Below are 44,817 nucleotides of genomic sequence, written 5' to 3'. Positions count from 1 at the left end.
AGTGCCGAGGATTACCGAGCCATCATCTACTGGATGAGCGAGTAAACCCGGCCCATAACTCTTTAACCCTTAGCCGTAGTTGGATTAGCTGATGAACAAACTGATCGTGAGTCTGCTGTTGACCGTGGGGATCTCCGGCATTGCCCATGCTGCAGGTGATGCAGCCGCCGGCCAGGCGAAAGCCGCCGTATGCGGTGCCTGCCATGGCCCGGACGGCAATAGCATGGCGCCTAACTTTCCGAAACTGGCAGGCCAGGGCGAGCGTTATCTGAACAAACAGCTGCACGACATCAAGTCCGGCAAGCGCACGGTGCTGGAAATGACCGGCCTGCTGACCAACCTGAGCGATCAGGACCTGGCCGATATCTCCGCCTACTTCGCCAGCCAGAAAGGCAGCGTCGGTGCCGCCGATCCGAAAGTCGTGGCGCGCGGTGAAGCGTTGTTCCGTGGTGGCGACCTGGCCAAGGGTCTGCCAGCCTGCACCGGCTGCCACTCTCCGGACGGCAAGGGCAACGCAGCTGCGGGCTTCCCGCATCTGGGCGGCCAGCATGCTCAGTACGTTGGCAAGCAACTGACCGACTTCAGGAAAGAAGAAGGTGGCCGGACCAACGACGGCGATACCAAACCGATGCAGAGCATCGCTAAAAAGCTGAGCGACGAAGATATCGCCGCAGTCTCCAGCTATATTCAAGGCTTGCACTGAGACTGATCGAACAAGCGTTGCTGGAGATGTACATCTCTTGCAACGTTAACACTCGATTAATCCGTCGATGCAAACATAAAAAGGGTGGCTTTGGCTGCCCTTTTTTGTGGCCGCTGCCGTTACACTACAAACTCAAGCCCGCCAGGATCTGTCTGAAAACAGGTCGCGCGAGGCGACCCAATTGTCCAGGAGTAAAGCATGCGTAATCTGATCATCAGCGCCGCGCTCGTCGCTGCCAGCCTGTTCGGCATGACTGCCCAAGCCGCCGAAAAACCTGCAGCGCCCTATGTCGAGCTGAGCAATCCGGTCCCGGTGGCCGTGCCTGGCAAGATCGAAGTCGTGGAGCTGTTCTGGTACGGTTGCCCCCATTGCTATGCCTTCGAACCCGTCATTAACCCATGGGTTGAAAAACTGCCTTCCGACGTGAACTTCGTGCGCATTCCGGCCATGTTTGGCGGCCCTTGGGACGCACACGGCCAGATGTTCCTGACCCTTGAAGCCATGGGCGTCGAAAGCAAGGTTCACGCGGCAGTTTTCGAAGCGATTCAGAAAGAACACAAGAAACTGACCGACAAAGAAGACATGGCGGACTTCCTGGCGACCCAAGGTGTAGACAAGGACAAGTTCCTGGCCACCTTCGACTCCTTCGCCATCAAGGGCCAGATCAACAAAGCCAAAGAACTTGCGAAGAAATATGAAATCTCCGGCGTGCCTACCATGATCGTCAACGGCAAGTATCGCTTTGACATCGGCTCTGCTGGTGGTGCCGAACAAGCGCTGAAACTGGCCGACCAACTGGTTGCCAAAGAGCGAGCGGCAACCAAGGCCGTCGCCAACTAAGCGCGGCACCTGCCATGCGCCGCTGGGGAACTGAACGCATCGTTGGCCTGCATCATCCGCAGGTCAACGAGCATCACCTGGAATCGACGGGGTTGCCCGTGGACAGCCGTCTGCGTTTGCTCAGTTTCAATATCCAGGTTGGTATCAGTACCGAGCGCTATCGGCACTATCTGACCCGCGGCTGGCAGCATCTGTTGCCGCACACCGGGCGTGCCGACAATCTGCAAAAAATCGGTAATCTGCTGGGCGACTTCGATCTGGTCGCCTTGCAGGAAGCCGATGGGGGCAGTCTGCGATCAGGTTACATCAATCAGGTCGAACACCTGGCGCAGCTCGGCGCCTTCCCCTACTGGTATCAACAACTCAATCGCAACCTCGGTCATCTCGGTCAGCACAGCAATGGTGTACTCAGCCGACTGCGCCCGTGGGCGATTGAAGATCATCCACTGCCGGGACCCAAGGGTCGCGGGGCCATTCTGGTGCGCTTCGGCGAAGGTCCGGAGGCACTCGTGGTGGTGATGATGCACCTGGCGCTGGGCGCTCGAGCCCGTAGCCTGCAACTGGCCTACATCCGCGAGCTGATTGGCGGTTATAAACACCAGGTGCTGATGGGCGACATGAATACCCATGCCAGTGACTTGCTGCAAAACTCCCCGTTGCGTGATCTAGGCCTGCTCGCGCCGCAACTGGAAGCGACCTTTCCCAGCTGGCGCCCGCAGCGTTGCCTGGACCATATTCTGCTCAGCCCCACCCTGACCCTTGAAAAGGTCGAAGTGCTGGCACAGCCCATTTCCGATCACCTGCCGGTCGCGGTAGAGATTCGTCTGCCGGGTTCGCTCACGGCCGATGCATTGCCCGCGTTGAGTCCTGCCTGAATGAGCGACGAAGCACAGCGCTGGAAAGAGAAATACCTCAAAAGCATCGAACAACAGGAAAAGCTCGAACGTCGATGGGACGCCCGGCTTGATCTGTTGCGTCGTGGGCTGGTGCGCAGCACCCTGGCCGCAGAAGGAACCGATCGCGCCGTTGATCAATGCATGAAGGAAATGCGTGAAGTCGTACGCACCGATGACATGGACGCCGGCCTGGCAGCCTTGCTGCCACGCCTGGAAAGAGCCGTGCTCGACTCCGAGCAGCGCCGGGAAACCCGGGTCAATCAAGTCAGTGCCGCCCTGACCGCGCTGGTCTCTCAGTTGCAAGCGCTGCCGCTGCCCCGGGAAGTGAGCCGGCCACTGAAGCATTTCGCCAAGCAACTGGACGGACGCGTAAGCCAGGCTCGCGAAATCCCGTTGCTGCTTAGCGAGCTGAGCGGCTTGCAAGGCAAAGCCTTGAACCTGCTGGAGAACCCTGCCGAACCTGACCGCCCGGGTTTTCTGCAGCGGTTGTTCAGCAGGGAAACGGAAGAGACCGCGCCACAGCTCGCCGTCCCCGAATCGCAAATGCCTGCCCCGCAACCTGTCGAACCGGTTGCAGCCTCGCCGGCCGAGCCCCCACAAGCGACGGTCAATCTCGCGCCAGCCGCCGATAAACCGCAAGGGGTATCGCCAACCGTCGAAGCTGCGATGCCCGCCGCTGCGCCCCCCGAGCCAGCGCAAATTGAGGCGCCCATAGCAATGGCGCCTGCGGCTGAAGTCGTGGCGTTTGAGCCACCCGTCCTTGAGCCAGAAGCTACGAGCAGCCAAGTGACGGAGCTACAAACCCGCCCCAATATCGAGCAATCACAAGAGCCGGTTCCGGCGATCGCCCTACCGGTCACTCAGGTTCTGTCGGCAATCAATCCCGATGAGCTCACTCCGGTGGCCATCGATCCAGAGCCGTCCGGGCACGATATTCTGTATGCCCTGCCGGACTCGCCGGAGCCCTCCTATAGCTCTGTCGCCAAGCACATCGAGGACACCCTGCTGGGCCTGCTCGATGACCTGGCGCTGCCTGAGCGCCATCGTCCGCAAGCCGAGGCGATGCGCGATCGTCTTCAAAATGGCTTGAACTGGTACGAACTGCTGCCCATTCTCGATGACCTGGCCACATTGATGCTGGCAATCACCGACAGCGGCCAGCACGAATTCGAAGCCTATTTGCAGCAACTCAACGAACGCCTCGAGTCATTCCAGAGCAACCTGCAAGCCGCGAGCGAAGGCCACGCTGACAACCGCTCGGCCGCGCGGGATATGGACACGCAGATTCGCGAGCAAGTCGACGGCTTGCAAAGCAGCATGCAGGAAGCGGCGGACCTTGATGATCTCAAGCATGTGCTGGAAAACCATCTCGAAGGCCTGCTCGGCACCATGGACCAACACCAGAAGCAGCGCGATGAGCGTGAGCAGGAAGTAGCGGCCCGTCTGCAATGCCTGGCCGAAAGGGTTGCCCACATGGAGCAGGAAGCCTTGGGCTACCGTGAGCATCTCGAAGAACAGCGTCAGAAGGCACTGATCGATCCACTGACGGGTCTACCGAATCGAGCAGCCTGGAGCGAACGCCTGGAGCACGAAATAGGTCAATGGCAACAACATGGCACTACCCTGTTGCTGGCAATGCTCGACCTCGACCATTTCAAACGCATCAACGACAACTATGGCCATCTGGCGGGCGACAAGGTGCTGAAAATCATCGCCAGTGTTCTACGCAAGCGTCTGCGTGGGTCTGATTTCATTGCCCGATTTGGCGGTGAGGAGTTTGTGCTATTGATGCCTGCCACACTACCTATGGTCGGCGCAAAACTACTGGAAACCTTGCGCGCATCGATCGAAGCCTGCCCGTTCCACTTCAAGGGTGAGCGAGTCACCATCACCATTTCCATGGGATTGACCGCCTTCAGACCGGGCGAACACAGCGATCTGGTACTTAAAAGAGCCGATCAGGCGCTATATCGGGCGAAAAACAATGGCCGGAATCGAGTAGAAGCGGGCTGATAGCTAATTGTTCCATTTTGTTTAAAACAGCATTTTTTGCCATCTGCGCGCAAGGCAATACCGTTACACTGTTGCATTATTGTCTTGCGTGTACTGCCTCCCACCATGAAATGTCTTGCTCTTATTGTCTCGCTGCTTCTATTGGCCGGTTGTGCCAGCGGCCCCCGAATCGATACCAGCCACCGTTCAGCCAATTACGACAATCGTATTCAGTTCGTGGTGATGCATTACACCTCCGCATCCCTGGAAACCTCACTGCAATTGCTGACCCATGGCGAGGTCAGCAGCCACTACCTGATTAGCGACGACAAGCGCGCCACTATTTATAAGCTGATCGATGAAAATTTCCGGGCCTGGCACGCAGGCGAAAGCGAATGGCAAGGCCGGACCTGGCTGAACTCCAGTTCCATTGGTATCGAGATCGTCAATCAGGGCTTTGAGGACACCCCGAACGGGCGTCTTTGGTATCCCTACAGCGAAGCCCAGATTCAGTCGATGATCTTCCTGCTCAAAGACATCAGTAAGCGCCAAGGCATCAGCCCCCGTCATATCATTGGCCATAGCGACATCGCACCGATGCGCAAACTCGACCCCGGCCCACTGTTTCCCTGGAAGCGCCTGGCGGCCGAAGGCCTGGGAATATGGCCGAACGAGCAGGCCGTGGCGCGGCAGCAAGCGCAGTTCGCGGTGCAATTACCCAGCATCAGTTGGTTTCAGGCGCAGCTCGCCCGCTTGGGCTATGCCACGCCGCAAACCGGCGAACTGGATGTAGCGACACGCAATGTGCTGGCGGCCTTCCAGCTGCATTTTCGCCCTTCCCGTTTCGATGGGACACCGGACGCCCAGACCGCGGCGATTCTTCAGGTGTTGAATCAGACAAAATAATGACGCCCGCCCGACGGTCAGCGCTTTTTCCAAATCAGCAGCTATAACTCATTGGTAATTCTTCGGATATTCCATGATGCCTGCTGCTCGGGAGAGACTGCATAGCTGGTTCTATCGCCCTTGGTTTTTGGCGATGCTGGCTACTGCCTTGAGCGCAACACTTCTAACGGTTGGCAGTTTGTTCGTGGCGATGAATCAGGTCGAGCACAACGAAAGCCAGGAAATGAATGCTCAGGGAGAACGCTTTCTGGTCCGGCTGGAGCAGCTGTTCGGGCAATTGCGCGAAAGCCTCGATGACCTGGAAGCCCAACCGCTGCGAGGTTGCGATGACGAAATGATCGCCACCCTGCAGCAGGTCAGCTTCAATTACCGCTTCGTTTATGAAGCCGCCTATATGGACACGTCGCGAATCTGCTCCAACCGCCCCCGCCAGGAAGGGGTATCGCTGATCCGACCGCCGGACATCAAGGGTCCCACCTACAGCTATTGGCTGAACACCACCACCGAACCCGATGAGAACCGCGCCGCACTGATGCTTGGGCGTGGCAATTTCCGGGTTGCGACGTCGCGTGGTCATTTGACCGACATGGTCGATCTGTCTCCGGGGAGCAGCCTGTTGGTGGTGCTCGACCATGGCACCCGGGCGATTCCGGTGCTTGGTGTCGCTCAGGCCTGGCCCCCCGCGGAGCCCTGGCCCCCGAAAAGCCCCGATGCGCTGCAAGTCACCCCTACCCGCCTGATTTACCGAATGCCCACTAACACCCCCGAATACCAACTGGTACTGATCACCCCACGTACCGGAATGCATGTACCGCCGGTATGGTGGTGGCTACTGCCGGCCAGCCTGGCGCTGAGTGCCTGTGTAGGCATTCTGGTGTTTTTGCTGGTACGCCAGCGTCAGTCGCTGGATGCCGAACTGCAAGGCGCTATGCGGCGAGGTGAGCTACAGGTGTTGTATCAACCGATCTTCGACCTCGACAGCCGCAACTGCGTCGGCGCTGAAGCCCTGCTGCGCTGGCGCAGGCCGGACGGCACGCTGACCAGTCCCGACCTGTTCATTCCGATGGCGGAGAATACCGGCCAGATTCGCCAGATGACCGACTTCGTATTACAGCGCCTGCTGGAACAGCTCGGGCAACTGTTGCGGTCCAATCCGCAGCTGTACATCTCGGTCAATCTGGCGGCCTGCGATGTCATGGTGCCGCGTATCGGTCAGGTGATGGCGCGTCTGCTGAGCATGCACCGGGTAGCGGCCAGGCAAATTGCCTTTGAAGTGACCGAGCGCGGATTGGTGGACGTGGTGGTGGCCAGAGAAAACCTGCAAGCCCTGCGGGATGTCGGGCATCAAGTGCTGATCGACGATTTTGGCACCGGCTATTGCAGCCTCGCCTACCTGCAGACCCTACCGGTGGACTGCCTGAAAATCGACAAGGCGTTTATCGACGCGCTGGGGCATGACGCCGCCAGCAGCGGCGTGGCACCGCACATCATTCGCATGGCTCAGGCCCTGCAACTCAAGGTGATTGCCGAAGGCATCGAACATGAAGCCCAAGCGGTGTTTCTGAGCAGCGAAGGGGTGAAATTCGGTCAGGGTTGGCTGTTCGCCCACGCCCTGAGCGCCGTGCAGTTCATCGAACTGATTACCCGTGGCCGCCGACTGACCACGCGACGCCAGGATGACGAAGCCTGAGAGGGCACCGGCTTATATCGCCAGCGCCATGTAGAACTGCGTCCCCTGCCCCGGCCGCGAATAGACACCCATCCGTCCGCCGTGCAACTGCACGATTTCCTTGCACAGCGCCAGACCCAGCCCGGCACCGCCCTTTTTGCGACCGACCTGAACGAAGGGCTCGAAGATCCGTCCCTGCTGGCCGTAGGCAATGCCTTCGCCGTTGTCCTCGACGCTGATAATCATCCGTTCACCATGGCGCCGGGCCTGCAAACGTATCAGTCCGTCGTGGGAGGTATGGCGCAAGGCGTTGTCGATCAGGTTGTCGAGCACCCGTTCCAGCTGCGCCTGATCGGCTTGCAACCGCGGCAACGGCCCCTGCACTTCCACCAGCAGTTCGATACCCTTCTCCTGCGCCAAGCGGGCAAAACGTGTCTGGGCCTGATCCAGCAAGTCTTCGATGGAGCATGGCGCCAAGGAGAGTTTTTGCAGGCCGTTTTGATAGCGAGAGAAATTCAGCAAGTCGTTGATCAACTGCATCAGGCGCTGCATTTCTTCGTTGACGGTGTCCAGTAGGTCAGCTTCGCGGGAGTCTTCGGCAAAATGCGTCCGCTCGCGGAACAGGCCGAATGCCATGTGCATCCCGGTAACCGGTGTGCGCAACTCATGGGAGGCGCGCAAGACGAACTCACTGCGCACTCTTTCAAAGGCCCGCTGTTCGGTAACGTCATGCAACACCATCACGGCGCCGAGAATATGACCCTGGGTATGGCTGACCGGCGTCAGGCTATATGTCAGCAATCGCGACTCTCCATCGACTTCGATGCTCAGGTCGTCCGGCGCTCGTTCCAGCGTGCCACCGCGTAATACCAGTTGCAGTTGTTCATCCAGTTCGGGACGCTCAAGCGCTGTACCCAGCCCTTGGCCGAGACGATCGGTGTCCCAGCCTAACTGACGCTGAGCCACCGGGTTGAGGTGCTCGAGATGACCTTGACGATCAATGATCAGCAAACCGTCGTCGATGCTGTCGAGCACCGCTTGCAAGCGTTGCTGGCCGGCGAGCAGTTCGTCGATATTGGTAGCCTGGTGCTCACGCAAGGCCTCGGCCATGATGCCGAAACGCCGGGTCAGTTGGTTCATTTCCACCGCGGAGGAAATCGGCAGGGTCACTTCGAAATTACCCTGGCCGATGTTGTCAGCCGCTGCGGCCAAGGCCTCGATCGGAGCCCCGAACCGCCGGGCGATCGCATGGGCGGTAATGAAGCCGATGAACAACACCGCCACCCCGACCAACCCAAGCAGGCCGGCAATCAACAGTGCCCGCTCCCGGGCCTTGCGCTCGATCTCAGCGATGTTAGCCAGCGCGCGTTTTTGTTCAGAGATCAAACCGTTACGCAATGCGTTGAATTTTTCCGCAAGATTCCCGTCACCACCGACTACCTGGATAGGAGTACTGGAAAGATCAAAGGACTGCAGTAGGTTCTGATAATCAGCCTTGGCCTTTTTGAAACCATACTGGGCACCTTCGCTGGACGGTTCGCGAGCAATGCCTTCGTCAAACAATTCAAGGGAATGCTGTTTGGACGCCTCGAACGCCGCAGGATCCGGTTGCTCGTCGAGCATGATGATCAGTTGATCACCCAGGGCCTGACGCAGCTTCAATCCCAGATCCAGCGTGACGAAGTTGTCACGGATCAGGGCTTCCTGAGTCCCTGCCATCTGCATCACGCCAACCAGCCCGAGCAAGAGCCCAAGCAGCGCCACCGTAATCAGTGCGGAAATACTCAGAAACAGCCGGGTGCGCAACGTCATCGCCAGTTTCATCGGTTACGACTCACAAGTTGTACTGCTTGCGTTTGCGGTACAGGGTCGAGGCATCGATACCCAAGGTTTTGGCCGCCTGATCCAGCGTGTCGGCCGTGGCGAGAACCGCGCCAATGTGAGCTTTTTCCAATTCATCCAGGCTCAGCGCAGCACCGATTCGTGGCGTGTGGTTGGTCGGGGTTTCGGCCATGCCCAAGTGGCTGAGCTCTACCCGCTCCTGCGGACAAATAATGCTCGCGCGCTCCACCACGTTGCGCAGCTCGCGAATGTTGCCCGGCCAGCGGTAGCTGAGCAGCGCTTCGCGCGCCTCGTCGCTGAAACGCCGGGCTGGACGCGAGTATTCCTTGACGAAGCGCGCCAGGAAGCGGTCAGCCAGGTTCAAAATATCTTCCCTGCGCTCGCGAAGCGGCGGCAGGTGCAAGGTGATGACGTTGAGACGATAGAGCAAGTCCTCACGGAAACGACCATCGCGAACCATGTCTTCCAGGTTGAGGTTAGTGGCGGCGAGGATTCGCACGTCGGCGCGACGGGTTACCGGGTCGCCCACGCGTTCGTATTCCTTGTCCTGAATGAAACGCAGCAATTTTGGCTGTAAGGTCAGGGGAAAATCGCCGATCTCGTCGAGAAACAACGTTCCGCCGTCGGCCTGATTGACACGACCCAACGTGCTTTCGCTGGCACCGGTGAACGCCCCCCGGCTGTGGCCGAAAAGTTCGCTGTCCATTAGTTCGGCAGTCAGGGACGGGCAATTGATGGTGACGCAGGACTTCTTCTGGCGTTTGCTCCAGCCGTGAATTGCCCGTGACAGTTCACCTTTACCGGTGCCGGACTCGCCGAGAATCAGGATGTTAGCGTCAGTACTGGCAACCTGGCGTGCGGTTTCGAGCACCACTTTCATCGCCGGACTGTGGGAGTCCAGGCCCTCCTTGGGTTTTCGCACTTCACCTTCGAGGGCTTCCAGACGCGCCGAGAGCTGCCGAACTTCCAGTTGTTTGGCAGTGGCCAGACGCAACTGGTCGGGGCTGCAAGGTTTGACCAGATAGTCGGCGGCACCGGCCTGAATCGCATCCACGGCAGTGTCCACGGCCGAGTGAGCAGTGACAATCACCACCCGCATCCAGGGCGCCTGGATGCGCATCTGAGCCAACACATCAAGGCCATTATCTTCACCCAGGCGCAAATCGAGGAAGCACAGATCAAAAACCTGGCGCTGCAACAAGGCTTCAGCCTGAGCCGCGCTGGTCGCCGTAGCCACGCTATAGCCTTCGTCTTCGAGGCAATAGCGAAAGGTTCGAAGGATGGCGGACTCGTCGTCTACCAGCAGAATGCGGCCTTGATGCTCAGTGGCTGATTCCATGTTCCTACGCTCCTTTATTGTTGAAGTGGGTTAGGCCCGGAAAAATCGGGCAAGTTGCATGATTGATTGTGGCCGATTTCAGCCATATCAGCGGTGCTATCTACTTAACAACAAGATAACCCACTGATTTATTTAATCTTTTATTAATGAACCGTTCTTCGGCAATTGCCTGCGTCCCTTTCTGACATCCGCGCCCTTCCTTCAATTCCAAAAATATTGAAAGTTTTGGCGAATCCATCGTGCATTACGCACGGCCTTGAATGGGCCATCGTGCAGGATGCGTCCAAACCCATTTCCACAAACCATGTAACCAATTGATTTTAATCAGATTAAACCTGACAAAAAGGTGGCATGCAGGCTGCAGGTATCTGAGTAATCAGGGCATTTAATCAATCAGTGCCCGCCAACCTACCCCTAGAGGGAGGAACTTCAGGATGAATCGCCAAGGTGCCGCCCAATTGCGTATCTCGCCACTACATATCCAGCAGGGTTTGTTTGCCCTGCTGGCATTGTTGATCACCTTGATTGGCGGCCAGCAGTTCTTGCGCTGGGAACAGAGCCAGCAGCCAGAGACGCCGCACCTGTCGATTCCACACGCACCCCAAACCCATTTCAGCGCGGTCAGCAGCAACCTGGCTGACAGCGACTCGATGCGAATGATGGACGTCGACCAGGCCCAGCCTGTGGACGAGACGCCTCAGGAGCGTTGGGTGTTTTAAGTAAACGAACTTGGCGCGCTCAACGCGCCGGGATAAGCACCACAAGCAACACCTTTAAATAGAAGCGTAAGGAGAATCACCATGTTGAGCTGGGCAATCACATTCCTGATCATTGCCATCATCGCTGCAGTATTGGGCTTCGGTGGTATCGCGGGCACCGCCACGGGTATCGCCAAGATTCTCTTTGTCGTATTCCTGGTGATGTTCATTGCTTCCTTCTTCTTTGGCCGCCGCGGTCGAGGCTGAACATGAGCATTTCGTTAAAGACAATGGCAGCCGCCCTGCTTCTGGGCGGCAGTGCCAATTAAAAAAGATCCAGACGGGTATTGAGTTTCGAAACACGAAAGAGGCCACAGCGCCTTTTTCCACTGCGCTACCCGAGGACGGTAGACGCATGACCAAGGGGTCGGGACGTTCTGACTGTTTCAGGGTCGGAGTGACCTACGGGTACAGGGAGTACCTGCGCAAGGGCCGGGTCAGGCAAAGCTGCGACGCAAGTTCGCCGGGGCCAGAGCGGCTCGACGAACTTGCGGAGAGCTTCAACGTGCAAAACGTTGATCTAGAGCATTCAGCTCATCTGCTATTGGTGCATATTCCCCGCAAAACCGTTTCGCGGTGTTTCTTCGTGACCGTATATCGAGAAAGCTCCGACTTTCCCGATAAGAGAATTCGCAGCCAAACGTAGGCTTTTTCCTAAATTTCCGCTTATTTAAAAACCTTCGTCCTGCGCTGAAATGGCCGGCATACGGCACTTATGCCCGCCTGAATGTCGCATTCAAACCGGTTGGGACGCGGGTTTCAGTAAGAAAATCTCATGCCGATTCGGCATAGGGTAGGCGTTTACGGCATTAGACGGCGCTTCCCTGCATCGGAATAGTTGCGCCTTTTTCGCTGCCTGAGAGCTGTAAATGCTCGCTCGCGGGGACCTTATACGGGGGCCGATGCAAGATTTGTTCGCCATTGAGCGTTTCAGTTCATGCATCAGCCTGAGTCAAACGCAAGTAAGGGTAAAGATATGAAGAAGGCAAAGCTTAGCCTCGCCTGGCAGATCCTCATCGGTCTGGTTCTGGGGATAGCAATTGGTGCACTGCTCAACCATTTCAGTGCCGAAAAAGCCTGGTGGATCAGCAACGTGCTGCAACCGGCAGGCGATATCTTTATCCGTCTGATCAAGATGATCGTGATCCCGATCGTGATCTCCTCGCTGATCGTCGGCATTGCTGGCGTGGGTGACGCGAAGAAACTCGGTCGCATCGGTCTGAAGACCATCATTTACTTCGAGATCGTCACCACCATCGCCATTCTGGTTGGTCTGGTGCTGGCCAACGTGGTCCATCCGGGCAGCGGCATCGACATGAGCACCCTGGGGACGGTGGATATTTCCAAGTACCAGGCCACCGCCGCCGAAGTTCAGCATGAACATGCGTTCATCCAGACCATCCTCAACCTGATCCCGTCGAACATTTTCGCGGCCATGGCCCGCGGCGAGATGCTGCCGATCATCTTCTTCTCCGTGTTGTTCGGTCTCGGTCTGTCGAGCCTGCAATCGGACCTGCGCGAGCCGCTGGTGAAGATGTTCCAGGGCGTATCGGAAAGCATGTTCAAGGTCACCCACATGATCATGAACTACGCCCCGATCGGCGTGTTCGCATTGATCGCGGTGACCGTGGCCAACTTCGGCTTCGCCTCTTTGCTGCCGCTGGCCAAACTGGTCGTTCTGGTTTACTTCGCCATCGCCTTCTTCGCCTTCGTGGTGCTGGGCCTGATCGCTCGCCTGTTCGGCTTCTCGGTGATCAAGCTGATGCGCATCTTCAAGGATGAGCTGGTCCTGGCCTACTCCACCGCCAGTTCCGAAACCGTGCTGCCGCGCGTGATCGAGAAGATGGAAGCCTACGGCGCGCCGAAAGCCATTTGCAGCTTCGTGGTGCCGACCGGCTACTCGTTCAACCTCGACGGTTCGACGCTGTACCAAAGCATCGCGGCGATCTTCATCGCCCAGCTCTACGGCATCGACCTGTCGATCAGCCAACAGTTGCTGCTGGTGCTGACGCTGATGGTCACCTCCAAAGGCATCGCCGGCGTACCGGGTGTGTCCTTCGTGGTGCTGCTGGCGACTCTGGGCAGTGTCGGTATTCCGTTGGAAGGCTTGGCGTTCATTGCCGGTGTCGACCGCATCATGGACATGGCCCGTACCGCGCTGAACGTAATCGGTAACGCCTTGGCCGTGCTGGTCATCGCACGTTGGGAAGGCATGTACGACGACGCCAAGGGCGAGCGCTACTGGAACTCCCTGCCGCACTGGCGCAGCAAGGAAAAGTTGCCGGTTGGCGAAATTTCCAGCAACTGACACAAAAACCTGTAGGAGCATGGCTTGCCAGCGAAGAACGATAACGCCGTGTAACTGAAACACCGCAGCGTCCCATTCGCGGGCAAGCCTCGCTCCTACAGTACGAGGTAGCACGCACATTACGTGTATGACGAAATCTCGCAAACAAACCCCGGAGAAATCCGGGGTTTGTCGTTTCTGCCTACCCCGCTATCATTCGCCGCATCTTCCGGGGGATTTGACTGATGCTTAATGGCCTGTGGCTTGGCTTCTTCATCGTGGCGGCCGTATCGGCGCTCGCGCAGTGGCTGATCGGCGGTAACGCCGGAATCTTTGCGGCGATGGTGGAGAGCATTTTCGCCATGGCCAAACTGTCGGTCGAGGTCATGATCCTGCTGTTCGGCACCCTCACCCTCTGGCTGGGTTTTCTGCGGATCGCGGAAAAGGCCGGGATCGTCGAATGGCTGGCCAAGGCGTTGGGCCCGCTGTTCCTGCGCCTGATGCCGGAGGTGCCGCCCGGGCATCCGGCCATCGGTTTGATCACCCTCAACTTCGCCGCCAATGGCTTGGGCCTGGACAACGCCGCCACGCCGATCGGCCTCAAAGCCATGAAGGCGCTGCAAGAGCTCAATCCCAGCGACACCATCGCCAGCAACGCGCAGATCCTCTTTCTGGTGCTCAACGCCTCGTCCCTGACCCTGCTGCCGGTGACGATTTTCATGTACCGCGCCCAGCAAGGTGCGCCCGATCCGACCCTGGTGTTCCTGCCAATCCTGCTGGCCACCAGTTGTTCGACCCTGGTGGGCTTGTTGTCGGTGGCGTTCATGCAGCGTCTGCGCCTCTGGGACCCGGTGGTGCTCGCCTACCTGATTCCCGGTGCCTTGGCCCTCGGTGCGTTCATGGCGCTGCTGGCGACGCTCTCGGCGACCGCTCTGGCGAGCCTGTCATCGATCCTCGGCAACGTGACGCTGTTCGGGTTGATCATGCTGTTTCTGGTGATCGGCGCATTACGCAAAGTGAAGGTCTACGAGGCGTTCATCGAAGGTGCCAAAGAAGGCTTCGACGTGGCCAAGAACCTGCTGCCGTATCTGGTGGCGATGCTTTGCGCCGTGGGCGTGCTGCGAGCATCCGGGGCGCTGGATTTCGGTCTGGACGGGATCCGTCATCTGGTGGAGTGGGCCGGTTGGGATACCCGCTTTGTCGACGCGCTGCCGACGGCCATGGTCAAACCCTTCTCCGGCAGCGCCGCTCGGGCAATGCTGATCGAAACCATGAAAACCTCTGGAGTCGACAGCTTCCCGGCGCTGGTGGCGGCGACGGTCCAGGGCAGTACTGAAACAACCTTTTATGTACTGGCGGTGTACTTCGGCGCGGTGGGCATTCAGCGCGCACGGCATGCCGTGGGGTGTGCGTTGCTGGCGGAATTGGCGGGGGTGCTGGGGGCCATCGGGGTTTGCTACTGGTTCTTCGGCTAACCGAAAACCCTGTGGGAGCGGGCTTGCTCGCGAAGAGGCCGGCACATTCAACATCCCTGTTGACTGACACACCGCCTTCGCGAGCAAGCCCGCTCCCACATTAGATGTGCGTCCGACTTTTATGGCCTCAGCGGCGGCGCAACTTTCTGACCTTGCTCCACCGTCCAAGCCACCACCTGCGCCGTCAATTGATCGCTGGCCTGACCAAAACCGGTCACCACCGCCGACACCTTCACATCGCTTAACGGCTGACGCACTTCAAAGCGTCGGCTGGCGAGGATTCGCTGGTCATACCCACGCACCAACAACGCATCCAGGCGCACGACCACACTCGCCGCCGTGCCTTGGTACTCGGTCTGGAACGCTTGCAGGTTGCCGCCCAGTTCCAGGTCTGCCTGGAAATTACTGTCATCGGTGCTGAGCAACGGCACGCGACCGTCACGCTGGAAACCATCGAGCAGACGATTGCGCAACAGCACCGGTGCCGGATCGCTCCAGCGTGAAGCCTTGTAGCTGCTGATCAGATCACCCTGAGGGATTACGGCGATTTTCGGGTTGTTCAAGGCTTCGCTGGTTTGAGGCTTGGCCAGCCGCAACGACCAGCGCTGCGGCGTGCCGTGATGGGCCGATGCGTCGCGCTGGGCCGACGGCAGTCGATAGACATCGGACGGCTCGGTCTTGGGGAAAATCGAACAGGAAGCGACCAACGCAAAACCGGCGAGGAGGGCGAGATGAGCCAGCTTCATGGCGTGAACTCCTTGTTTTTGTCGCTGCCCAGCAGGTAACCGCTGGGGTTGGCCTCAAGCCGCTGGGAAATGGTCCGCAACGAACTCAAGGTATCGCGCAGCTCACGCACCGCCGGTGCCAGGCCATTGAGGCCCTGCATGCCGCTGTTGAGGGAATCCTGATTGGCGGAGAGCAACGTGTTGATGGTCGCGCTGCTTTGTTCCAGGGACTTCATGGCTTGCTCGGCACTGCCAAACATCTGCTTGCCCTGATCGTTGAGCAGGCCGTTGGCGTTGCGCATCAACGCAGCGGTTTGTTCGAGTGTGGCGGAGGCCTGTTTACCGATCGACGCCAGTTGCTGCATGGCCTGACCGATGTCGCCGCGCTGGTCGGCGATGGTGCCGGTGGTTTGCTCCAGATGCTCAAGGGTCTTGCTGATGCGCTCGACGTTTTCCGAAGAAAACATCTGATTGGCGTTCTGCATCAACACGTTCACACCGGTCATCAGGTCGTTACTGTCGTTCATCAATCGAGAGATGGGCGAGGGCGATGCAACGATTGTCGGCAAATTACCGTCCTTGCCCTTGAGCGTCGGACTTTGTGGCGTGCCGCCGCTGAGCTGGATGATCGAGGTCCCGGTGATCCCGGTCAGCGCCAGCTTGGCCTGAGTGTCTTCTTTGATCGGAGTGTCTCCGCCCAGGCGAATCCGCGCCAACACCCGGCGCGGATCGTTCGGGTCCAGGCGCAGCATCACCACGTCGCCGACCTTGATCCCGCTGTACTGCACGGCGCTGCCCTTGGACAGGCCGCTGACCGCCTCGTTGAAGACGATTTCGTAATCCTTGAATTCGGTATCGACGCTGGATTTGGCCAGCCACAGACCGAAGAGCAGGGCGCCTGCCACCACTATGACGGTGAACAGGCCAATCAATACGTGATGGGCTCGGGTTTCCATGTCAGACCTCGTTGAGCTGGTTAGCGGCCGTCAGCGCCGCGCGGCCGCGAGGGCCATGGAAGTATTCGTGAATCCACGCATCATCGGTTTCCGACACCTTGTCGATGGCGTCCGCCACCAGCACTTTTTTCTGCGCCAGCACCGCCACCCGGTCGGTGATGGTGTAGAGCGTGTCGAGGTCGTGGGTCACCAGAAACACGCTCAGACCCAAGGCATCGCGCAGGGTCAGGATCAGTTGATCGAAACTCGCGGCGCCAATCGGGTCTAGACCAGCGGTGGGCTCGTCGAGAAACAGGATGTCCGGGTCCAGCGCCAGTGCTCGGGCCAGGGCCGCGCGCTTGATCATGCCACCGGACAGCGAAGCAGGGTATTTGTCGGCCGCCGACAACGGCAGCCCGGCCAACGCCATTTTCACTGCCGCAAGATGCTCGGCGTCGGCACGGCTCAGGCCGGCGTGTTCAATCAGGGGCAGGGCAACGTTCTCGGTCACGGTGAGCGAAGAGAACAAGGCGCCTTTCTGGAACAACACACCGAACCGCCGTTCGACCAGCGAGCGCTCGTGCTCCGACAGGCTCGGCAAGTTCTTGCCGAAGACCTTCACCAGCCCTTCGCTGGGCTGACGCAGGCCGACAATGCTGCGCAGCAGCACCGATTTACCGCTGCCGGAACCGCCGACCACCGCCAGAATCTCGCCCTTGTACAAGTCCAGGTCGAGGTTCTCGTGCACGCTCTGGCGGCCGAAGCGATTACACAGCCCACGGACTTCGATCACTGCCTCTGAAGGCGCTCGGGGTAAACGACTCACCAGTCCATCTCCATGAAAAACAACGCAGCCACGGCGTCGAGCACGATCACCACGAAAATCGACTGCACCACACTGGACGTGGTGTGCGCGCCGACGGACTCGGCGCTGCCGCTGACCTTGAAGCCCTCGAGGCAGCCGATGGCGGCGATCAGGAACGCAAAAATCGGCGCTTTGACGATCCCCACCAGAAAGTGCTGAACGCCGATGTCCGATTGCAGCAATGACAGAAACATCGCCGGCGAGATATCCAGCGACAGCGCGCAGACTACGCCACCGCCGACAATCCCTGACACCATCGCCAGAAAGGTCAACATCGGCAGCGCCACCAGCAACGCCAGGACGCGGGGTACTACCAGCAACTCCATCGGGTCGAGGCCCAGGGTGCGGATCGCGTCGATTTCTTCATTGGCCTTCATCGAACCGATCTGCGCGGTGAACGCGCTGGCGGTGCGGCCCGCCATCAGGATCGCCGTGAGCAACACGCCGAACTCCCGCAGAAAAGAGAACGCCACCAGGTCCACGGTGAAAATACTCGCGCCAAAACTCGCCAGCACCGTCGCCCCGAGAAACGCCACCACAGCGCCCACCAGAAAGGTCAGCAAGGCGACGATGGGGGCCGCGTCGAGGCCGGTCTGTTCGATGTGGGCGACCATCGGCGTGAGGCGCCAGCGCTTGGGACGAAACAGCCCGCGAGCGATGGTTTCCAGGATCAGGCCGACGAAACCCAACAGTTGCAACGTGTCCTGCCAAACAGCATCGACCGCGCGGCCGATGCGGGTCAGCAGTTGAATGCTGACGCTGATTTCCGGTTCTTTGATCGGCACGCAGAAATCGGTCAGCGAGCAATACACCGTCTGCAACAAGGCGCGATCAGCGGAGGAAAGGGTGCAATCGGGGTGTTCGGCAGATTTGCCCAGACGCTCGGCTCCCAGCAACTCCACCAGCAATGACGCACCCGCCGTATCGAGCGCGCCGAGACCATTGAGATCGATGTGGGTGTTGTTGTCGTATTGGCCACGGAGCTTTTCACTCAGGCGGCTGAGGTCGGCGTAATGGGCGAGCGTCCAGTCACCCGTGACCCGCAACAGGGCAGGGCTGTGCGAGGTGTCCAGTCGGGCACTGCCAGGCGTTGTGCTGCTAGTCATAAGCTCCGTGCTTGTTCGGCTATTACGCAGATCTGACTAATAGCACGAACCGCGTTACTTTTCTTTGATGGGTGTGCTGTCCATGACTTTGAAGCGCAACACGCCAATCAACTGACCGTCTTCAGTCAGCACCCGAACCTGCCATTTGCCTGCGGGGTTGCCGGGGAAGTTCTGCTTGTGGGTCCAGGCGCGGTAGCCTTCCTTGCGCCCGCCGTGGATGTCCAGGGGAATACGGTCGACTTCTTTACCGTTGAATATCCAGACGTGATAAATCCGCTCGGCCAGCCCCCGCGGAGCGTTGATCGCAGTGTATGCATACAGCCCACCTCCGCGAATCTGTTCGGCGCTGACTTCCTCCAGGCTCTTGCCGGGGGTGCGGTCCTGCATTTGAGTGCTGATCGCCACATCGGTCATCCACAGCGTCGCCGGTGGAACCCAGGAGCGCAGCACCCAACCAGCGGCGCCGATGCCGACGGTGATGCTGAGGATCGCCAGCGCATTGCGCACAGTGCGAATCGGGAAGATCGAGGCCAGGCTCGGGAACGACAGCAGCATGGCAATGCCTAGCGCCAGCTTGAAGCTTTGGGCGGTGGTCAGGTGCAGGATGACGGGCAGGGCGGTCAACAGGGCCGCGAACAGGGTCAGTGTGTGCAGCGCCAAGAACGCCCAGCGGCGCGGTGCCAGCCATTTGTAGTAGAGCGGGTCGATGATCGAAATCAGCGCCGCCATGCTCAGTAATCCAGTGAAGAACAACTGGCCGCTGTTCCAGGTGGTGGTGATTAAAAAGAACGGCAGGACGAAGAACAGGCTTTCCTGATGGATCATCTGCGTTGCGTAACGCAGCAGTGGCTGGGGTATCTCGCGCTTGAAGACCCTGGCGAACAGCTTGGTGAGGCTGTTTTCCAGCATCAACCAGACCCAGCTGATCAGCATGATGGTGGTGATCCACGTCGCCAGACCTTGTTGGCGATCCACCAGCATGAAGCTGCCGACCCCTGAAATGAAACCGCCGAGCGCAATGACCCCGGGATAGCGCTTCATCAACTCCAGGAGGCGCTGTACGTACAGGGTCAGGTTCGGCATTCGGCGATTCACAATAGTCGTGGGAAAAATCCTCGACAGGGTACCGCCCGAGGGGCCCCGTGGCGAGGGGGCTTGCCCTTCGCCACAGGGAAATCATTGCTTTCTGCGGTGGACGCGCCAAGCCAATAACCCGAGCACCATCAGTCCAAATCCCCCGACAATCGTCCACATCACCTGGTCATAACTCATCAGCGGCTTCTCGATCCGCAGATACCCCGGTTGCAGCAGCAATTCGCGCATTGCCTTGTTCGCCTCGGCCAGGGTCACGTCTTGCAGTGCCTTGGCCGGGTTGACGAAATGGCCATCCTCGTAGTCGCCAAGGGCGCTCCAGTAATAGTCCGCCAGGGCGCTGTTGCCTTGCACGGCCCAGGCCTGACGAGCGATGGCGGCTTGCTTGAGACGGGCGAAGGTGGCGGCGTCGAGGCCGTTCTTGAGCAGATCGGCTTTAAGCTCATCCAGCACCTGTTCCGCTGCCAGCACGTCGTCGCGATCGAGGTCGGCGTTCAGGCTCATGAAGCCCACCCCGCCAAATACCTCGCGCTCGGCCGAGGGACCGTAGGACAACCCATGGGCCAGGCGCAATTGGCGATAGAGCGCCCAGTCCAGATAGTCCTTGAGCAGGTCAAAGGTTTCGTCATGCAGGTCTTCCAGCACCGGCTCCGGCACCAGCCAATGCAATTTGGCACCGCCACCGACAAAACCGTTACTCAAATTGCGCTCGTGGGCCGCGCTGGCCTGAATGTCTGGCAGCGGCAGGTGAGCGCTAGGCTCAACCGCTTCGAGCGCACCATAGGCCCGTTCCAGATAGGCCGGCAGGAGGCGGTCGAGGTCGCCGACCACGATCAGGGTCATGTTGTTGGGCGCATACCAGTCCTTGCGCACCTTCTCCAATTGCTCGCGGGTCAGGTGATCGACTTGCGCGCGCTCGGGGCATTTGAGGCCCAGCTCCACCGCCAACTGATTACTGGCGGTATGACCCAGGTCCTGGCGATCCAGCCAGCGTTGCAGGTGCGAGTAATGACCACCGTCTTCGCGCTCGACCACTTGCTTGGCGACGTTGATCGCAGGGTCGTCGATACGGGTCTGGGTCAGCAGCGCCAATAACAGGTCGAGGACCTTGCGCTGGTTTTTCGCCGGGGCTTCGATGACGAAGGTCGTGTCGGCATTGCTGGTGTAGGCATTCCACTCACCGCCCAAGGCCTGCATGCGCTCTTCCAGACCGCCTTCGCCGGTGGCGTCGATGCCGCTGAACAGCAGATGTTCGAGTAGATGCGGCAGCTCCTTGTCGGCACAGCTGAAATCATCCCGGCCTACGCCAACCACCAACCGGATCGCCACATGCCCGCGCTCGGTGCCCGGTTTGAGGACCAATTGCAGGCCGTTGCGCAACGTGTAGCCCTCGACCTGAAAGCGATCCAGGGCAAATGAAGGCAGTGAGCCGAGCAGCAGACAAGCGAACAGCAAACAACGCATAACGAATTTCCGTACGACCCGCGTAAGTTCAACAGACTTCAGGCAACTGTGGACGTTCAGGGTGAATGAGTGATGTCAGTCAAATCGTCGACCGCCAGAGCGCCAGTATCCGAAGTACCCAACACTGCATAGGCGCTGCTGCAGAACAACGAATTCAAGCGTCTCATGTCAGCAATCAGTTCCAGGTGCAGCGAACTGGTCTCGATACTTTGTACGATCTTACGGTTTAAACGGCTGACATGAGCGTGGGCCAGACGGCGCTCCTGTGCGCGAAAGCGACGTTTCTCACGCAGTAACTGACGGGCACTTTCCAGGTCGGCACTAAGAAACACTGACAACCCCAGACGCAGATTGGAAATCAACTGACTGTGCAGCCCCGCCAACTCCTCCAGGCCCACCTCGGAAAAAGACCGGCGTTGCGAGGTTTTCTGCTGCTGAACCTTGCGCAGCATGCGCTCGATCAGGTCGCTGGAGAGTTTCAGATTGATCGCCAGCTCGATGGTTTCCGCCCAGCGCCGGCTGTCCTGTTCGCTGAGGTCTTCGCGGGGCATTTGCGCCAGATAGAGTTTGATGGCGCTGTAGAGCGCTTCGACATCATCGGTCAGGCGACGAATTTCCTGGGTGACGGCGGTCTGTTTGCCGCGCAGCACGTCGAGCATGGCTTCGAGCATGCTGTCGACCAGATCGCCGATGCGCAGGGTTTCTCGGGCAGCGTTGGCCAGCGCCAGACTCGGGGTGACCAGGGCGGTCGGGTCGAGATGCCGTGGTTTGGCTGTGCCATTGATGTCCGGCCGCTCTGGCAGCAACCACGCACAGAGCTTGGCCATCGGCCCGACGCTGGGCAACAGGATCAGGCAACGCACGGTGTTGTAGAGCAGGTGGAAGCCGATGACCATTTCCTGAGGGCTGAAGTCGAGGCTGTCGATCCAGTGTACCAACGGGTCGAGCACCGGAATGATCAGTAGCAGGCCGATCAGTTTGTACAAGAGGCTGCCGAGCGCCACCTGACGGCCGGCCGCGTTCTGCATGCTGGTACTGAGGAAAGCCAGAATGCCGCTGCCGATGTTGGCGCCGATCACCAGGCCGATGGCCACTGGCAGGCTGATCACGCTGGCACCGGCGAGGGTCGCGGTCAGCAAAACGGCGGCCAGGCTGGAGTAGGAAATCATCGCAAACAGCGCGCCGACCAAGGCATCGAGCAGAATATCGCCGGTCAGGGAGGCGAAGATGACCTTCACCCCTTGCGCCTGAGTGATCGGCGCGGCGGCCTCGACGATCAGTTGCAACGCCAGAATGATCAGCCCCAGACCAATGCCGACCCGGCCCATCTGTCCGACCCGGGTTTGCTTGCGTGACAGAAAGAAAATCACCCCGAGGAAAATCAGCAGCGGCGACAGCCACGACAAGTCGAGAGTCAGTACCCGCGCCATCAGCGCGGTACCCACGTCGGCACCGAGCATGGTCGCCAGGGCCGGGGTCAGCGCCATCAGGCCCTGACCGACAAACGAGGTCACGAGCATGGCGGTGGCATTGCTGCTCTGGACCATGGCGGTCACCATGATCCCGGCGACAAACGCCAGCCAGCGCCTGGACATGTTATGGGCGATCACGTGGCGCAAGTTGGAGCCATAAACCCGCAGGATGCCGGTTCGGACAATGTGCGTGCCCCAGATCAAAAGGGCCACGGCTGATAACAAATTGAGCAGGGTGAGCATACAGGCCCCCTGTGGTGGTAGCGCCCCAGTGGGGCAAGTCGACGGTGCCGCGCGTTTTTCTACGTTCTGTACATAAGCTGTAGTTGGCTAACGGTCTGGGCGCCAGCATCGCATAGCTAAAGAGGCGATTGAAACAAAACTGTCATGAAAACAGTTTGCTGTAGAGGAGAGAAAGGGGGCGTACAGATAGCACATTGAGCAAACAAATGTGGGAGCGAACCGGCCTGTAGGAGCGAGGCTTGCCCGCGAAGGCGGTGTGTCAGTCGACATTGTTGTTAACTGACACACCGCCTTCGCGGGCAAGCCTCGCTCCTACAGGGCAGGCTAACTCCCACACAGAGTCGGGTTACTGCCCCGGAACATCCTTGCGCAGTTTCACTGGCTCCTGCTGCTTCCTCTTTTTCATCATCGCGGTGCGCATCTTGATGTTGATCGCTTCCACCGCCAGCGAGAACGCCATGGCGAAGTAGACGTAGCCTTTTGGCAAGTGCACGTCGAGCGATTCGGCAATCAGCACGGTACCGACCAGCAACAGGAACGACAGCGCCAGCATCTTCAGCGACGGGTGCTTGTCGATGAACTCGCTGATGGTGCCAGAAGCCCACATCATCACTAGTACCGCTACGACAATCGCCGCAACCATGACCGGTACGTGGGACACCATGCCCACCGCGGTGATCACCGAGTCCAGCGAGAACACGATGTCGATGATCGCGATCTGGATGATGGTGTACAGGAAATTGCCGCCCTTGCCCGAAGGCTCGTCGCCGACTTCATCTTCACCTTCCAGCGCGTGGTACATCTCTTGCGAGCTCTTCCACAGCAGGAACAGACCACCGAAGAACAGGATCAGGTCACGCCCGGAAATACCCTGGCCGAACACTTCGAACAGGTCGGAGGTGAGGCGCATGACCCAGGTGATCGACAGCAGCAACAGGATCCGCGTGATCATGGCCAGCGCCAGGCCGAAAATCCGGGTGCGCGCCTGCATGTGTTTGGGCATGCGGCTGACCAGGATCGAGATCATGATGATGTTGTCGATGCCCAGGACGATCTCCAGGGCAGTCAGGGTGAAGAAGGCAACCCAGATTTCAGGGTTGGTCAGCCATTCCATGTGTATTCCTTTGAGCGAGTGTTTAAACCACAAAGGGCCCAGGCTTCAAACAACAAAGCCTGGACCCGTCATGGTGAGTCTTGGGCTTATAGAGTGCTGAACAGCGGAAAAATCCCCATCAGCAACGCAGCGACCAGTATGCACAGGCAAACCAATACTGCCCACTTCAGGGTGAACCGCTGATGATCACCGAATTCGATACCGGCCAGGGCCACCAACAGATAAGTCGATGGTACCAGCGGGCTCAGCAAGTGGACGGGCTGACCGACGATCGAGGCACGTGCCATTTCCACTGCGGTTATACCGTAATGACTGGCGGCTTCGGCAAGTACCGGTAGCACGCCGTAATAAAAAGCATCGTTCGACATGAAGAACGTGAACGGCATGCTTACCAGCGCGGTAATCACAGCCAGGTACGGGCCGAGGAAATCGGGGATAACCGCCAGCAGGCTTTTCGACATGGCATCGACCATGCCGGTGCCCGACAGGATACCGGTGAAGATACCCGCGGCAAAGATCAACCCGACCACCGCCAGCACGCTACCGGCGTGGGCCGCAACGCGATCCTTCTGCATTTGCAGGCAAGGGTAGTTGACGATCATCGCGATACTGAACGCCACCATGAACAGCACCGGCAGCGGCAACAGGCCGGCGACCAGCGTGCACATCAGTCCCAGGGTCAAGGCCCCGTTGAACCAGATCAGCTTTGGACGACGGGCATCCGGGAACTGCGAAACGCTGATTTCGCTGTGATCGACTTCATCACCGACCAGGTGCAGTTCACCCAGACGTGCACGCTCGCGTTTACCGTAGAAATAGGCGATTGCCAGGATCGCCACCACGCCGGCCAGCATCGCCGGAATCATCGGTACGAAAATGGCGGACGGGTCGACATGCAGAGCACTGGCCGCACGAGCCGTCGGGCCACCCCAAGGGGTCATGTTCATCACGCCGCCGGCGAGGATGATCAGACCGGCCATGATCCGCGGGCTCATGCCGATGCGGCTGTAGAGCGGCAGCATGGCGGCTACGCAGATCATGTAAGTGGTCGCGCCGTCACCGTCCATGGACACGATCAGCGCCAGTACGGCGGTACCGACCGAAACTTTCAGCGGGTCGCCCTTGACCAGTTTAAGGATCTTGCGCACGGCCGGGTCGAACAGACCGGAGTCGATCATCAGGGCGAAGTAGAGAATGGCGAACATCAGCATCACGCCGGTCGGCGCGAGCTTGGTGATGCCTTCAAGCATCATCGGGCCGATCTTCGGCGAGAAACCGCCGAACAGGGCGAAGATAATCGGGATGATGATCAGAGCGATCAGCGCGGACAGGCGCTTGGTCATGATCAGGAACATGAACGTGATGACCATGGCGAAGCCAAGGAAAGTCAGCATAGGAATACTCCAGGCGTAGCGCGGCTAGGGAATGGCGAACCGGATGGGGTCAGCGCAGAACGGGAAGCACGAGACGTACGGGCGGAGTGACAGCGAAGAGGCGGGTAGTAGCGGACATCAGAATCACCATTGTTGTTGTTTAATGGACCGGGCGGGCGATAAAGCACTCGCATTGGCCAACCGGTCTGTTGCCGGCAGTGAGGGCGATCCTAATCGGGGAAGCTTTCAGCCAGCTTTCGCGAGTGAAAGCATTGACCGAATGTACGACCGGTCGTCGGCCGGGTTGAGAGTCCGTAAACACGGGGTCAGGAGCAAAAGACATGGGCAAACTTCACACTGGCGGCTGCCACTGCGGACAAATGCGCTATCAATTCAGCGGGCCATTGCACGACATTGCACACTGCCATTGCTCGATTTGCCGACGGGTCAGCGGCGGGATCGTAACCACCTGGATCACCGTGCACGCTTCGGCATTTACCTGGGTGACAGGTACGCCGTCGCGGTACGAATCTTCATCCACTTGCGTGCGGTATTTCTGCCCAAACTGTGGGGCGCAACTGGCGCTGGTAACGCAGCTCAGCCCCGAGAGCATCGATGTGACCATCGCCACCCTCGACCATCCCGAGCAGGCGCCGGCCGAGCGGCATATCTGGACCGACAGCCGTTTGCCTTGGCTGCATCTGGACGAGCACTTGCCCGGCGAGGCCCAAGAACAACTCTGATCAGAAAACAGACAGGTTCAGCGGCCGGATCGCGCCCATCCAGATCGCATGTTCGGTGTGGTCGAGCAGATCGTCGCCCGTGTCCGGGTGCAGGAAGACCACCAACCCCTTGCGGTTGAGCGCCAGCCACGGCAACACCTCGCCAATGTATTGCGGCTCGAAAGCCAATTGGCAGCTCCAGTCCGGGTGCGGGCCCACCGGGCGTTCGTGCATGCGCCCCATTTTCAGTGGAAACAATTGCGCGGCCTGCTCACACAAGGCCCGTGCCTGTGGCAGGGTGCTGGCATCGAAGTAGACATGGGCGTGGTAACCCTTGATCTGTTGCATCTCAACCCCCTCTAAAACTACTTGTCGAACCCACCCCGCTTCCCGCAGGTCACACGCTATATAGGCAGCAAGTACGGAGCACATCCATGAAAAATGCCGAAACCCCAGTGGTGAAGGTGGTGCTTTATGGTGCCATGAGTAGCCTGGGCAGTGCGCTGATGGCTGAAATGCTGCGGCGCCAGCATGAAGTGATCGCGATTCTCGATGACTTGAACGCGCTCGCGCCGCGCCCGGGTTTACGCACCAAGGCTGGTGACCTGTTCGATGCCAAGCGGGTCAAGCAGAGCGTGGCCGGCTGCTCGGCGGTGATCTGCCTGCTCGATGCGCCAGGGTTGCCGATGAACAGTGAACACATCGAAAAATCCATCGTGCCCGGCCCGGTCGAGGAGGTGCTGGCGGTGGATGCACTGATCGACGGTATGCAGGCCGCAGGTATTGCCCGGCTGTTTGTGGTGGGCGATTTCGAGGTACTGGACGACCCGGAAATCGAAGACCCGTTGCAACGCCACGCCGCCGAAGAAATCCGCGAGTCTCTACAAAGCAGCTCTTTGCACTGGACCTTGGTCAATGCACCACGCCGCGTGCCCGGGCTGACCATCGAGCATTTCAGTCACGTCAGCAGTAGCCTGGAACCTGGTCTGGCCGCAGCGCTGGAACAATTGAACAGGGTAGCCATAGGGATTGCCGATGAGCTGCACCTGAACCTGCATGTGGGTGAGCATGTGAGTTTTGTTGGGACTTCGGAATCGTAAAAGATCGCAGCCTTCGGCAGCTCCTACGCGCCTGTGGGCGCTGCCGAAGGCTGCGATCTTTTCGCTTTAGCTTTACACCGCAATCGAAGGCAAAGGAAGACCATTGAGCGATTGCGCACTGCTGGCCTGTTCCGCCATCAACCAATCCACAAACAGCTGAATCAACGCCCCACGCCGTTTGCGCTGGGGCAGGACCACGTAATAACCCAGCCTGGAAATCACCGTGTCGGCAATCGGGCGACACAACAGACCTTGCGTCAACAAGTTATCCACAAGGTGCCGCCACCCGATCGCAACGCCCTGGCCGCCAATCGCCGCCTGAATCAGCAAGGTGTAATTGTCGAAGCGCAGTTGCCCCGGAGCCGGGGCCGAGGTGATCCCCAGCTCGCGAAACACGCCGCTCCAGTCGAACCAGTTACTGCTGTGTTCGCCTCGCAAGTGCAACAACGGAAACTCCAGCAATGACTGGGCCGGCAAGGGCAGGGCGCGGTCCTTCAATAGCAGCGGGCTGCACACCGGAAACACCTCTTCGCTGAACAGCCAATGGCTCTCGCCTTGCTTGAACCGGCCATCGCCGAACAGCACCGCCACATCGATATCGGTTCGCAGCATGTTGTGGCTACGCTCGCTGGTGACCAGACTGACGTCCACTTGAGGGTTGGCGGTATGGAAGCGATGCAGACGCGGCATCAGCCAGTACGCGGCGAAGGCAAAATCGGTGGCCACTTGCAACACTTCGTGCTGCTGTTGTGCGCTGATTGCGCTCAATCCTGCTTCGATATTCTGCAAACCGAGCTGAACTTGCTCGAACAGAATGGTCCCGGCCTCGGTCAGTTCGATACCGCGATAAATCCGGTCGAACAACCGTGTAGCGAGCTGTTCTTCCAATCGTTTGATCTGCTGGCTGATGGCCGGTTGCGTGGTGCCGAGCTCCACCGCGGCCGCGGTGAAGCTGCGCTGCCGGGCCGCGGCTTCAAAGGCACGCAGCAGGTCCAGGGACAAATCACCGAGGGCGTCATACATAAGCTGTGCTTATCCTAGTCATTGCCTGGCATGGGCTTTACCACAAAGATTATGGACTCCATGCTCGATCACAGCACTCTCGCATAAATATCCACTATGGAATGCCGCGATCACATGAAGCGCAAAAATATTCTTTTCATCATGGCCGATCAAATGGCCGCGCCAATGTTGCCGTTCTACGGCCCTTCGCCGATCAAACTGCCGAATCTCAGCCGCCTCGCCGCTGAAGGCGTGGTGTTCGACGCCGCTTATTGCAATAGCCCTCTTTGCGCGCCGTCGCGTTTTACTCTGGTCAGCGGTCAGTTGCCGAGCAAGATCGGCGCCTACGATAACGCGGCCGACTTCCCCGCCGATGTACCGACCTATGCCCACTACTTGCGGCGCCTCGGTTATCGCACCGCGCTGTCGGGCAAGATGCATTTCTGCGGCCCGGACCAGTTGCACGGCTATGAAGAACGCCTGACCAGCGACATCTACCCGGCCGATTACGGTTGGTCGGTGAACTGGGATGAGCCGGATGTGCGTCCAACCTGGTATCACAACATGTCGTCGGTCCTGCAAGCCGGGCCCTGCGTGCGCACCAATCAGCTGGATTTCGACGAAGAGGTGGTGTTCAAGGCCCAGCAATACCTGTTCGACCACATCCGCGAGGAGGGCGATCAGCCGTTCTGCCTGACCGTGTCGATGACTCACCCACACGATCCGTACACGATTCCCAAAGCTTTCTGGGATATGTACGACGACGCCGACATCCCTTTGCCCGAGACACCTGCACAGGATCAACTTGATCCTCACTCCCAGCGTTTGCTCAAAGTCTACGACCTGTGGGACAAGCCGCTGCCTGTGGATAAGATTCGCGATGCGCGCCGCGCCTATTTCGGTGCGTGCAGCTATATCGACAGCAACGTCGGCAAACTGCTGCAAACACTCGAGGAAACCGGGCTGATCGATGACACCATCATCGTCTTCTCCGGTGACCACGGCGACATGCTCGGCGAGCGCGGCCTCTGGTACAAAATGCACTGGTACGAAATGGCTGCCCGTGTACCGCTGTTGATCAGTGCACCAGGGCAATTCGGGGCTGGGCGGGTCAGCGCAGCGGTGTCCACTGCCGACCTGCTACCGACCTTTGTGGAATTGGCCGGTGGCTCGCTGGAGCCGGGTTTGCCGCTGGACGGCCGCTCGCTGGTTTCGCATCTGCAAGGGCAGGGCGGTCACGATGAAGTTTTCGGTGAATACATGGCTGAGGGCACCATCAGCCCGTTGATGATGATTCGCCGCGGTGCTTACAAATTCATCTACAGCGAAGACGACCCATGCCTACTCTTCGATGTACATAACGATCCGAAGGAACAGGAAGAACTTAGCCAATCGCCGCAATATCGGCAGCTTTTCGAAGAGTTTCTCGCCGAAGCGCGGGCCAAATGGGATATCCCGGCGATCCACCAACAGGTGCTCGCCAGCCAGCGACGCCGGCGTTTCGTCGCCGACGCCCTGACGATCGGCAAGCTGAAGAGCTGGGATCACCAGCCGCTGGTGGACGCCAGCCAGCAGTACATGCGCAACCACATCGACCTCGACGATCTGGAACGCAAAGCACGTTATCCACAACCCTGCCAAAACCAATAATGTTAAGGGGAAGTCCATGCAAAGGTTATCCACAGTACTGACGGTCGGGCTTCTGGCTCTGGGCAGTGCCTCGGCCTATGCCGAGCAAAGCTGCGAGACGGTGAAAATGGCCGACCCTGGCTGGAGCGACATCGCTGCAACCAACGCCATCACCGGGTTTCTGCTGGACGGCATGGGCTACAAGGCCAAGGTCGACACGCTGGCGGTGCCGATCACCTTTGGCGGTCTGAAGGATGGCCAGGTGGACGTGTTCCTGGGTAACTGGATGCCGGCGCAGCAGGGTTTCTATGACAAGTTCGTGGCCAATGGCGACGTTACGCAACTGGCGAAGAACCTTGATGGCACCGAGTTCACGCTGGCGGTTCCGGATTACGTTTGGGACGCGGGTGTGCATAACTTTAATGACTTGAACAAGTACGCCGACAAGTTTGACAAGAAGATCTATGGCATCGGCTCAGGCGCCCCGGCGAACATCTCGCTGCAAGAGATCATCAAGAAGAACGACTTCGATATGGGTCAGTGGAAACTGATTGAGTCCAGTGAGCAGGCGATGCTGGCCGAAGTGTCTCGGGCGGTGAAGAAACAGAAGTTCGTGACCTTTCTCGGCTGGACGCCACATCCGATGAACGTACAGCTGAAAATGCATTACCTGAAGGGCGGCGAGAAATACTTCGGTGACACCGGCAGCGTTTATACACTGACCCGCAAAGGTTATGCACAGGCCTGCCCGAATGTCGGCAAACTGCTCACCAACCTGAGTTTTACCCAGGAAATGGAGAACAGCATCATGGCCGAGGTGGTGAATAAAAAGATCAGCAATGCCGCCGCGGCCAAGGCGTGGATCAAGGCCAACCCGGCGGTGCTGGATAAGTGGCTGGACGGGGTGAAGACAGTGGATGGAAAGGATGCATTGCCGGCGGTGAAAGCCAAACTCTAAGTTAATGTGGGAGCGGGCTTGCTCGCGAAGGGGCCATCAAATCCGGCATTTGTGTCGACTGACACCCGCATTCGCGAGCAAGCCCGCTCCCACAGTGAGAACGATCCGCGTCGGTCCTGCTACCCTTGCGCAAAATCCCACCCGAGAGGACCCATGGCCTTCCCCAGCCGTCATTCACTCTTCCCCTTCCTGACCTGGTTGCCCCGGCAAACCCGCGCCAGCGTCGGCCGTGACCTGATTGTCGGCCTGAGCGGCGCGATTCTCGCGTTGCCACAATCGATTGCCTACGCCCTGATCGCCGGTCTCCCACCGGAATACGGGTTGTACGCCGCGATTATCCCGGTGCTGATCGCCTGCCTCTGGGGTTCGTCGTGGCATTTGATCTGCGGTCCTACGGCGGCCATTTCCATCGTCCTGTATGCCAGCATCAGTCCTCTGGCCGTCCCCGGGTCGCAGGACTACGTCACGCTGATCCTGCTTCTGACACTCCTGGCGGGCATTTTCCAGTGGCTGCTGGGTTTGCTGCGTTTCGGCGCCTTGGTGAACTTCGTCTCTCACTCGGTGGTGCTGGGCTTCACCCTTGGCGCAGCGGTGGTGATTGCCATTGGGCAACTGCCGAACTTGCTGGGGCTGGATGTGCCCAACCAGGCCACGGCGCTGAACAGCCTGCTGCTGCTGTTCAGTCATCTCAGTGAGGTGGACAAACCCTCGCTGGTACTGGGCCTGGCCACGGTCGGGGTGGGCATCGCGTTGAAGCTGCTGGTGCCGCGCTGGCCGACGCTGTTGATCGCTCTGGCCTTGAGCGGATCGCTGGTGTGGCTATGGCCAGCGATGTTCGGCCATGTGCAGTTGGTCAGCGCCTTTGTCGGACGGCTGCCGCCCTTCAGCCCGCTGCCGCTGGATCTGGACCTGGTGTTGCGCCTGCTGCCCAGCGCGGTAGCGGTCGGCATGCTCGGGCTGGTGACGAGCCTGTCGATTGCCCGCTCCTTGTCGGCGCGTTCCCAGCAGTTGCTCGACGCCAATCAAGAAGTCCGCGCCCAGGGTTTTTCGAACATGGTCGGTGCGTTTTTTTCCGGCTCGCTGTCAGCCGGTTCCTTCACCCGCTCGGCCCTGAGCTACGACGCCGGTGCCTGCTCACCGCTGGCGGGCGTTTTTTCCGCGGTGTGGGTGGCGCTGTTCGCCATCTTCGGCGCGGTATTGATCGCGCACATCCCGATCCCGGCCATGGCCGGCAGCATTTTGTTGATCGCCTGGGGATTGGTTGACCATCGCGGCATTCGCGCCTTGCTGCGGGTCAGCCGTGCCGAGTTTCTGGTCATGGCGCTGACCTGTGTCGCGACGCTGTTGCTGGAGTTGCAAACAGCGATCTACGCTGGAGTGCTGGCTTCGCTGTTCTTCTACCTCAAACGCACCTCGCAACCTCGGGTGCAGCATTGGCGTGAGGGCGACGAAGACATTCTAAGAGTTGGCGGCTCGATCTTCTTCGGCGCCAGCCATTACCTGCAAGTGCGCCTGCAACGGATGCACGGTGCGCGGGTGGTGATCGAGGCGCAGCAGATCAACTTCATCGACTATTCGGGCGTGGAAATGCTGCATCAGGAAGCGCGACGACTGCTGCGCCAGGATCGCAGCCTGACCCTGCGGCGGGCACGACCGCAGGTGGTGGAGGAATTGAGAAAGCTCGAAGGCGCAGAGAAATGCCCGATCCGATTCGAAGATTGAAACACAGCCCCCTGTAGGAGCGAGGCTTGCCCGCGAAGGGAGCGCCGCGGTGATTCAGGCATACCGCATCATCGTTCTTCGCGGGCAAGCCTCGCTCCTACAGGGGTTACGCGGCTAGCTGGCGTCGGAGCTCGGCCAGCACCGGCGCCGTATCCGGGCGCACACCGCGCCACAGGTAGAAAGCTTCCGCCGCCTGCTCGGCCAACATACCCAAGCCATCCATCGACACGGCAGCCCCATGTTCACTGGCCCAGCGGCAGAACGAGGTCGGGTCTTTGCCGTACATCATGTCGTAGCAAACCGTCTTGCCCGGCTCGATCAAACTGCTGGCAATCGGCGGTACATCGCCTGACAGACTGGCAGACGTTGCGTTGATGATCAGGTCCACCGGTTCCAGCAACCAATCGAAGCCACTGGCCGACACCGGCCCCAGATCCGCGAACAATTGCGCCAGCAATTCGGCTTTTTCCACCGTACGGTTGGCGATGATCACTGACGCCGGTTGCTCCGCCAGCAGCGGCTCCAGAGCCCCGCGCACCGCACCGCCGGCCCCGAGCAGCAGGATGCGTTTACCCTTGAGACTGAAACCGGCATTGACCGTCAGATCCCGCACCAGCCCGGCGCCATCGGTGTTGTCGCCCAGCAAACTGCCATCGGCCAGTTTGCTCAGGGTATTCACTGCGCCGGCCCGCTGCGCCCGCTTGGTCAAGCTGTTCGCCAAACGATAGGCGTCTTCCTTGAACGGCACCGTCACATTCGCCCCACGCCCTTCGCGGAAAAATGCCTGGGCACAGCCGGAAAAATCATCGAGGGGCGCCAGCAAAGTGCTGTAGTCCAGTTTTTGCCCTGTCTGCTCGGCGAACAGACGGTGGATCAGCGGCGACTTGCTGTGGCCAATCGGGTTACCGAATACGACGTAACGATCCATCTACATTCCTCAACCGTAGGAGCTGCCGAAGGCTGCGATCTTGACTACAGCCCCGACGATGCAAAAACTCAAACCCTGGGATCAGGCCTTGGCCAACCAATCGCGGTCTTGCAGGAAGTACTCGGTCAGGCGCGCTTCTTCACTGCCCGGCTCGGCTTTCCAGTCGTAGGCCCAGCGCACTTGCGGTGGCAGCGACATCAGGATCGACTCGGTACGCCCGCCCGATTGCAGGCCGAACAGCGTGCCGCGGTCATAGACCAGATTGAACTCGACGTAACGGCCACGGCGAAACTCCTGGAACTCACGCTGTTTGGCCGTGAACGCATCGTTCTTGCGGCGCTGCACGATCGGCAGGTAAGCGTCGATAAACGCATCGCCGATGGCGCGCATGAAGGCGAAGCTGGTGTCGAAGTCCCACTCGTTCAAGTCATCGAAAAACAGGCCGCCGATGCCACGCGGCTCGTGGCGATGCTTGATGTGGAAGTAACTGTCGCACCAGGCTTTGTAGCGCGGGTAGACGTCTGGCCCGAACGGCGCGCAGGCCTGTTCGGCGACGCGGTGCCAGTGCACGCAATCTTCTTCATTACCGTAATAAGGGGTCAGGTCGAAGCCGCCACCGAACCACCAGACCGGCTCTTCACCTTCTTTTTCAGCGATGAAAAAGCGCACATTGGCGTGGGACGTCGGTACATGGGGGTTGTGCGGGTGAATCACCAAAGACACGCCCAAGGCTTCGAAGCCTCGGCCGGCCAGTTCTGGCCGATGAGCGCTGGCGGAGGGTGGGAGACCGCTGCCAAAGACGTGGGAAAAGTTGACGCCGCCTTTTTCAATGACCGCGCCGTTTTCGATCACCCGGGTGCGACCGCCACCACCGGCAGGCCGGGTCCAGGCGTCTTCGACGAAACGCGCGCCGCCGTCTTCAGCTTCCAGGGCAGCGCAAATGCGGTCTTGCAGGTCGAGCAGGTAGGCTTTTACGGCCTCGGTGCGGGTAGTCATGGCATCACCTTGAATCGGGCAAAGCTACGCGGCGCTCATACAGGCCGGCGGCAAATTGCTGCGTAGGATAACACTGCACCTTGTGCCGTCGCAGTTGACGAAGATCAAGCTTGGGAGTTCGATAGAACGCTTCGCGCTACAACTCTAGAATCCAAGACCTAAGGAAAGTGCAGATGGCAAAGCGTATCCAGTTCCGCGCCCATGGCGGTCCCGAAGTGCTTGAGCATGTCGATTACCAGCCCGCCGAACCCGGCCCGCTGCAGGTGCGCGTGACCAACAAGGCTATCGGCCTGAACTTCATCGACACCTATTACCGCGGTGGCCTCTATGCGCCACCCGCCTTGCCGTCAGGCTTGGGTGCTGAAGGTGCGGGTGTGGTCGAAGCAGTCGGCAGCGAAGTCAGCCGCTTCAAGATCGGCGATCGCGTGGCGTACGGCAGCGGCCCATTGGGTGCTTATAGCGACGTTCATGTATTGCCGGAAGCCAATCTGGTACATCTGCCAGATGCCATCAGCTTCGAACAAGCCGCCGGCGTGATGCTCAAAGGCCTGACCGTGCAGTACTTGCTGCGTCAGACGTATGAACTCAAGGGTGGCGAAACCATTCTGTTCCACGCAGCAGCCGGAGGCGTCGGTTCCCTGGCCTGCCAATGGGCCAAGGCCTTGGGCGTGAAGCTGATTGGCACGGTCAGTTCAGCAGAGAAAGCCGCCCTGGCGAAAGCCAAGGGTGCCTGGGCGACCATCGATTACAGCCATGAAAACGTCGCACAACGGGTGCTGGAATTGACTGATGGTAAAAAAGTGCCGGTGGTGTACGACGGTGTAGGCAAAGATACCTGGCTGACATCGCTCGACAGCGTCGCGCCTCGGGGGCTGGTGGTGAGTTTCGGTAATGCATCAGGCGCAGTGGACGGAGTGAATCTGGGGATTCTCGCGGGGAAGGGTTCGCTGTACGTGACCCGGCCAACCCTGGCGACCTACGCCAACAACGCTGAAAACCTGCAAAGCATGGCCGATGAGCTGTTCGAGATGATCATCAGCGGGAAGCTTACGGTGGACATCAGTCAGCGGTATCCATTGGCTGAAGCGGCCAAAGCACAGACCGAATTGTCGGCGCGGCGTACGACTGGCTCGACGGTTTTATTGCCCTGAGATTTGTGCTGCCTGTAAGGGCCTCTTCGCGAGCAAGCCCGCTCCCACACTGGATCAATGTCGAACACAAAGCCTGTGTTCACTGAAAATCTACTGTGGGAGCGGGCTTGCTCGCGAATGGGGCCACCACAGGTCTTAATCCGGGCGCACAACGTGGCCGGTCGCCAGATCACGAATCACGCTCGGATTCTTGCGCCCACCCAGATTGCCGCCCAGCACCCAATCAAGCTGCCCGCGGAAATACTGCTCCACGCGAAGCCGCGTCCGCGCCGCCGGCCGCCCCTGAGGGTTGGCCGAGGTTGAAACCAACGGCCCGACCAACGCACACAAATCCCGCACCAATGGGTGATCGCTAACCCGCAACGCCACCGTTTCATGCACACCGGTAATCCACTGGGGCAACATATTCTGATGCGGCACCAGCCAGGTGTTGGGGCCCGGCCAGGTGCTGGCCATGCGGTCCATCCACAATTCAGGGAAGTCTTCAAAGAGGAAGTCGAACTGGCGAATATTGTCGGCCACCAGAATCAGACCTTTATCCACAGACCGTCCCTTGATCAGCAGCAGACGATCCACCGCCTCTTCGTTCCACGGGTCACAACCCAGGCCCCAGACAGCTTCGGTTGGATAGGCAATGACCGCCCCGGCGCGAACTTCTCGTGCGGCTTGTTGCACACGCCAACTGTTAACCATGAAAGACTCTCCGGAATAAGGCTCTGGGCAGTTTACCGATCTTCCATGCAAAACCTAGCGTCCCCGTGCAAGCCAGCGGCCACTTTCACAGACCGCACGGCCGTCCATTTCCAGTTCCGTCAGCGCTGCCAACACTTTCGACAATGCCCAGCCGCTGGTGATCGCCAAGGCTTCGCTGGTATGGGGCGCCGCGTGGAGCAATATGAGCAGCGGATGAGTCTCTGTCGTCTGCGGCGTTTGCGGCGATAACGGCAGCCTTTGCCAGCCGCGCAAGGCTTCGAGGATATGCTCGATGGTTTCCACCAGCACCGCACCGTCGCGAATCAACTGATGGCAACCCTTTGCCCCGGGGTGATGGATCGACCCTGGAATCGCATACACCTCACGCCCCTGTTCCGCCGCCAGTCTTGCAGTGATCAACGAACCACTGGCAACACTCGCCTCGACCACGAGCACGCCGAGGGACAAACCGCTGATGATTCGATTGCGCCGGGGGAAGTTGCTGGGGGAAGGGCCGGCGTCCAGCGGGAACTCCGAAAGGACCGCGCTTCCCGAGGCAATCATGGCGTCCGCCAGTCGCCGATTGCGCTGTGGATAAAAATTTTCCAGCCCCGTGCCAAGTACGCCGACCGTTTGCCCGCCAACGTCCAGAGCCGCCTGATGCGCGGCAGCATCGATGCCCAGGGCCAGACCGCTGGTGATGACAAAACCGGCGCCGGCCAGCGTGCGGGAAAACGCGGCGGCGGTGTCCATGCCCGGTCGCGAAGCACGGCGGCTGCCGACCATCGCCAGCTGTGGTTTTTCCAGAATTACCGGATCGCCCGCGACGAATAACAGCGGCGGCGCATCGCTGATTTGCGCCAGCAACGCGGGGTAGTCAGGTTGGTCCCACATCAGTAAATGCTGGCCCGGGCGCTCTAACCAGGCTAATGCATGACTGGCGCCGTCACGAATTTCGCTGGAGCGCCGGGCTTCCGCGCAGGCGAGTGGCAGGCCCAATGCACGCCAGGCGCTAGCCGGTGCGCTGATGGCTTTGGAGGCAGAGCCGAAGGCCTCTAGCAACTTCTTGAAACGCGCAGGGCCGAGTCCCGGCAAACGGTGCAGGCGTAAACGAGCTTCCAGTTCCGCAGGGGAAATGGACGTACAGGCAGACAGCGACATAGATCATCCTTGATCGTTATAGAGTCCCATCGAATTGGGAATAAGCTGTGGATAACTCTGTTGGTAACTTGTGAGCAGGCTTAGGGATTTCGCACCTTGTCCATCACCGCCAAGGAGCGCGATGCGTTAAGGACAAGCCCGTAGCTGAGCTTGTCGTACGTGCGAAAGACCATCAGCAAACCGGCCCGCTCGTCGGGAATTTTCAATGGCTGGCCGGTGATCCGGTCACGCACGGTTTCACCGGTTTTCATCACCACCAGCACATTGCCTTCGGCCAGGCCATCGCGCTGCCCCTTGTTCAGCGTGACGACATCCAGCGCGCCGATCTGGGTGACCCCTCGCGGCACATCAATGATCAAGCCGTTGATTTCGGTTGTCGGGGCACTGGGCATGAAGGTCGAATTGATCGAGCGTTCTTCACCGCCAAACAAGCGGTCGCCGAGTCGCACTTCCTGAGTGGTGCGTTGCAGGGCCAGGGTGGCGACGTCGCCTTCAGTGGCAATGATCTCGCCGCCACCGATGTCGTCGGCGTTGATCCCCAGAAACTCCTTGCTCTGCGGATCGGTGTAGACCTTGCCCTGACGGAAGATGCCGTACACCGGTTGTGCCGGGTCGAAATGGCCACGCGCGAATATTCGATCACCGGTGCCACTGAGCACCCGTTCGGCATCGCCGGCGACGATATAGGGCGCCTTGTCGAAATCCTCTGCCTTGTCGACGATGCGATTGCTCAGCAGAAAGCTGTTGATCGATTTCAGCGGAATGCTCGGAATGGCATCGGCCACCGGCGAGCTGCGGATTCGTGGCGAAAGCTTGATGGTGCCCCGGGAAGCGCCGCGATTGAGGGTCAGGCGTGGCTGACCGTTGACATAGACCAGCGACAGCGTATCGCCCGGATAGATGAGATTGGGGTTTTCGATCTGTGGATTGGCCTGCCAAAGCTGCGGCCACTCCCATGGCTCACGCAGGTATTTGGCGGAAATGTCCCAGAGTGTGTCCCCTGCCACCACGGTGTATTGCTGTGGAAAACCTTCCCTGAGTTGCACTTGCCCGTGCGCAAAACCGGCCGAGGCCAGAAGGAGCAAGGCGAGTAGTGATTTCCTCATGCGGTGAATCCCTTTATTATGTACGTTCGCGTGAAACGCCAGAGCCCTCGTGGCTCGCTTCCGGCTCATTATTGAAAAGCGGGAAGCTACGTTCACAACGGTAGCCTGCATCCTCGGACTCGCCAGGCCATCGACCCGACTTTACCTCACACGTGCAGCAATTGAGCTTATGGCCATTTTAGACATCCTCGAATTCCCCGACTCGCGCCTGCGCACTATCGCCAAACCAGTGGCTGTAGTGGACGACGAAGTGCGTCAGTTGGTCGATGACATGTTTGAAACAATGTATGAAGCGCCAGGCATCGGCCTCGCCGCGACCCAGGTCAACGTGCACAAACGTATCGTCGTAATGGACCTCTCCGAAGACCGCAGCGAACCGCGAGTGTTCATCAACCCCGAGTTCGAAGTCCTGACTGACGAGGTGGACCAGTACCAGGAAGGCTGCCTCTCGGTGCCGGGCTTCTACGAAAACGTCGATCGCCCGCAAAAGGTCAAAATCAAGGCCCAGGATCGCGACGGCCAACCGTACGAACTGATCGCCGAAGGCCTGCTTGCGGTATGCATCCAGCATGAATGCGACCACCTCAACGGCAAATTGTTCGTTGATTACCTGTCCACGCTCAAACGCGACCGGATCAAGAAGAAACTGGAAAAGCTCCATCGCCAGAACGCTTGATGCCCTTCTTTCAAAGGCTTGCCGCGGCAAGCCTTTTTCTTTTGCGACTGCTTTGTAATTGAGAGCTTCCCATGACTGAGCCACTGCGCATTGTCTTTGCCGGTACCCCGGAATTCGCCGCCGAACACCTCAAGGCTCTGCTCGACAGTCCTTACGAGATTGTTGCGGTCTACACCCAACCGGACCGTCCGGCAGGCCGTGGGCAGAAGCTGATGCCGAGCCCGGTCAAGCAGTTGGCGCTGGAGCACAACATCCAGGTGTTGCAACCTCCAACCCTGCGCAACGAAGACGCTCAGGCTGAACTCGCCGCACTGAAACCGGATTTGCTGGTGGTGGTCGCCTACGGCCTGATCCTGCCGCAAGTGGTGCTGGATATTCCGCGCCTGGGTTGCATCAACAGCCACGCTTCATTGCTGCCACGCTGGCGCGGTGCGGCGCCGATCCAGCGTGCCGTTGAGGCGGGCGATAGCGAAAGCGGCGTGACCGTGATGCGTATGGAACTGGGTCTGGATACCGGGCCGATGTTGCTCAAAGTCACCACGCCGATCAGCGCAGAAGACACCGGCGGCAGCCTCCATGATCGCCTCGCAGAGATGGGCCCACCGGCCGTGGTGCAGGCGATTGCTGGCCTGGCTGCAGGCACTCTGGAAGGCGAAGTGCAGGACGACAGCCTCGCCACCTACGCACACAAATTGAACAAGGACGAAGCACGCATTGACTGGAGCCGCCCGGCGGTTGAGCTGGAGCGTCTGGTTCGTGCTTTCAACCCTTGGCCGATCACCCACAGCACGCTGAACGGCGAAGCGCTGAAAGTGTTGGCTGCGAGCCTGGCCGAAGGGCAGGGCGCGCCGGGTGAAATCCTCAGCGCCAGCAAGGACGGCCTGGTCGTCGCCTGCGGTGAACAGGCGCTGTGCCTGACCCGTCTGCAATTGCCCGGCGGCAAGGCGCTGAACTTCAGCGACTTGTTCAACAGCCGTCGTGAGAAATTCGCCGTCGGCACCGTTCTCGGTCAAGCGGCGGACGCTCAATGAATCCACGTCTGGCTGCCGCCAAGGCACTTGCTGCTGTTCTTAACGGAAAAGCCTCACTCAACAGTTCTCTGCCGACGCAAATGGACAAGGTCGAAGACCGCGATCGCGGCTTCACCCAGGACCTGGCGTTCGGCACGGCTCGCTGGCAGCCACGTTTGTCGGCGTTGGCGGTCAAGTTGCTGCAAAAGCCGTTCAAGGCAGCTGATGCCGATGTCGAGGCGCTGTTGTTGGTCGGTCTCTACCAACTGCTCTATACCAGGGTTCCGGCCCACGCGGCCATCGGTGAAACCGTCGGTTGCGCCGACAAACTGAAAAAGCCGTGGGCCAAAGCCTTGCTCAACGCCGTTTTGCGCCGCGCCCAACGGGAAAGCGAAGCGCTGCTGGCCGAGCTGGAGCACGACCCGGTGGTGCGCACCGCTCACCCGCGCTGGCTGCAAAAATCCCTCAAAGCCTTCTGGCCCGAGCAGTGGGAAGCCATTTGCGCGGCAAACAACGCTCACCCGCCGATGATTTTGCGAGTCAACCGTCGCCATCACACCCGCGATGCTTATCTCGGGTTGCTGACTGAAGCGGGCATCGCTGCCACGCCGTGCATTTACAGTCAGGACGGCATCATCCTCGACGCAGCGGCCGACGTGCGCAGCTTGCCGGGTTTCGCCGAAGGCTGGATCAGCGTGCAGGACGAAGCCGCGCAACTGGCTGCCGATCTGCTGGACCTGGCGCCAGGCCAACGGGTGCTGGACGCCTGCTGCGCACCGGGCGGCAAGACCTGCCACATCCTTGAGGCCGAGCCCAAACTGGCTGGCGTGGTGGCTGTGGATCTGGAAGCCAAACGTCTGGTGCGGGTGCGGGAAAACCTTGCACGCCTGGGCCTGAGCGCCGAACTGATCGCCGCCGACGGCCGCGACACCGCGAGCTGGTGGGACGGCAAGCCATTCCAACGCATTCTGCTGGACGCGCCGTGCTCGGCCACCGGGGTGATCCGTCGTCACCCGGACATCAAACTGACCCGCCAACCCGATGACATCGCCGCGCTGGCGGTGCTTCAGGGCGAGCTACTCGATGCCATGTGGATAACGTTGGAAGTGGGCGGCATTCTGCTTTACGCCACCTGCTCCACGCTGCCGACCGAGAACACCGATGTCATCGAAGCGTTCCTCGCTCGCACACCGGGTGCCCGTGAACTCGACATCGCCAGTCAGGCCGGCATCAAGCAGCCCCATGGTCGCCAATTACTGGCCCAGGAAGGCGGCCACGACGGGTTCTACTACGCCAAGCTGATCAAGATTGCCGCCGCGCGCGGTTAACCAGTTTTAAGGGAGTGACTGGATGAAAATCATCATCCTCGGCGCAGGGCAGGTCGGCGGTTCGCTGGCGGAACACTTGGCCAGCGAGGCCAACGACATCACCGTGGTCGACACCGATGGCGAACGCCTGCGTGACCTCGGCGATCGGCTGGACATCCGCACCGTGCAGGGTCGCGGTTCGCTGCCGACCATCCTGCGTCAGGCCGGTGCCGACGACGCCGACATGTTGGTTGCAGTGACCAACAGTGACGAAACCAACATGGTGGCCTGTCAGGTCGCTCACACCTTGTTCCACACACCGACCAAGATCGCCCGGGTCCGCGAAGCCGCGTACCTGACCCGCACCGAACTCTTCGATAACGAAGCGATTCCGGTCGACGTATTGATCAGTCCGGAGCAAGTCGTTACCAACTACATCAAGCGCCTGATCCAGCATCCGGGTGCGTTGCAGGTAATCGACTTCGCCGAAGGCAAGGCGCAACTGGTGGCAGTGAAAGCCTATTACGGCGGTCCGTTGGTGGGTCAGCAATTGCGCCAGTTGCGTGAACACATGCCGAACGTCGAAACCCGCGTTGCGGCGATTTTCCGTCGTGACCGGCCGATCCTGCCCCAGGGCGATACGGTGATCGAGGCCGACGATGAAGTATTTTTCATCGCCGCCAAAGCGAATATTCGCGCGGTGATGAGCGAAATGCGCCGCCTCGATGAGAGCTACAAACGTATCGTCATCGCTGGCGGCGGGCAGATTGGCGAGCGCTTGGCCGAGGCCATCGAAAGCCGTTATCAGGTGAAGATCATCGAGATGAACCCGGCCCGCTGCCGCCATCTCTCGGACACCCTCGACAGCACCGTGGTGTTGCAGGGCAGTGCCTCCGACCGCGACCTGCTGATCGAGGAGAACATCGCCGACGCCGATATCTTCCTGGCGCTGACCAACGACGACGAAGCCAACATCATGTCGTCGCTACTGGCCAAGCGCCTGGGCGCGAAGAAGGTGATGACGATCATCAACAACCCGGCTTACGTCGACCTGATCCAGGGTGGCGACATCGACATCGCCATCAGCCCGCAATTGGCGACCATCGGCACCTTGCTGGCTCACGTGCGGCGCGGCGATATCGTCAGCGTGCACTCATTGCGTCGAGGTGCGGCGGAAGCCATTGAGGCCATCGCTCACGGTGATGAAAAGTCAAGCAAGGTGATCGGCAAGGCCATTGAGAATATTGGCCTGCCACCAGGGACCACCATTGGCGCGATCATCCGTGATGAAGAAGTGATCATCGCCCACGACAATACAGTGATCGAAGCTGGCGACCATGTGATTCTGTTCCTTGTGGATAAGAAGCATATTCGGGATGTGGAAAAGCTGTTCCATGTGGGGTTGAGCTTCTTCTGATCCGGAACTTGCAGTGGCTGGATGGGCCTCTTCGCGGGCAAGCCTCGCTCCTACGGGTCATGCGTGATCCATTGTAGGAGCGAGGCTTGCCCGCGAAAGCGATTTCGAACTCACCCAAAAACCAAAGGTGTCATCAATGATCGAATCCCTGGAAAAAATGCTCGCCAAGGGTGTGGATAACTCGCTGCTGCGCTTCGGCCTGGGCAAGGGTTATCTGGATCTGGGTGAAAATGCCAAGGCTGCAGAGCATTTCCAGCGCTGCGTCGAGTTCGATCCGAAGTATTCGGCGGCCTGGAAGCTATTGGGCAAGGCCCATCTGGCGCTGGCGGATTACGCGGCGGCACGTCAGGCCTGGGAACAGGGCCTGGAAGCCGCCCGCAACCATGGCGACAAGCAGGCCGAGAAGGAGATGATGGTGTTTTTGAAAAAGCTTGAGCGTCAGGCGCACTGATCAGAAGTCACGCAGGACAAAGATCAAAAGATCGCAGCCTGCGGCAGCTCCTACGGGGTGTACGCCGCGCCTTTTGTAGGCGCTGGCGAAGCTTGCGATCTTTTGATTTTTACCGGGGATTATCCACAGCAGCATCAGTACCAGCGTTCTTCGCCTGGCGGACGCTTCTTGAAGCGCTTCATGCTCCACATGTACTGGCTCGGATAAGCCCGCACATAGCGCTCGACCACTTGGCTCATCGCCGCACAGGAGGTTTCGGTATCGGTGCTGTACATAGCCTCCGGGGCGGCTTCGAGGATCACTTTGTAACCCGAACCGTCCGGTAGTCGCAGGGCATGCAGGAACACACCGACCGCTTTGCCGCCGGCCAGCATGTTCGGCACGAATTTGCTGGTCAGGGCCTGAGTGGCGAAGAACGGCACGAAGATCCCGGCGGATTCGGCCGGTTCCGGGTCAGCCGGAATGCCCACTGCCCCCCCTTTGCGCACTTCCTTGATCACGCTGAGAATGCCTTCCTTGGTGGAAGCGGCCACCCGGTTACCCAATTGCACCCGCTGCTTGCGCAGCAACTCATCCACCGCCTTGAGCTTGGGCGGACGGTAGAAAATGATCGGTTTGCACTGGTTGCAATAGAAGTGGTTCAACACTTCCCAGTTGCCCAGGTGGCTGGTGATGCCGACCACACCTTTGCCGGAGGCGAGGGCGTCTTTAAGCACATCGAGACCTTCGACTTCGCGCACCAGGTCGATGGAACGCTGAGCCGGCCAGATCCATGCGCAGGCGCTCTCGGTCAGGGACTTGCCGATGTCTTTCAGGCTCTGTCCGACTAAACGCTCGCGTTCGGCCGGGTCCATTTGCGGAAAGCACTTGGCGAGGTTGATCCGTACCACGTCACGGGAACGGTTGGGGGTTTTCCACATGATCCAGCCAATTGCTGAACCCACCGCCTGCACTGCCCGCCAAGGAAGCAGGGCAAACAGACGCAGAGCGCCTACCAGCAAGGCGCCTTTCAACTTATCCACAGGTCACTCCTGATCTTGTGCTGTGCGCGAGGCGGCTATTCTAACCGCCGTTCGCCAAGGTGGCGTAGCGATCGCAATCCCGGGTGTGGTCCATGACCATGCCCGAGGCCTGCATCAACGCGTAACAAATGGTCGGGCCGACGAACGTGAATCCGGCTTTTTTCAGGCCTTTGCTCATCTCGACGGCAACCGGTGTCACGGCCGGCACTTCACTGCGATCCTTGAAATGATTGATCACCGGCGCTCCGCCGACGAACGACCAGAGAAACGCCACCGGGTCCTCCAGCGCCAGCCAGGCTTGGGCATTGCGCCGGGCGGCATTGAGTTTGAGGCGATTGCGGATGATCCCCGGATCGAGCATCAATTCATCGATTTCCGCGTCGCTCATCTGTGCCACACGCTGCACGTCGAAGCCAAACAGCACCTCGCGATAACGCTCTCGTTTGCGCAACACAGTGATCCAGGAAAGCCCGGCCTGGAACCCTTCGAGCAAAAGCAACTCGAACAAACCCTGCGCATCGCGTAGCGGCGTGCCCCACTCCTGATCGTGATAAGCCATGTACAGCGGATCTTCGGTACACCAAAAGCAGCGTGGCATAAGGCTCCAGGGGGCGTGCGCAGGACCGAAACTGGTATACTCCCGCTCTTTAAATCGCAGCCCAAGAAACAG

Annotated in this window: 41 protein-coding genes; 21 read left to right on the top strand and 20 right to left on the bottom strand. The window is 59.5% G+C overall.

The window, feature by feature from the left end; genetic code table 11:
* Nucleotides 1-91 precede the first annotated feature (91 nt).
* From ACIPLA_RS13970 to ACIPLA_RS13945, 6 genes are all read left to right on the top strand, one after another.
* On the top strand, nt 92-703 hold the full coding sequence (locus ACIPLA_RS13970; RefSeq protein WP_123500513.1) for a cytochrome c: 612 nt from the start codon (nt 92-94) through the stop codon (nt 701-703).
* A gap of 198 nt (nt 704-901) precedes the next feature.
* Nucleotides 902-1,543, top strand: a complete 642-nt coding sequence (locus tag ACIPLA_RS13965; RefSeq protein WP_192345219.1) for a thiol:disulfide interchange protein DsbA/DsbL — start codon at nt 902-904, stop codon at nt 1,541-1,543.
* A gap of 14 nt (nt 1,544-1,557) precedes the next feature.
* Entirely contained in the window at nt 1,558-2,418 is an 861-nt protein-coding gene (locus tag ACIPLA_RS13960) for an endonuclease/exonuclease/phosphatase family protein (RefSeq protein ID WP_218395771.1), read from the top strand.
* Complete coding sequence (locus tag ACIPLA_RS13955) at nt 2,419-4,452, top strand: GGDEF domain-containing protein (protein WP_218395769.1); 2,034 nt, start codon at nt 2,419-2,421, stop codon at nt 4,450-4,452.
* Nucleotides 4,453-4,557: 105 nt separating this feature from the next.
* Nucleotides 4,558-5,337 (top strand): N-acetylmuramoyl-L-alanine amidase, encoded by a 780-nt coding sequence (locus tag ACIPLA_RS13950; protein ID WP_123500505.1) that lies wholly within the window; start codon nt 4,558-4,560, stop codon nt 5,335-5,337.
* 73 nt (nt 5,338-5,410) lie between these two features.
* Complete coding sequence (locus ACIPLA_RS13945; RefSeq protein ID WP_192345216.1) at nt 5,411-7,027, top strand: EAL domain-containing protein; 1,617 nt, start codon at nt 5,411-5,413, stop codon at nt 7,025-7,027.
* A gap of 12 nt (nt 7,028-7,039) precedes the next feature.
* Here the strand turns inward: ACIPLA_RS13945 and ACIPLA_RS13940 are convergent, their stop codons facing one another.
* Together ACIPLA_RS13940 and algB are read right to left on the bottom strand one after the other, a co-directional pair.
* On the bottom strand, nt 7,040-8,830 hold the full coding sequence (locus ACIPLA_RS13940; protein WP_218395767.1) for an ATP-binding protein: 1,791 nt from the start codon (nt 8,828-8,830) through the stop codon (nt 7,040-7,042).
* 10 nt (nt 8,831-8,840) lie between these two features.
* A complete protein-coding gene (gene algB, locus ACIPLA_RS13935) occupies nt 8,841-10,187 on the bottom strand; it encodes a sigma-54-dependent response regulator transcription factor AlgB (protein WP_008076269.1) in 1,347 nt (448 codons plus the stop codon).
* Between the two features lie 434 nt (nt 10,188-10,621).
* Here algB and ACIPLA_RS13930 point away from each other — a divergent pair, with 434 nt between their 5' ends.
* The 4 genes from ACIPLA_RS13930 (at nt 10,622) to ACIPLA_RS13915 (ending at nt 14,707) form a co-directional block, all read left to right on the top strand.
* Nucleotides 10,622-10,906, top strand: a complete 285-nt coding sequence (locus ACIPLA_RS13930) for a hypothetical protein (protein ID WP_192345214.1) — start codon at nt 10,622-10,624, stop codon at nt 10,904-10,906.
* Nucleotides 10,907-10,987: 81 nt separating this feature from the next.
* Nucleotides 10,988-11,152, top strand: a complete 165-nt coding sequence (locus ACIPLA_RS13925) for a DUF1328 domain-containing protein (RefSeq protein ID WP_003177151.1) — start codon at nt 10,988-10,990, stop codon at nt 11,150-11,152.
* 769 nt (nt 11,153-11,921) lie between these two features.
* Nucleotides 11,922-13,253: a glutamate/aspartate:proton symporter GltP gene (gene gltP / locus ACIPLA_RS13920; protein WP_123500496.1), complete on the top strand. Its 1,332-nt coding sequence runs from the start codon at nt 11,922-11,924 to the stop codon at nt 13,251-13,253.
* 224 nt (nt 13,254-13,477) lie between these two features.
* Nucleotides 13,478-14,707 (top strand): nucleoside recognition domain-containing protein, encoded by a 1,230-nt coding sequence (locus ACIPLA_RS13915; protein ID WP_401173616.1) that lies wholly within the window; start codon nt 13,478-13,480, stop codon nt 14,705-14,707.
* Nucleotides 14,708-14,826: 119 nt separating this feature from the next.
* Here ACIPLA_RS13915 and ACIPLA_RS13910 read toward each other — a convergent pair whose 3' ends face one another.
* The 9 genes from ACIPLA_RS13910 to ACIPLA_RS13870 form a co-directional block, all read right to left on the bottom strand.
* On the bottom strand, nt 14,827-15,453 hold the full coding sequence (locus ACIPLA_RS13910) for an ABC-type transport auxiliary lipoprotein family protein (protein WP_218395763.1): 627 nt from the start codon (nt 15,451-15,453) through the stop codon (nt 14,827-14,829).
* Nucleotides 15,450-16,388, bottom strand: coding sequence for an MlaD family protein (locus tag ACIPLA_RS13905; RefSeq protein WP_192345211.1), 939 nt, complete (start codon nt 16,386-16,388; stop codon nt 15,450-15,452). The genes ACIPLA_RS13910 and ACIPLA_RS13905 overlap by 4 nt, the downstream gene beginning before the upstream one ends.
* Nucleotide 16,389: 1 nt before the next feature.
* Nucleotides 16,390-17,193 (bottom strand): ABC transporter ATP-binding protein, encoded by an 804-nt coding sequence (locus tag ACIPLA_RS13900; protein ID WP_008007958.1) that lies wholly within the window; start codon nt 17,191-17,193, stop codon nt 16,390-16,392.
* Nucleotides 17,190-18,338, bottom strand: a complete 1,149-nt coding sequence (locus tag ACIPLA_RS13895) for an ABC transporter permease (protein ID WP_218395760.1) — start codon at nt 18,336-18,338, stop codon at nt 17,190-17,192. The genes ACIPLA_RS13900 and ACIPLA_RS13895 overlap by 4 nt, the downstream gene beginning before the upstream one ends.
* Before the next feature lie 54 nt (nt 18,339-18,392).
* A complete protein-coding gene (locus ACIPLA_RS13890) occupies nt 18,393-19,421 on the bottom strand; it encodes a DUF5924 family protein (protein WP_123495538.1) in 1,029 nt (342 codons plus the stop codon).
* Between the two features lie 93 nt (nt 19,422-19,514).
* Nucleotides 19,515-20,894: a M16 family metallopeptidase gene (locus tag ACIPLA_RS13885; RefSeq protein WP_401173613.1), complete on the bottom strand. Its 1,380-nt coding sequence runs from the start codon at nt 20,892-20,894 to the stop codon at nt 19,515-19,517.
* Nucleotides 20,895-20,950: 56 nt separating this feature from the next.
* A complete protein-coding gene (locus tag ACIPLA_RS13880; RefSeq protein WP_192345207.1) occupies nt 20,951-22,609 on the bottom strand; it encodes a Na/Pi cotransporter family protein in 1,659 nt (552 codons plus the stop codon).
* A 346-nt stretch (nt 22,610-22,955) separates the two neighbouring features.
* A complete protein-coding gene (locus ACIPLA_RS13875; protein ID WP_192345206.1) occupies nt 22,956-23,723 on the bottom strand; it encodes a TerC family protein in 768 nt (255 codons plus the stop codon).
* A gap of 86 nt (nt 23,724-23,809) precedes the next feature.
* A complete protein-coding gene (locus tag ACIPLA_RS13870; RefSeq protein WP_123495544.1) occupies nt 23,810-25,117 on the bottom strand; it encodes a CitMHS family transporter in 1,308 nt (435 codons plus the stop codon).
* A 320-nt stretch (nt 25,118-25,437) separates the two neighbouring features.
* Here ACIPLA_RS13870 and ACIPLA_RS13865 point away from each other — a divergent pair, with 320 nt between their 5' ends.
* The gene (locus ACIPLA_RS13865; RefSeq protein WP_401173610.1) at nt 25,438-25,839 is read left to right on the top strand and encodes a GFA family protein; all 402 of its coding nucleotides are present in this window, start codon (nt 25,438-25,440) and stop codon (nt 25,837-25,839) included.
* Here the strand turns inward: ACIPLA_RS13865 and ACIPLA_RS13860 are convergent, their stop codons facing one another.
* Complete coding sequence (locus ACIPLA_RS13860; protein ID WP_401173608.1) at nt 25,840-26,166, bottom strand: DOPA 4,5-dioxygenase family protein; 327 nt, start codon at nt 26,164-26,166, stop codon at nt 25,840-25,842.
* 86 nt (nt 26,167-26,252) lie between these two features.
* Between ACIPLA_RS13860 and ACIPLA_RS13855 the strand changes: the two genes are divergently transcribed.
* The gene (locus tag ACIPLA_RS13855; RefSeq protein ID WP_401173606.1) at nt 26,253-26,918 is read left to right on the top strand and encodes an NAD(P)-dependent oxidoreductase; all 666 of its coding nucleotides are present in this window, start codon (nt 26,253-26,255) and stop codon (nt 26,916-26,918) included.
* A 72-nt stretch (nt 26,919-26,990) separates the two neighbouring features.
* Here ACIPLA_RS13855 and ACIPLA_RS13850 read toward each other — a convergent pair whose 3' ends face one another.
* On the bottom strand, nt 26,991-27,941 hold the full coding sequence (locus ACIPLA_RS13850) for a choline sulfate utilization transcriptional regulator (protein WP_218395741.1): 951 nt from the start codon (nt 27,939-27,941) through the stop codon (nt 26,991-26,993).
* Nucleotides 27,942-28,055: 114 nt separating this feature from the next.
* Here ACIPLA_RS13850 and betC point away from each other — a divergent pair, with 114 nt between their 5' ends.
* The 3 genes from betC (at nt 28,056) to ACIPLA_RS13835 (ending at nt 32,229) form a co-directional block, all read left to right on the top strand.
* Nucleotides 28,056-29,570: a choline-sulfatase gene (gene betC / locus ACIPLA_RS13845; RefSeq protein WP_401173604.1), complete on the top strand. Its 1,515-nt coding sequence runs from the start codon at nt 28,056-28,058 to the stop codon at nt 29,568-29,570.
* A gap of 16 nt (nt 29,571-29,586) precedes the next feature.
* Nucleotides 29,587-30,507 (top strand): choline ABC transporter substrate-binding protein, encoded by a 921-nt coding sequence (gene choX / locus ACIPLA_RS13840; protein ID WP_218395735.1) that lies wholly within the window; start codon nt 29,587-29,589, stop codon nt 30,505-30,507.
* 153 nt (nt 30,508-30,660) lie between these two features.
* Nucleotides 30,661-32,229 (top strand): SulP family inorganic anion transporter, encoded by a 1,569-nt coding sequence (locus tag ACIPLA_RS13835; RefSeq protein ID WP_218395733.1) that lies wholly within the window; start codon nt 30,661-30,663, stop codon nt 32,227-32,229.
* A gap of 106 nt (nt 32,230-32,335) precedes the next feature.
* On the opposite strand, the gene aroE is transcribed toward ACIPLA_RS13835, so the two are convergent.
* Together aroE and hemF are read right to left on the bottom strand one after the other, a co-directional pair.
* Nucleotides 32,336-33,157, bottom strand: a complete 822-nt coding sequence (aroE, locus tag ACIPLA_RS13830) for a shikimate dehydrogenase (RefSeq protein ID WP_401173602.1) — start codon at nt 33,155-33,157, stop codon at nt 32,336-32,338.
* Nucleotides 33,158-33,238: 81 nt separating this feature from the next.
* Nucleotides 33,239-34,153, bottom strand: coding sequence for an oxygen-dependent coproporphyrinogen oxidase (hemF, locus tag ACIPLA_RS13825; protein ID WP_007902928.1), 915 nt, complete (start codon nt 34,151-34,153; stop codon nt 33,239-33,241).
* Nucleotides 34,154-34,326: 173 nt separating this feature from the next.
* Here hemF and ACIPLA_RS13820 point away from each other — a divergent pair, with 173 nt between their 5' ends.
* Nucleotides 34,327-35,304: an NADPH:quinone reductase gene (locus ACIPLA_RS13820; RefSeq protein WP_401173601.1), complete on the top strand. Its 978-nt coding sequence runs from the start codon at nt 34,327-34,329 to the stop codon at nt 35,302-35,304.
* 135 nt (nt 35,305-35,439) lie between these two features.
* Here the strand turns inward: ACIPLA_RS13820 and ACIPLA_RS13815 are convergent, their stop codons facing one another.
* The 3 genes from ACIPLA_RS13815 to ACIPLA_RS13805 form a co-directional block, all read right to left on the bottom strand.
* Nucleotides 35,440-35,997: an L-threonylcarbamoyladenylate synthase gene (locus ACIPLA_RS13815; RefSeq protein ID WP_218395727.1), complete on the bottom strand. Its 558-nt coding sequence runs from the start codon at nt 35,995-35,997 to the stop codon at nt 35,440-35,442.
* 54 nt (nt 35,998-36,051) lie between these two features.
* A complete protein-coding gene (gene dprA / locus ACIPLA_RS13810) occupies nt 36,052-37,158 on the bottom strand; it encodes a DNA-processing protein DprA (RefSeq protein WP_401173598.1) in 1,107 nt (368 codons plus the stop codon).
* A gap of 80 nt (nt 37,159-37,238) precedes the next feature.
* Nucleotides 37,239-38,264, bottom strand: coding sequence for a LysM peptidoglycan-binding domain-containing protein (locus tag ACIPLA_RS13805; protein ID WP_063342017.1), 1,026 nt, complete (start codon nt 38,262-38,264; stop codon nt 37,239-37,241).
* A 169-nt stretch (nt 38,265-38,433) separates the two neighbouring features.
* Between ACIPLA_RS13805 and def the strand changes: the two genes are divergently transcribed.
* The 5 genes from def to ACIPLA_RS13780 all read left to right on the top strand — a co-directional run bounded on the left by def (nt 38,434) and on the right by ACIPLA_RS13780 (nt 43,125).
* A complete protein-coding gene (gene def / locus ACIPLA_RS13800) occupies nt 38,434-38,940 on the top strand; it encodes a peptide deformylase (protein ID WP_007902944.1) in 507 nt (168 codons plus the stop codon).
* 71 nt (nt 38,941-39,011) lie between these two features.
* The gene (fmt, locus tag ACIPLA_RS13795) at nt 39,012-39,971 is read left to right on the top strand and encodes a methionyl-tRNA formyltransferase (RefSeq protein WP_192345193.1); all 960 of its coding nucleotides are present in this window, start codon (nt 39,012-39,014) and stop codon (nt 39,969-39,971) included.
* Entirely contained in the window at nt 39,968-41,278 is a 1,311-nt protein-coding gene (gene rsmB / locus ACIPLA_RS13790; RefSeq protein WP_218395722.1) for a 16S rRNA (cytosine(967)-C(5))-methyltransferase RsmB, read from the top strand. Before fmt ends, rsmB begins: the two co-directional genes overlap by 4 nt.
* A gap of 22 nt (nt 41,279-41,300) precedes the next feature.
* On the top strand, nt 41,301-42,674 hold the full coding sequence (gene trkA, locus ACIPLA_RS13785) for a Trk system potassium transporter TrkA (protein ID WP_218395720.1): 1,374 nt from the start codon (nt 41,301-41,303) through the stop codon (nt 42,672-42,674).
* Between the two features lie 136 nt (nt 42,675-42,810).
* Nucleotides 42,811-43,125, top strand: coding sequence for a tetratricopeptide repeat protein (locus ACIPLA_RS13780; protein ID WP_007902954.1), 315 nt, complete (start codon nt 42,811-42,813; stop codon nt 43,123-43,125).
* A gap of 134 nt (nt 43,126-43,259) precedes the next feature.
* On the opposite strand, the gene ACIPLA_RS13775 is transcribed toward ACIPLA_RS13780, so the two are convergent.
* Together ACIPLA_RS13775 and tag are read right to left on the bottom strand one after the other, a co-directional pair.
* Nucleotides 43,260-44,147 (bottom strand): lysophospholipid acyltransferase, encoded by an 888-nt coding sequence (locus ACIPLA_RS13775; RefSeq protein WP_008007909.1) that lies wholly within the window; start codon nt 44,145-44,147, stop codon nt 43,260-43,262.
* 40 nt (nt 44,148-44,187) lie between these two features.
* Nucleotides 44,188-44,745: a DNA-3-methyladenine glycosylase I gene (gene tag / locus ACIPLA_RS13770; RefSeq protein WP_063342022.1), complete on the bottom strand. Its 558-nt coding sequence runs from the start codon at nt 44,743-44,745 to the stop codon at nt 44,188-44,190.
* Between the last annotated feature and the right edge of the window lie 72 nt (nt 44,746-44,817).

The sequence above is a fragment of the Pseudomonas sp. NPDC086112 genome, from assembly GCF_044746425.1.
Classification (GTDB): Bacteria; Pseudomonadota; Gammaproteobacteria; order Pseudomonadales; family Pseudomonadaceae; genus Aquipseudomonas.
This window is presented reverse-complemented; position numbering and strand designations above follow the sequence as displayed.

Coding starts and splice junctions, on each gene's coding strand:
- ACIPLA_RS13970 (WP_123500513.1), top strand. CDS start 92: ATGAACAAACTGATCGTGAGTCTGCTGTTGACCGTGGGGATCTCCGGC.
- ACIPLA_RS13965 (WP_192345219.1), top strand. CDS start 902: ATGCGTAATCTGATCATCAGCGCCGCGCTCGTCGCTGCCAGCCTGTTC.
- ACIPLA_RS13960 (WP_218395771.1), top strand. CDS start 1,558: ATGCGCCGCTGGGGAACTGAACGCATCGTTGGCCTGCATCATCCGCAG.
- ACIPLA_RS13955 (WP_218395769.1), top strand. CDS start 2,419: ATGAGCGACGAAGCACAGCGCTGGAAAGAGAAATACCTCAAAAGCATC.
- ACIPLA_RS13950 (WP_123500505.1), top strand. CDS start 4,558: ATGAAATGTCTTGCTCTTATTGTCTCGCTGCTTCTATTGGCCGGTTGT.
- ACIPLA_RS13945 (WP_192345216.1), top strand. CDS start 5,411: ATGATGCCTGCTGCTCGGGAGAGACTGCATAGCTGGTTCTATCGCCCT.
- ACIPLA_RS13940 (WP_218395767.1), bottom strand. CDS start 8,830: ATGAAACTGGCGATGACGTTGCGCACCCGGCTGTTTCTGAGTATTTCC.
- algB (WP_008076269.1), bottom strand. CDS start 10,187: ATGGAATCAGCCACTGAGCATCAAGGCCGCATTCTGCTGGTAGACGAC.
- ACIPLA_RS13930 (WP_192345214.1), top strand. CDS start 10,622: ATGAATCGCCAAGGTGCCGCCCAATTGCGTATCTCGCCACTACATATC.
- ACIPLA_RS13925 (WP_003177151.1), top strand. CDS start 10,988: ATGTTGAGCTGGGCAATCACATTCCTGATCATTGCCATCATCGCTGCA.
- gltP (WP_123500496.1), top strand. CDS start 11,922: ATGAAGAAGGCAAAGCTTAGCCTCGCCTGGCAGATCCTCATCGGTCTG.
- ACIPLA_RS13915 (WP_401173616.1), top strand. CDS start 13,478: ATGCTTAATGGCCTGTGGCTTGGCTTCTTCATCGTGGCGGCCGTATCG.
- ACIPLA_RS13910 (WP_218395763.1), bottom strand. CDS start 15,453: ATGAAGCTGGCTCATCTCGCCCTCCTCGCCGGTTTTGCGTTGGTCGCT.
- ACIPLA_RS13905 (WP_192345211.1), bottom strand. CDS start 16,388: ATGGAAACCCGAGCCCATCACGTATTGATTGGCCTGTTCACCGTCATA.
- ACIPLA_RS13895 (WP_218395760.1), bottom strand. CDS start 18,338: ATGACTAGCAGCACAACGCCTGGCAGTGCCCGACTGGACACCTCGCAC.
- ACIPLA_RS13890 (WP_123495538.1), bottom strand. CDS start 19,421: ATGCCGAACCTGACCCTGTACGTACAGCGCCTCCTGGAGTTGATGAAG.
- ACIPLA_RS13885 (WP_401173613.1), bottom strand. CDS start 20,894: ATGCGTTGTTTGCTGTTCGCTTGTCTGCTGCTCGGCTCACTGCCTTCA.
- ACIPLA_RS13880 (WP_192345207.1), bottom strand. CDS start 22,609: ATGCTCACCCTGCTCAATTTGTTATCAGCCGTGGCCCTTTTGATCTGG.
- ACIPLA_RS13875 (WP_192345206.1), bottom strand. CDS start 23,723: ATGGAATGGCTGACCAACCCTGAAATCTGGGTTGCCTTCTTCACCCTG.
- ACIPLA_RS13870 (WP_123495544.1), bottom strand. CDS start 25,117: ATGCTGACTTTCCTTGGCTTCGCCATGGTCATCACGTTCATGTTCCTG.
- ACIPLA_RS13865 (WP_401173610.1), top strand. CDS start 25,438: ATGGGCAAACTTCACACTGGCGGCTGCCACTGCGGACAAATGCGCTAT.
- ACIPLA_RS13860 (WP_401173608.1), bottom strand. CDS start 26,166: ATGCAACAGATCAAGGGTTACCACGCCCATGTCTACTTCGATGCCAGC.
- ACIPLA_RS13855 (WP_401173606.1), top strand. CDS start 26,253: ATGAAAAATGCCGAAACCCCAGTGGTGAAGGTGGTGCTTTATGGTGCC.
- ACIPLA_RS13850 (WP_218395741.1), bottom strand. CDS start 27,941: ATGTATGACGCCCTCGGTGATTTGTCCCTGGACCTGCTGCGTGCCTTT.
- betC (WP_401173604.1), top strand. CDS start 28,056: ATGAAGCGCAAAAATATTCTTTTCATCATGGCCGATCAAATGGCCGCG.
- choX (WP_218395735.1), top strand. CDS start 29,587: ATGCAAAGGTTATCCACAGTACTGACGGTCGGGCTTCTGGCTCTGGGC.
- ACIPLA_RS13835 (WP_218395733.1), top strand. CDS start 30,661: ATGGCCTTCCCCAGCCGTCATTCACTCTTCCCCTTCCTGACCTGGTTG.
- aroE (WP_401173602.1), bottom strand. CDS start 33,157: ATGGATCGTTACGTCGTATTCGGTAACCCGATTGGCCACAGCAAGTCG.
- hemF (WP_007902928.1), bottom strand. CDS start 34,153: ATGACTACCCGCACCGAGGCCGTAAAAGCCTACCTGCTCGACCTGCAA.
- ACIPLA_RS13820 (WP_401173601.1), top strand. CDS start 34,327: ATGGCAAAGCGTATCCAGTTCCGCGCCCATGGCGGTCCCGAAGTGCTT.
- ACIPLA_RS13815 (WP_218395727.1), bottom strand. CDS start 35,997: ATGGTTAACAGTTGGCGTGTGCAACAAGCCGCACGAGAAGTTCGCGCC.
- dprA (WP_401173598.1), bottom strand. CDS start 37,158: ATGTCGCTGTCTGCCTGTACGTCCATTTCCCCTGCGGAACTGGAAGCT.
- ACIPLA_RS13805 (WP_063342017.1), bottom strand. CDS start 38,264: ATGAGGAAATCACTACTCGCCTTGCTCCTTCTGGCCTCGGCCGGTTTT.
- def (WP_007902944.1), top strand. CDS start 38,434: ATGGCCATTTTAGACATCCTCGAATTCCCCGACTCGCGCCTGCGCACT.
- fmt (WP_192345193.1), top strand. CDS start 39,012: ATGACTGAGCCACTGCGCATTGTCTTTGCCGGTACCCCGGAATTCGCC.
- rsmB (WP_218395722.1), top strand. CDS start 39,968: ATGAATCCACGTCTGGCTGCCGCCAAGGCACTTGCTGCTGTTCTTAAC.
- trkA (WP_218395720.1), top strand. CDS start 41,301: ATGAAAATCATCATCCTCGGCGCAGGGCAGGTCGGCGGTTCGCTGGCG.
- ACIPLA_RS13780 (WP_007902954.1), top strand. CDS start 42,811: ATGATCGAATCCCTGGAAAAAATGCTCGCCAAGGGTGTGGATAACTCG.
- tag (WP_063342022.1), bottom strand. CDS start 44,745: ATGCCACGCTGCTTTTGGTGTACCGAAGATCCGCTGTACATGGCTTAT.